Here is a 56,685-nt window from a genome sequence, read left to right on the forward strand (position 1 = left end):
CGGTCAGCCGACCCTCCCGTGCCCAGCCAGCCGGCCAGCTTGCCGCCCTCGGCGACGGCCCGCAGTCGTGCCTCGGCGGCGCCGCGCGGGGTGACCTGGCTGGAGTGACCGTGCACGGGGCGGCCGTGCGCGGAGTGCCCGTGGGGGACCCGTGCGCCGGGCGACCGTGGAGACCCTGCGCGGGGCGGCCGTGGAGACCGTGCGCGGGGCGGCCGTGGAAACCTCGCGCAGAGCGACCGTGGAAACCCCGCGCAGAGCGACCGTGAAGACCCCGCGCCGGGCGACCGTGGAGACCCTGCGCGGAGTGACCGTGAAGACCCCGCGCGGAGTGACCCGTGGGGACCGTGGGCCGGGTGGCCGTGGCGGGCCGACCGTGGGCGGGGGTGTCGAGGGGATGTTCGGTGCTCAGGACGCGGGGAGCTTTTTGCCGTAGTCGACGGTGTCGGCCGGGGCCGGCTCGGTCAGCGTGAAGTCACGGCCCCACTCCGTGAGTCGGAGCGTTCCGGCGTTCCCGGCGCGATCCAGACGCATCGGGTAGGCCCTGCCCTCCAGGGAGACGTCGAGCGTGCCGCCGGCGCCCTTGTCGCCGCTCAGCGCGATCGTGCGGACGCCGCCCGCCGAACGCCGGTCGCCCTTCGCCAGGGGGCCGTGCAACGTGAGCAGGCCCTTCAGGAGCGCGTCCTTGTCGGTGAAGGGGCTGAACCTCCGGTAGGCCGGATCGTCCTCGGGCACCTTCACGTACTTGCCGCCGAGCTTCTGGGCGGCCGCGCCCGCGCTCCCGTGCCCGTCGGAGTGGGTCCAGAAGGCCGCGTCCGCCTTGAGGTAGAGGTGGTCGCCGACCCTCAGCAGACGGAAGGTGGTGCGGCCGGTGGTGACCGAACCGCTGCCGCCGTCGTCCTTGAGCCGCATGTCGAGCTTGTACGTGTGCCCGCCCCCGGCCACCGTGCCGGACACGCGCACCGTCGTGGCCGCCCGCGCCGCCGCGACCGCACGGCTCTGGATGCCGTCCGCGGTCAGCTTGCCGACGCCGTTGGTGCCCGCGTCCGGATCGTCGCCGCAGCCCGCGAGAGAGACCGCGAGCCCCGCGCACACCGCCCCGGCCAGAAGCACCCCGCGCGCCCCGCGGGTCCGACGCGTCCAGCGGGTCCGGCGGTCCAGGGGCGGTGCGATCACGGGCGAACTCACCTCTCGTACGGCGTCAGAAGGTCTGAGGAAGGTCTGGAGGATCTGGAAGGTCTGGAGGATCTGGAAGGTCTGGAGGATCTGGAGGGTCTGGAGGGTCTGAGGAAGTCTGAGGTACGGCAGCGTACCGCTGTCATCTGCGCAGACGTGGCCCGGTCCAGGTGGCCGAGGCGTGTGGGCGGGGCGGACGGGGAGCCGTTAGCCTGAACCACGGATACGTCATATTTACGGACTGATGCGGATGAAAGGACGCGCGACGACATGGCCGGAAGCGCCCCTCGCGTCTTCGTCTCCCACCTCGCCGGCGTCGCGGTCTTCGACCCGAACGGAGACCAGGTGGGGCGCGTGCGCGACCTGGTGGCCATGTTGCGGGTGAACCGGCGCCCGCCCCGGCTGCTGGGGCTCGTCGTCGAGCTGTCCACGCGGCGCCGCATCTTCCTGCCCATGACCCGCGTCACCGGCGTCGAGTCCGGTCAGGTCATCACGACCGGCGTGCTCAACGTCCGCCGCTTCGAGCAGCGGCCCACCGAACGGCTCGTGCTCGGCGAGATGCTCGACCGGCGCGTGCGCCTGGTCGAGACCGGCGAGGAGGTCACCGTCCTGGACGTCTCCGTGCAGCAGCTGCCCGCGCGCCGCGACTGGGAGATCGACCGGGTCTTCGTGCGCAAGGGGGTCGAGAAGCGCGGCGCGTTCCGGCGTGGCAAGGGCGAGACGCTGACCGTCGACTGGTCGGCCGTCGACGGCTTCTTCCTGGAGGAGCAGGGGCAGGGCGCCGAGAACCTGCTGGCCACCTTCGAGCAGCTGCGCCCCGCCGACCTCGCCAACGTGCTGCACCACCTCTCCCCCAAGCGGCGGGCCGAGGTCGCGGCCGCGCTCACCAACGAGCGCCTCGCCGACGTCCTCGAAGAGCTTCCCGAGGACGACCAGATCGAGATCCTCGGCAAGCTCAAGGAAGAGCGCGCCGCCGACGTCCTGGAGGAGATGGACCCGGACGACGCCGCCGACCTGCTCGGCGAACTGCCCGAGGAGGACAAGGAGCGGCTGCTGGCACTGATGCGGCCCGGCGACGCGGCCGACGTGCGGCGCCTGATGGCGTATGAGGACAGGACGGCGGGCGGTCTGATGACGACCGAGCCGATCGTGCTGCGCCCCGACGCGACGATCGCGGACGCGCTCGCCCGCGTCCGCAACCCGGACCTCTCGCCCGCCCTCGCCGCCCAGGTGTACGTGTGCCGCCCGCCGGACGAGACACCGACCGGCAAATATCTGGGCACCATCCACTTCCAGCGGCTGCTGCGCGACCCGCCGTACACCCTGGTCGGCTCCGTCCTCGACGAAGACCTGCAAGGGCTCAGCCCGGGGGCCCAACTGCCGGAGATCGCCGGGTTCTTCGCGACGTACGACATGGTGGCCGCGCCCGTCGTCGACGAGAGCGGCTCGCTGCTGGGCGCGGTGACCGTGGACGACGTGCTGGACCACATGCTGCCGGACGACTGGCGCGAGCAGGAATTCCACCTGGCGGGGGAAGCGAACCATGCCGACTGACGAACGCCAGAGGGAGTGGGAGCGCGAGAGGGAACGGGAACGGGAACGCGAGCGCGAGTCCCGGACGGCCGAGACGCAGCGCCGCTCACGCATCCGCCTCGACCAGCCGCTGCCGCGCCGCCGCAAGATCTTCCCGGAGTACGACCCCGACGCGTTCGGCCGCCTCTCCGAGCGGATCGCGCGCTTCCTCGGCACGGGGCGGTTCATCGTCTGGATGACGGTGATCATCGTGATGTGGGTGCTGTGGAACGTCTCGGTCCCTCACGCGCTGCGCTTCGACGAGTACCCGTTCATCTTCCTGACGCTCGCCCTGTCGCTGCAGGCCTCGTACGCCGCTCCGCTGATCCTTCTCGCCCAGAACCGGCAGGACGACCGCGACCGGGTCAACCTCGAACAGGACCGCAAGCAGAACGAGCGGTCGATCGCCGACACCGAGTATCTCAGCCGCGAGATGGCGGCCCTGCGGATCGGGCTCGGCGAGGTCGCCACGCGCGACTGGATCCGCTCCGAGTTGCAGGACCTCCTCAAGGAACTGGAGGAACAGCGCCACGACGGCGCCGGTCATGGCGCCGGGCAAGGGCCCGGTCAGGGCTCCACCGCTGTATTCCCGCCGGAGAGCGGCCGGAGACGTGACGTAGACGACCGGTGACGGGGCTTTCCGGACCCCGGTTACCGAGCCGTACTATCGGTCGTATGGTTACGGAAGACACGGTGCGCGAGGCACTCGCGACAGTGAACGACCCCGAGATCCAGCGACCCATCACCGAGCTGGGGATGGTCAAATCGGTGGACATCGGTGCGGACGGAGCCGTCGCGGTCACCGTGTATCTGACCGTCTCGGGCTGCCCGATGCGCTCGACGATCGAGAACAACGTGCGGGAGGCCGTCGCACGCGTCGAAGGAGTGACGGACGTCCAGGTCACCCTCGACGTGATGAGCGACGAGCAGCGCAAGGAGCTGGCGACCGCGCTGCGCGGCGGGACGGCCGAGCGCGAGGTCCCCTTCGCCAAGCCCGGCTCGCTGACTCGTGTCTACGCGGTCGCTTCCGGCAAGGGCGGCGTCGGCAAGTCCTCCGTGACCGTGAACCTGGCGGCGGCGATGGCCGCCGACGGCCTGAAGGTCGGCGTCGTCGACGCGGACATCTACGGGCACTCCGTGCCGCGCATGCTCGGCGCCGACGGCAAGCCCACCCAGGTCGAGAACATGATCATGCCGCCGTCGGCGAACGGCGTGAAGGTCATCTCGATCGGCATGTTCACGCCGGGCAACGCGCCGGTGGTGTGGCGCGGCCCGATGCTCCACCGCGCCCTCCAGCAGTTCCTCGCGGACGTCTTCTGGGGCGACCTGGACGTGCTGCTCCTCGACCTGCCGCCGGGAACGGGCGACATCGCCATCTCGGTGGCCCAGCTGGTGCCCAACGCGGAGATCCTGGTCGTCACGACGCCGCAGCAGGCCGCCGCCGAGGTGGCCGAGCGGGCCGGTGCGATCGCCGTGCAGACCCACCAGAAGATCGTCGGCGTCGTCGAGAACATGTCCGGGCTGCCGTGCCCGCACTGCGACGAGATGGTCGACGTGTTCGGCACGGGCGGCGGCAAGCTGGTCGCCGACGGACTGACCAGGACCACGGGCGCCGAGGTCCCGGTCCTCGGGGCGATCCCCATCGACGTACGCCTGCGCGAGGGCGGCGACGAGGGCAAGCCGGTCGTCCTGTCCGACCCGGACTCGCCCGCCGGTTCGGCGCTGCGCGAGATCGCGGGCAAGCTCGGCGGGCGCCAGCGCGGGCTTTCGGGCCTGTCCCTGGGGATCACGCCGCGCAACAAGTTCTAGGCTTTCCGGGACGCGGAGAACAAGGCGGGCCGCCCGTGAGAGGGCGGCCCGCGCTCGTACCAGGCGGGTCCTAGGCGGCGTACTCGGCGACATCCTTGACCGCGGCGAAACCGAGCCCGTACGCGCTCATGCCCCGGCCGTACGCCCCCAGATGCACCCCGGCACCCGTGGAGCCGGCGAGCACCCACCCGAACTCGGACTCACGGTAGTGGAACGGCGTCGGCACCCCGTCCACCGGCAGCGTCAGGCGCGTCCAGTCCGCGGAGTCGAGGTCGTCCGCGAGCACCCAGGCGGTCTCGGTCTGCTGCTCCAGCCAGTCGTCGCGCAGCACGTGGTCCATCTGACCGGGCCAGGTGCACGAGAGCAGGCCGACCCCGGCGAGCCAGGCCGCCGAGGAGACCGACGTGGCCTCAAGGACCCCGGTGCCGTCGGCGCTGCGCCGCACCGGGTTGGCGGCGATGGTCACGACGACCGCGAACCGTTCCGTGCTCTCGCCGCCCTGTATCGCGCTCTCACCGCGTACGGACGGCGCCTCGCCGTGCCCGATCGAACCGTGCTCGACGGACCCGTCCGCCGAAGTGCCGACGGGCATCAGCCAACGCGGTCCCGTGAACGCCTCGTCCAGGCCATACCACGGGAAGGGCGCCTGCAGGAAGCCGTCGACCGTACGCCGGGCCGAGGGCGCCTGGTCGGCCTCCTCGGTGGCCGGCGCCTGTGCGCCCACCCGACTCGTCGTCTCCATGTCCCGGCCGCCTCCTCGTCTCGTGCGGACCCGACCGGCCCGCCCCCCTCGGGCGTCCTTGCGTCCGGTCCGCGCAACAACAAGGCAGGATGCCACACCCGCTGCGCGGGGCCCGGCTCCCAGGGTGTGGTTCAGGTCGCGTCGACGTCGAACGGGGGGCGCTCGACCGCCGCGGAACCGGTCGGCTTGCCGGACTGCTCACCGGTGTCGGCGGCGCCGCCCTCGGGGCGCTTGCGCATGTCGACGGCCGGGGAGGGGGACGAGGACGACGCGGCGGCCTCCGCCGAGTCGCTCGTGTCATTCATGTCGCCGACGGTGTGGACCGCGTCGGTGACCTCGGCCATCTCCTTCTTCAGGTCGAAGCCGTTACGGATCTCCTTGAGCCCCAGCTCGTCGCTGTCCAGCTGCTTGCGGATGAACGTCTTGGGGTTGAGGTCCTCGAACTCGAAGTCCTTGAACTCCGGGCCCAGCTCGTCACGGATGTCCTGCTTGGCGCTGTCCGAGAACTCACGGATCTTGCGGATGGTGCGCGAGACGTCCTGGATGACCTTGGGGAGCTTGTCCGGGCCGAAGACGAGCACGGCCAGCACGACGAGCGTCACGACCTCAAGCGGGCCAATGTCGTTGAACACCTTGCACTCCTAGCGTGTCCTCGGCCCGCGGTCGGTATCCAAGCTGCAGGTCTTCGGCAGGGTTCGGCACAGTCCGGCACAGAACCCGGTCTACGGTACCCGGCGTTCCCGTCCGTCCGGTAGCCGCCGGGCGACCGGGGAGGTCAGTCGCCGGTCGCGGAGCCGAGGACGAGGGTGACCTTGCGGTGCCTTCCGGCCCGTTCGAGCGTCAGCTCCAGGGTGTCCTTGGGACGGTGGGCCCGGATCCGGACGATCAGCTCCTCGCCACTGTGGACGCGCACGCCGTCCACCGCGGTGATCACGTCACCGGCCTCGATCCCCGCGCGGGCGGCCGGCCCGCCGGGCGTGACGGCGCGGCCACCGCTGTTGCTCCTGGTGCCCACGCGGGCCCCGTCGCCGCCGTACGCCATGTCGAGGGTCACGCCGATGACCGGGTGGGTCGCTCTGCCGGTGTTGATCAGCTCCTCGGCGACGCGCTTGGCCTGGTTGACGGGGATCGCGAAGCCGAGGCCGATCGATCCCGACTGGCCGCCGCCGCTCTGTGCCGCGCCGCTGTCCGCGGAGCGGATGGCGCTGTTGATGCCGATGACACGGCCCTTCGCGTCGACCAGCGGTCCCCCGGAGTTCCCGGGGTTTATGGGCGCGTCGGTCTGCAAGGCGTCCACGTAACTGACATCGCTGCCGCCACCGCTGCCGCCGCCGTCCTCCGCGCCCTCACCGCCTGCCGTGATGGGCCGCTCCTTGGCGCTGATGATGCCGGAGGTGACCGTGTTGGCCAGGTCGAAGGGGGCGCCGATGGCCACGACCGGGTCTCCGACCCGGACGTTGTCGGAGTTCCCGAGCGGCAGCGGCGTGAGGCCGTCGAGACCGGAGACCTTGACGACCGCGAGGTCGTAGCCGCGGTCGTGGCCGACGACCTTGGCGTCGGCGCTGCGGCCGTCGGAGAAGGTCACCGAGATCTTGCCGGTGCTGCCCGCCGGGGCCACGACGTGGTTGTTGGTGAGGATGTGGCCGCGCCTGTCGAGGACGAAGCCGGTGCCGGTGCCCGCCTCCGCGGCGCCCTCGGTGTGGATGGTGACGACGCCGGGGAGCGTGCGTGCCGCGATGCCGGCGATGCTGTCCGGGTCGCGGTGCGTCGACTCGGCCCCGGCCTGCGGAAGTTCGACATCGCCCGTCCCGCCGTTGCGCTCGACGTACGACCCGATGGCCCCGCCGATGCCTCCGGCCACGAGCGCGAGCAGTACGGCCCCGACGACCATGCCTCGGCGCGTCAGCCCCGCCCTCTGCTTCCGGGGCGCGGCCGCGCCCCAGGGGTCGTACCGCGCCCAGGGCTCGGCGGGACCGCCCGCGTACGCCGTCACGGGCGCCGTGGCAGGGCCCGGTGCTGCCTCCCCCTGGCCGGGGGCGGGCGGCTCGACGGGCGCGGTCACGTACGGCTGAGCGGGCTGCGCGGTGCTGTGAGCGGGGGTCGCCGCCGGATGCTGCACCGGCGGCGCGGGAGCCCACGGCCCCGGCTGGCCGTACGGCGGCGTGCCGTACGGATCCGGATCGTGCATGGGCCGTACGGCCTCCCCTCCGTCCTCGCCGACGACGGCCTCGGGCCGCGCCACGGCGGACGGGGCGGCGGCGTCGTCGGGGCCTGCGCCGTCGGCCGATCCGACATGCTCAGCCGATCCGGCTGGGTGGGCCACGGCGGCCGGTGGGGCCGGGTCGGGCGCGTCAGACGGAGCGGCCGGGTCAGACAGGCCGGCCGGGGCGGCCGGGCCCGCCGACTTCAGCGAGCTTGCCGGTGCGCCCGCTGCGACCGCTTCAGCCGGTGGGGCCGAGCCGTCTGGAACCGCCGGGGCACTCGTGCCGGCCACGCCCGACGGAGGCACCGGAGCGGCCAGGTCCGCAGAGCCGAACCGCACCGCCGGGGGCGCCGAGGGAACTCGGCCCTCAGAACCGGCCGGGGCAGCCGGGGCGGTGGCGTCGGGCTGCCTGGTGGCGGCCGGGCGGCCGGAGGGTTGTGGCGCGGCGGTTCCGCGTTCGTCGGTCCCGGCCGAGTCGGTGGCACGGGCGCCGGAACCGGCAGTACCGGGCCCGGCCCCGATCGTGTCCGGCGCGCCCGGTTCGGCCCCCGCGGCGTCGCTGCCCGCGGGGCCGCCGCCTGCCGGATCAGGAAGGTGCCAGTCCCCGTCGTCCGTCGCGGAGCGCTCCGCGTTCTGGCGGGAGCGGCTCCACCACTTCGGCCTTGTGGGCTTGCCCTCGTCCATGTCCCGCCGTTCTCCCCATACCCGGCCCACGGCACCGTGCCACGGACTCTCGCGCGCACAACCGGAACCATCCGGCGCGCGGCTTCACGTGGATTCAACCAGGTACCGGTCCTGCCCGGCAGAACCGGTCGGGGTCAGCGGACCGACGGCGGCAGCGAGGAGGTCATCGGCAGGGCCGCTCGGACCGCGGTCAGGCCGGATGCCGCCCCGCGCCCACCGGGCGAGATCCCCTCGGGCTCCCCGTACGAGTCGGCAGCCGTGGGCCGTATCAGAGGGGAGAGGCGTGCCGCTCCGGAGAGGAGGGGGGTCGCGAACGGGTAGGCGGCGTCCTCCGCGTGCCCGCCGCCGGGCAACAGCGGCCCTCCGGCGTCGACGGATGTCACCGGTCCCGGCGCCGCGACCGTCAGGGCGCCGCCGCCTCTGCCGAGCAGCGGGCTGGGCTTGGACGACGAGCGGCGCCGCTGGCCTTCGGACATGGTCACGGCTGCCGCCGACTGGCTGCCCAGGGGCACGGCATTGCTTCCCGCGCCACTGCCGCGCGCCCCCGCCCCGTCCGCCGAGACGCCCGTCGAGACGCCGCCGAGCGCGACCGCCGCGAGCGAGACCGCCCCGGCCGCCGCGAACGCGAAACGGCGCCCGCGCGAGGCCCGGTCGCCGTCATGACGGCCGGAACGGCCGACCTCGTGGATACGGAAACCGCGACCGCTGGGCAGCACCGCGGCGTGCGCGGCGGACGGCGCGTAGCCGAACGGTTCGGGGTCTACGTCGAAGACTCCCTGCCCGAAGCCCCGTACGGCCCCGAGGCCCCGGCCGGAGTCGAGACCTGTGCCCCCGAAGGGTGGAACACCACGGTCGCCGTCACCTCCCGATCCCGAGGGGAGGCTCTGGAGGCGGGCGAGGAAGTTCTCGGAAGGCGGTGGCGGGGCGGCCTCGGCGAAGACGTTCTTCAGGCGGCGCTGTGCGTCCGCCTCGGACTTGCACCTCGCGCAGGTCGCCAGATGCGCGAGGACCCGCTCGCGGGCGTCATGGTCCAACTCGCCGTCGACCAGCGCGGCCAGACGGTCCCCCAGGTGCTCGTCGGCCGCCGCCGTCTGACGCCCGGCAGGATTGAGACGTGATCCACTCACGCGGTCGCGCCCCCTGCTCCGAGGACGGGGATCCCCGTGGCCGCGAGGGTGCGCCGCTCGGCGCGCGCTTCGGGCGAGCGGTGCTGCAGCGCCTTGCGCAGCTGCGAGCGGCCGCGGTGGATACGGCTGCGGACCGTGCCAAGCTTCACACCCAGCGTCGCGGCGATCTCCTCGTAGGAGAGGCCCTCGATGTCGCAGAGGACGACGGCGGCGCGGAACTCGGGCGCCAGCGTGTCCAGGGCCTGCTGGACGTCGGCGTCGAAGTGCGCGTCGTTGAAGACCTGCTGCGGCGACGGCTCACGGCTGGGCAACCGCTCGGCCGCGTCGTCCCCGAGCGCGTCGAAACGGATGCGCTGCTTGCGGCGGACCATGTCGAGGAACAGGTTCGTGGTGATCCGGTGCAGCCAGCCCTCGAACGTGCCGGGCGTGTACGTGGACAGCGAGCGGAAGACACGGACGAAGACCTCCTGCGTGAGGTCCTCGGCGTCGTGCTGATTGCCCGTCAGGCGGTACGCGAGCCGGTAGACACGGGCGCTGTGGGTGCTGACGATCTCCTCCCAGGTGGGCGGAGTCCACGCCTGCGATTCCGCATCAGCGGCAAAGGTCGCGGTCTGCTGCGCGGAGTCAACGGTGCGGATTCGGTCAGCGGTGTCGGTCACGGATTTCGGCTCACCCGCTGACCTGAGAAGGCGCCGGAGCACTCCTCCCCGATCGACGCGCGCAGCCGCACCTCCCCTGTCGGCTCTGGTGGTGTCCAGTGGAGCCCCTACCATAACCACCTCGCCCGTTAGCTCCGGATAAGCGTTTTTACTCAGATTTGCCGGACGGTCGTCCCGGCCGGCTCTGTCCCCTCGCTTCTTTGAACGCCCGGTCCCATCTGCGAGTTCCCGCCGCCAACGGATAAAGTCACGCGCAGGCATCCACGGGGACAGGAGAGGGCCATTACCGGCAACCGGCAGACGAGCTGGGCGTTCGCCGACGCCTTTGTCGCCGAGGACGACGCGCTGCGCTGGGCCCGCGACCGGGCCCGCGAGATCGGGCTGCGTTCGGTGTCCCCGGGTGCGGGCGCCGCGCTGCGCATGCTCGCCGCCACGGCCGGCGCGAAGGCGGTCGCCGAGATCGGCACGGGGACCGGGGTGTCCGGAATCCACCTGTTGCACGGGATGCGGCCCGACGGGGTGCTCACCACCGTGGACCCGGAGCCGGAGCGGCAGCAGTTCGCCCGGCAGGCGTTTCGCGAGGCCGGCTTCGCCAGCAACCGGGCCCGGTTCATCCCCGGGCGGGCGCTGGAGGTGCTGCCGCGGCTCGCGGACAGCGGATACGACCTCGTGTTCTGCGACGGTGACCGTACGGAGTGCCTCGACTACCTCGCTGAATCGTTGCGCCTGTTGCGGCCGGGCGGGCTCGTCTGCTTCGAGGGAGTCTTCGCCGACGGGCGGACCATGGGCTCGGGCCCGCAACCCGTGGAGGTCGTACGGCTTCGGGAGCTGCTGCGGGCCGTGCGCGAGAGCACCGACCTGGTGCCGTCGCTGCTCCCGGTCGGCGACGGGCTTCTGTGCGCCACGAAACGCCAGGGGTCGCCCGGCGGCTCAGGCCGGACCGGCGCGGCCGGGACCTGACGAGATCCGCCGGAGCGCGCGCGTCACCGTCGTGGGCGGGTCACATCGCGCGGCGGAGCCGTAGCGGCGCCCGAGCCCGGCTCCCGGCAGCCGACGCACGACTGCCCCGGCACCCGATGTGTGCCGAGGCAGTCGAAAAGGTATGGTCGCTGTCGCGTCAGCCGACGACCTTCTTCAGGGCGTCGCCGAGGGCATCGGCCTCGTCCGGCGTCAGCTCGACCACGAGCCGACCGCCGCCTTCGAGCGGAACGCGCATGACGATGCCCCGCCCCTCCTTGGTCACCTCGAGCGGGCCGTCACCCGTTCGCGGCTTCATGGCCGCCATGCTCGTTCCCCTTCCTGAAACCAGCTCATCGTCAGCCGACGGCCCTCTGGACGGGCACACGTCACCGGCATCGAACACATTGCTTCCAGGCCATTATCCCGCATCCTCGGACCCGATGACCAACATCAGTAGGCATCGCTTGCGCAACGCGCTTGAGCAAAACCACTCAATTCGGCGATGTGGCTGCGATACTGCGCCGCCTTCGCACCCGATCCGCGAGGGAATTGTTTGACGCAGGTCACATGCCCGGCCGCTCCCAAGGCGCGTGATCTCCGTCATGCTGAGACGGACGACTGAGCAACCGCATAGGAGGCGTTCCATGGCCGACACCGTGCTCTTCGAGGTGAGCGACGGGCTCGCGACGATCACGCTGAACCGCCCCGAGGCGATGAACGCGATGAACACCGAGTCCAAGGTCGCCCTCCGCGACGCGCTGCGGGCGGCCGCCGACGACGACTCCGTACGGGCCGTGCTGCTCACGGCCGCGGGTGACCGCGCGTTCTGCGTCGGGCAGGACCTCAAGGAGCACATCGGGACGCTGCGGGCCGACCGGGAGGCCGGGCAGGGCACGACGATGAGCACCGTGCGCGAGCACTACAACCCGATCGTGCGTGCGCTGACCGGTATGCCCAAGCCCGTCGTGGCCGCCGTGAACGGTGTGGCGGCCGGTGCGGGTTTCGGGTTCGCGCTCGCCGCCGACTACCGGATCGTCGCGGACACGGCGTCGTTCAACACGTCGTTCGCCGGCGTGGCGCTGAGCGCCGACTCCGGGGTCTCCTGGACGCTGCCGCGGCTGATCGGCCCCGGCCGGGCCACGGATCTGCTGCTGTTCCCGCGCACCATCTCGGCGCAGGAGGCGTACGAGCTGGGGGCCGTCAACCGGATCGTGCCCGCGGCCGAGCTGGCGGAGACCGCCAGGGAGCTGGCCCGCACCCTCGCCGAGGGACCGACCGTCGCCTACGCGGCGCTCAAGGAATCGGTCGCCTACGCGGCCGACCACTCCCTCGACGAGACGCTCGACAAGGAGGAGGAGATGCAGGCGCGCGCCGGTTCCTCCGAGGACCACACCATCGCGGTGCAGTCCTTCATCGCCAAGGAGAAGCCGAAGTACCTGGGGCGCTGAGGCGGCCCCGCGCGGACCGCACGGCGCCGCGCGGGTCCTGTCCGGCCGTGCGGGCGCGGACCGTGCAGTCCGCCAGGTGGTCGTCGACCAGCCCGCACGCCTGCATCAGCGCGTACGCGGTCGTGGGGCCGACGAAGCGCAGGCCCCGCTTCTTGAGCTCCTTGGACAGAGCCTTCGACTCGTCGGTGACCGCCGGTACGTCGCCGACGACGCGGGGCACCGGGCGGCCGGCGGCGTCGGGGGCGTAGGACCAGATCAGCTCGTCGAGTTCGCCGGGTTGCCAGGTCGCCAGCACGCGCGCGTTGCCGAGCGTGGCGTCGATCTTGGCCCTGTTGCGGATGATGCCGGTGTCGGCGAGCAGACGCTCGCGGTCGGCGTCGGTGAACACCGCGACATCGGCGATCCGGAACCCGGCGAACGCGGCCCGGAAGCCCTCGCGGCGGCGCAGGATCGTGATCCAGGAGAGCCCGGACTGGAACGCCTCCAGGGAGATCCGCTCGAACAGCGCGTCGTCACCGTGGACCGGGCGGCCCCACTCCTGGTCGTGGTACGCCACGTAGTCCTCGGCCGACAGGCCCCAGGGGCAGCGCAGCCTGCCGTCGGGTCCGGCGACGGCACCTCCGGTCGGCGCGCTCACGGCCGGTCCTCCCCCGCGGGCGGCTGGTACTCGGGCGGCGCGAACCCCGTGCCGGGGCCGTACCCGGTGTCGGGCCCGCGGCTCGTGTCCGGGCCCTGGTCGGCGGGGGGCTGCGGGCGCGTGTGGGCCGCCGTCAGGGCGGACTCCAGCTCGGTGATGCGCGCGTCGCGCCAGTGCAGCTCCGCGCCGAGGCGGTTCAGGGCGTCGTCGACCTCCGCCATCCGGTAACCGCGCACCGCCGTCGGCAGTCGCAGCGCCGTCACGTCGGCCGGGGCCACCGCGCGGTCCCGCGGGAGCGGGTCCGCGTAGAACTGGGACGGCTCCTCGCTGAGCGTGCCGCCGTCGCCCCCGCCGAGGACCGCGAGCGTCACCGCCGCGACCACCACGACCAGCGCGGCGACCAGAAACAAGAACATAACCATCTCTGCCGTCCCCTGGGCTCGACCGGACCGACGCGTGCTCGGCCCGAAACCGTCAGGCACCGATCGTGCCATGCCGCACCGACAGTTAAGGTCACAGACGACCGTTCACGCGGGATCCAAAGGGATATCAGAGGGAGAGTCACAGCGGATGCTCAGGCTGGGGCAGCACACGTTCGACGCTCACGAGCCGGTGATCATGGCGATCGTGAACCGCACCCCGGACTCCTTCTACGACCAGGGCGCCACGTTCCAGGACGAGCCCGCGCTCGCCCGTGTCGAGCAGGCGGTGGCCGAAGGCGCCGCGATCGTCGACATCGGCGGGGTCAAGGCCGGTCCCGGCGAGGAGGTCGACGCGGCCGAGGAGGCGCGCCGCACCGTGGGGTTCGTGGCGGAGGTGCGGCGCCGCTTCCCCGACGTGATCATCAGCGTCGACACCTGGCGCCACGAGGTCGGCGAGGCCGTGTGCGAGGCGGGCGCGGACCTGCTCAACGACGCGTGGGGCGGCGTCGACCCGAAGCTCGCCGAGGTCGCCGCGCGCCACGGGGTGGGCCTGGTGTGCACGCACGCGGGCGGCGTCGAGCCGCGCACCCGCCCGCACCGGATCGGCTACGACGACGTCATGGCGGACATCCTGACGGTGACCCTCGGCCTGGCCGAGCGGGCCGTGGCGCTCGGGGTGCCACGCGAGTCGGTGCTGATCGACCCGGGCCACGACTTCGGCAAGAACACACGGCACTCGCTGGAGGCGACGCGGCGGCTTCCGGAGATGGTCGGCACGGGGTGGCCGGTGCTCGTCTCGCTCTCCAACAAGGACTTCGTGGGCGAGACCCTCGACAAGCCGGTCAAGGAGCGGGTGATCGGGACGCTGGCGACGACGGCGGTGTCGGCGTGGCTGGGGGCGCAGGTCTACCGCGTCCACGAGGTCGCCGAGACCCGCCAGGTCCTGGACATGGTGTCCTCCATCGCGGGCCACCGGCCCCCGGCGGTGGCCCGCCGGGGACTGGCGTAGCCACGACAGCACCGGCGCCAGGGCCGGCCCCGCGTCTCCCACGGCCGCGGCCCTGTCGCCGCGGCCCCATGGCCGTGGCTAGTGCCCGGTCTCCTTGCTGACCAGGGAGATGGCCTCCTCCACGTCGTCGGTGACGTGGAACAGCAGCAGGTCCGCGTGGCTGGCCTTGCCCTGGGCGATCACGGTGTGCCTGAGCCAGTCGACGAGGCCGCCCCAGTACTCGCTGCCGAACAGGACGATGGGGAAGCGTGTCACCTTCCTGGTCTGGACGAGGGTGAGCGCCTCGAAGAGTTCGTCCAGGGTGCCGAGTCCGCCGGGCAGCACGACGAACCCGCGCGCGTACTTCACGAACATGGTCTTGCGGACGAAGAAGTAACGGAAGTTCAGGCCGAGGTCGACATACGGGTTGAGCCCCTGTTCGAAGGGGAGCTCGATGCCCAGGCCGACCGAGATGCCCTTGGCCTCGGTGGCGCCCTGGTTGGCCGCCTGCATGGCGCCCGGCCCGCCGCCGGTGATCACCCCGAACCCGGCCTCGACCAGGGCCTTGCCGATGGCCACGCCGGCCTCGTACTCGGGCGTGCCCTCGGGTGTCCTGGCGGAGCCGAAGACGCTGATCGCGGGCGGCAGTTCGGCGAGGGTGCCGAAGCCCTCGATGAACTCCGACTGGATCCGCAGGACCCGCCACGGGTCCGTGTGCACCCACTCCGTGGGGCCCTTCGTGTCGAGCAGACGCTGATCGGTCGTGCCGGGCTGCACTCGCGCACCTCGGCGGATCACCGGGCCGAGGTGCTGCTCCTTGGGAGTCCTGCCCTCCGGGTTGCTCATCGTCCGCTCCCTTCCTGCGTGGTCGTCACGCTTCGTGGAGCAAGGGTATGTCTACGTGACGTCCACGCGGGTTACGGACGAGGGATCTTCGGATGTCAGCTGGTCAGCCAGGCGGCGAGGCGCTTTTCGGTCTCCAGGACGATCGCCGTGTCGACACGCTCGTCGACCTTGTGCGCGTAGATCGGATTTCCGGGGCCGTAGTTGACGGCGGGCACGCCGAGCGCGCTGAACCTGGAGACGTCGGTCCAGCCGAACTTGGGGCGTGGTTCGCCGCCCACGGCGGCCAGGAACGCGGCCGCCGCCGGGTGTGTCAGGCCGGGCCTTGCGCCGCCGGTGTGGTCGTCGACGACGAACTCCTCGATGGCGCAGTCGGCGAAGAAGTCCCGTACGAACTGTTCGGCCTCGGCCATGGTGCGGTCGGGCGCGTAGCGGAAGTTGACCGTGACGGCGCAGGCGTCGGGGATGACGTTGGTGGCGACGCCGCCCTCGATGCGGACGGCGTTGAGGCCCTCGTGGAACTCCAGGCCGTCGACGACCGGCCTGCGCGGCGCGTAGGCGGCGAGCTTGGCCAGGATGGGCGCGGCGGCGTGGATGGCGTTGTGGCCCATCCACGCGCGCGCGGAGTGGGCGCGCTCGCCCTTGGTCTTCAGAATGACGCGCAGGGTGCCCTGGCAGCCGCCCTCGACGAGGCCCTCGGTGCCCTCCAGGAGGATCGCGAAGTCGCCCTCAAGCCAGTCGGGGTGGGCGTCGGCGACGTGGCCGAGGCCGTTGAGGTGCGCGGCGACCTCTTCGTTGTCGTAGAAGACGAAGGTCAGGTCGCGGTTGGGCTCGGTGACGGTCTGCGCGATGCGCAGCTGGACCGCGACGCCGGACTTCATGTCGGTGGTTCCGCAGCCCCACAGGATGCCGTCGTCGTCCAGCCGGGAGGGCACGTTGTCGGCGATGGGGACGGTGTCGATGTGCCCGGCGAGGATGATCCGTTCCGCGCGGCCCAGGTTCGTGCGCGCGACCACGTTGTTGCCGTGCCGGTCGACCGTGAGGTGCGGCAGGGCGCGCAGCGCGGACTCGACGGCGTCGGCCAGCTCCTTCTCGCTTCCGCTGGGCGACGGGAAGTCGACGAGCTGGGCGGTGAGGCGGGCGGCGTCCTGGGTGAGGTCAAGGGCAGAGCGGTCCATGGGTCGACCCTAGCGCCCTGGGGGCGACGGGCCGCCCGGCGTCCAGGGGGTGGTCCGGTCCGGCCCCAGGAGTGCGGCGCGGGCCGGGAGGCGGGGGGAACGGGCGCGTACCTGTCACCCCTGTCGTCGCTGTCGGCGGGCTCCAGTACCTTGTACGCGTGTCTGAGCCCCCCACCGTTCCGGTCCGGCGCGGCCGCCTGCTGCGAGTCGCCGCCGCTGTCGTCGTGTTGCTCTCCGTGGCCACGTACGTGGCCGTGCAGTACGCCACGGGGGGCCGTACCGCGCCGAGATGCAAGGTGGTCTCGGCCGACGGGGACGGGGCGAGCTACGAGTTCACGCCGGAACAGGCGGTGAACGCGGCGACGATCGCGGCCGTGGGGACCTCGCGCGGCATGCCGGAGCGTGCGGTCGCCATCGCGCTCGCGACCGCCTTGCAGGAGTCCGGCCTGCGCAACCTGGACCACGGTGACCGCGATTCGCTCGGTCTGTTCCAGCAGCGGCCGTCGGCGGGCTGGGGCACGACGAAGCAGATCATGGACCCGGTCTACGCGTCGGGGCGGTTCTACGAGCATCTCGCGCAGGTGCCGGGCTATGCGCGGCTGCCGTTGACCGTGGCGGCGCAGCGGGTGCAGCGCAGCGGCTATCCGGAGGCGTACGCGAAGCACGAGCCGGACGCCACGCTGCTGGCCGCGTCGCTGACCGGCCGCGCCGAGGCGTCGCTGACCTGTGAGGGGCGGCCGAGCGGGCCGGACGCCGAGCGGGCGGGGGACCCCGCGCGCGTGAGGGACGCGCTCGTACGGGACTTCGGCAAGCAGGTGCGGCCCACCGCCGACGCGTCGGCGGGTTCGGTGCGGGTTCCGGTGCCGGACGCGGGCGACCCGGCCGGTGCCGGGCAGCGGCGGCGCGGGTGGGAGCTGGCGCAGTGGGCCGTGGCGGGTTCCTCCGCGCTCCGCATCGAGCAGGTCACCTACGCGGGCCGTCGGTGGACCGCCGGGGACGACGGCGGCACCTGGCGCACGGTGCCGACGGACGGGTCGGCGGGGGCGTCGGCGGCGGCTGCCGACACGGCGGCCGAGGTCCGGATCGTCACCGCGCGGTAGTACGAACGCTCCCTCGATCGGGGTATGCGCGGTGCGCTTGGTGGACGGGTGCGGACGACTTTTCGGTGGTTGGCGCCGTGGTGCGTGAATCCCTTGGGGGCGCGGCGCTGTAAGGGTTCTGCAGGGTGCGGGATGCGTTCCGTTCGTGTGCTTTTATCCGCTGCCGTTTATGCGATGCATTACCGACCCTTTACGTTGCCGACCCGCAACCTCACCCGGCCCCGGAGCGGTTGTCACGGCGTCCGATCGCCGCACGGCACGACGCCGGGCGGCGGGAGGACACCAAACGTTCTCTCCCGCTAAGGAGCATCATGTCCCTCCCCCTGACCCGCCGGATCGCCCGTGCCGCGCTGCTTGTCGCGGCGGGAGCGGCACCCGTGGTCGGTGCGGCCGGTGCCGCGAGCGCCGCGGAGCTCCCGGCCACGTCCGACCTGGGCGGTCTGACCGCTCTGGACGGTGCGAGCCTGGGCAACACCGTCGACGGTGCGACGCAGCACGCGACCGGGCTCGCGGGTGAAACCGGTGGCAAGGCGGTCGCCAAGACGGTGCCGGCGGCGGGCAAGGCGGCCGGGCACAGCGTGAAGACCACCACGCCTGTGGCGCAGAAGGCCGCGGGCGACCTGGCCGGGTCGGCCGCGGACGTGGTCGGCCAGACCGCCGGGTCGGCGACGGACGGCGGCCTGCCGACCGGTGGGCTGACGTCGGGCGGTCTGCCGACGGGCGGGCTCACCTCGGGCGGTCTGCCGATCGGCTGAGCCGTGGGCCGCGCGGCCTGACGGGGTGCTGGGAGCCTGCCGCTCCCAGCACCCCGTTTCCCTTGCCACGAAGCCTTGCCACGAATCCTTGCCACGGGTCCTTGCCGCGAGTCCCTCGCCAGGGCGGCTACAGGCGATGGGCCGCCGCGCGTACGCGCTCGTCCGTGGCCGTCAGGGCCACCCGGACGAAGCGGGCGCCCGCCTCGCCGTAGAAGTCGCCGGGCGCGACCAGGATGCCGAGGTCGGCCAGGTGGGAGACGGTGTCCCAGCAGGACTCGCCGCGCGTCGCCCACAGGTAGAGGCTCGCCTCGCTGTGCTCGATGCGGAAGCCGTGCCGCAGCAGCGCCTCGCGCAGCAGCTCGCGGCGGGCGGCGTAGCGGGCCCGCTGCTCCTGTACGTGCCGCTCGTCGCCGAGAGCCGCCACGACGGCCGCCTGCGTCGGCGCCGAGGTCATCATGCCGCCGTGCTTGCGCAGCTGGAGCAGGGGCGCGAGGACCGTCTCGTCACCCGCGAGGAACGCCGCGCGGTAGCCCGCCAGGTTCGAGCGCTTGGAGAGCGAGTGGACCGAGACCAGCCCCTCGTACGAGCCGCCGTTGACGTCCGGGTGCAGGACCGAGACCGGGTCGGCCTCCCAGCCCAGTTCGAGGTAGCACTCGTCCGAGAAGACCAGGATGCCGTGGTCGCGGGCCCACGCGACGACGCGGGTCAGCTCCGCCTTGCCGAGCACCTTGCCGGTCGGGTTCGACGGCGAGTTGAGCCAGAGCAGGCGGATGCCCTCCGGGTCGAGCTCCGTCGGGTCGTCGTAGGTCACGTGGTCGGCGAGGGCGAGCCGGGCGCCGACCTCGTACGTGGGGTAGGCCAGGCGCGGGTAGGCGACCTTGTCGCCCGGTCCGAGGCCCAGCTGGGTCGGGAGCCAGGCGACCAGTTCCTTGGAGCCGACGACCGGCAGGACGTTGCCGTGCCCCAGGTCGCGCGCGCCCAGGCGCCGCTCGCACCAGCCGACCAGCGCGTCACGCAGCTCGGGCGTGCCCCACACCGTCGGGTAGCCCGGCGAGTTCGCGGCGTCGATCAGCGCCTTCTGGACCAGCTCGGGCACCGGGTCGACGGGGGTACCGACGGAGAGGTCGACGATGCCGTCCGGGTGGGCCTCGGCCGTCTTCTTGTACGGCTGCAGTTTGTCCCAGGGGAACTCAGGAAGGCGGTCAATGGGCGCGGGAACTGCGGACACCGGTCGGCTCACTCACTTCTCTTACGTGGGTCTTCTCTTACGTGGATGGCACTTCTTGCGTGGACACGGCACTTCTTGCCTGGATGGACAGATGCCCCGGTCCCGTACGGCGGTCGAGCCGTACGGGACCGGGGCGGCGCCTGCGCGTGCGTACCGCTGAGTGCAGTGGTTACTGGTTCTGCGGCGGCAGCGCGGCGATGAACGGGTGGTCCTTCTCGATCAGGCCCATCTTCGAGGCACCACCGGGCGAGCCGAGCTCGTCGAAGAACTCGACGTTCGCCTTGTAGTAGTCCTTCCACTCCTCAGGAGTGTCGTCCTCGTAGAAGATCGCCTCGACCGGGCAGACCGGCTCGCAGGCACCACAGTCGACGCATTCGTCCGGGTGGATGTACAAGGACCGCTTGCCCTCGTAGATGCAGTCGACCGGGCACTCCTCGATGCACGCCTTGTCCTTGACGTCGACACAAGGCTGCGCGATGACGTAGGTCACGCTGTCGTTCCTCCTCGATAGGGCGCTGGCGGGCCTCCACAGGCTCCGCCGCCTGGCGCGCGGGAGCGCGGCGTCGTCGATGCCCGCCTCTAGTATCTCCGTTCCCAGGCATGATCCGAACAGGAGGGGTGGGCCGAGCTGTGGAATTCACTGCGGGCGGACGACTCGAATTGCGCTTGACCCGCTCTGACGTGGGAAAACGCGTATCCGTGCGACGGGTGATCCAGGAGGGGCCCGCGGGTCGGAAGTTCACCGATACCGTGGGCGTTCTCACATCGTGGGACAACGGTGTGCTGCTCATCACACGAAAGACCGGTGAGCGGGTACGGATCGAGGAGTCGTCGCTGGTCGCCGGGAAGGTGGTGCCGCCGGCGCCGGCCCGTCGGCGCGGGCCCGCGGCCACGTTTCCGGAGCTGGCGCGGGTCGCCGCGCGGGCGTGGCAGCCGGTGGAGAGCGAGCGGCTCGGCGAGTGGGAGCTGCGGGCGGCGGTACAGGCCGAGCCGCGCGAAGCGCGTCCACGAGGGGAGGTGGTCGGGCGACGGGCGGGCTTCACCCGGCGGGCCAACTCCGTGTTGCCGCTCGGCGATCCTGGACGGCCGCTGGACGTCGCGCTCGACCGCGTACGGGAGTGGTACGCGGCCCGTGGCCTGCCCGCGTACGTGCAGACGGCGACCGGGGCGGAGGGGACGCAGGAGCTGCTCTGCGCCGGCCTTGAGGAGCGCGGGTGGGTGCGGGAGGTCAGCGCCGAGTTGCGGATCGCCGCGCTCGCGCCCGTCGCGGACCTCGACCGGTCGGGCGAGCCCGGCCGGGGCGGCGAGCCGGGCGGGCCGGGTGGCGGCGTCGAGCTGAGCCGCGAGCCCGGGGCGGGCTGGCTCGACCGGTACCAGCGCAAGGGCGTGAGCGAGGTGGCACTGAAGGTGCTGTGCGCCGGGCCTTCGGTGTGGTTCGCGACCGTTCGGGGCGAGAACGAGGACAGGGGCGCGGACGGGGTTGTCGTGCCCGCGGCGATCGGGCGGTGCGTGGTCGACGGGCGCTGGGCGTCGTTCGCGGCGGTCGAGGTCGATCCGGCGCGGCGACGTCAGGGGCTGGCCACGGCCGTGATGGCGGCGTTGGCGCGGCGGGCGCTCGACGAGGGGGCGTCGGCGGCGCTGCTGCAGGTCGAGGCGGAGAACGAGGGGGCGCGCGGCCTGTACGACCGGCTCGGCTTCACCACGCATCACGCCTACCAGCACTACCGGGCGCCGGAGGGGACGACGAGGAGCACCGCATGACGCCCGAGCTGCGGCGGCGGTTCGCCGAGGCGGCGCGGGCCGAGCGGCCCGACCTGGCCGAGCTGTGTCTGCTCGTCGCCGCGGAGGCGGACGACGGGCTCGACGAGGCCGGCATGGACGCCGTGCAGATCGAGCTCGACGAGCTGGCCGGACGGTTGCCTTTCCGGGCGGGTGGCGCACGCGAGTGGGCCCGCGCGCTGGCCGAGCTGCTCGGGGCGCGGCTGGGTTTCCACGGGGCGGCGGTCGACTACCAGCGGCTGGAGTCGTCACTGCTGCACGAGGTCGTACGGCGTCGGCGCGGGCTGCCGATTCTGCTGTCGGTGGTGTGGATGGAGGTGGCGCGACGGGCCGGGGCCCCGGTGTACGGGGTGGCCCTGCCGGGGCACTTCGTGGTGGGGTTCGGGAATCCGGAGGCGGCCGCCCACGAACCGGTGCTCGCCGATCCGTTCGGTGGTGGACGGCTGTTGACCGGGGCCGATGCGGAGTTGCTCGTGGTGGGAGCCACGGGGGCGGCGCTCGATCCGTCGATGCTGCGGCCCGCCGGTGTCCTCGACATCGTGGCGCGGATCCTGAACAACATCCGGGCGTGGGCGGCGGCGCGGCCGGAGCGGTCCGACGTGGCGTTGTGGGCGGTGGAGTTGGCGTTGCTGCTGCCGTCGCATCCGGCGCGGTTGCGGCACGAGCGGGCGGAGGTTCTGGTGGAGCGGGGGGAGTTCCTGGCCGGGGCGGACGAGCTGGATGCGTACGCGGACGTGGTCGCGGAGGTGGACGAGGACGCGGCGCGGCGCGTACGGGCGCAGGCCCGTGCGGCCCGCGCCCGCCTGAACTGACGCGGGGCGGCGCGACGCGGGGCGGGGCCGCCGCCGCTGCTTTGCCGCGACGTGGCCACACCCGTCCGCGTGTGCCCGCCGCGCCGGGGGTGCCGCCTTGCCCACCCTGGCGCCCCAGGCGGCAGCCTGCCCAAGGCGGCGGGCCGCACAGGCCGGGAGCCGGGCGAAGCGGCGGGCTGTTCGGGGCGGCGCTTCGGGAAAGAGAGTCGCCGCGGCACTCGGCCGACGGGGCAGGTCCTAGAGCCAGCCCTGTTCCCGGGCCCGTGTCACCGCTTCCGCGCGGTTGCGGACCGCGAGCTTCTGGATCGCCGTCGAGAGGTAGTTGCGGACCGTGCCCTGCGAGAGGTGCAGGTCACGGGCGAGTTCCGCGTTGGTGCGGCCGTCCGACGCCGCCCGCAGCACCTCCCGTTCGCGGTCCGTGAGCGGGTTCGCGCCTTCGGCGAGGGCCGCCGCGGCCAGGGTGGGGTCGATGACCCGCTCCCCCGCCAGGACTTTGCGGACCGCCGCCGCGAGCTGGGCGGCGGGGGCGTCCTTGACCAGGAACGCGTCCGCGCCCGCCTCCATGGCGCTGCGCAGGTAGCCGGGTCGGCCGAAGGTCGTGAGGACGACGATCTTCAGCTCCGGCAGCGCCGAACGCAGGCCCGCCGCGGCCTCGATGCCCGTGCAGCCGGGCATCTCGATGTCGAGCAGGGCCACGTCCACCGCGTGGGCGCGCGCCGCCGCGAGGACTTCGTCGCCGCGGGCCACCTGCGCGACGACCTCGATGTCCGGTTCGAGGCCGAGCAGCGCGGCGAGGGCCTCGCGCACCATCGACTGGTCCTCGGCGAGCAGGACGCGCACCGCCGTGGCGGCGCCCCCCGTGTCGTTCTGCGTGGTCATGCGGCGGATCCTACGGAGCCCACCGGGACCCGGGCCACCAGGAGGTATCCGCCGCCGCGCGCCGCACCCGTCTCCAGCGTGCCGCCGACCGCCGCGAGACGTTCGGTCAGGCCGGACAGGCCGTTGCCGTGGGCCGCGCCCGAGCCGCCGGAACCGTCGTCCTCGACGGTCAGTTCGACGACCGGGCCGTCCAGCGTCTCGCGGCGCGTGACGTGGATGGCACAGCGCCGCGCCGCGCTGTGCCGTATGACGTTCGTCACCGCCTCGCGCAGCGTCCACGCGAGCGCCGTCTCGCGCGGCTCCGACAGCCGCGGCCCCTCCGTCGGCACGTCCGCCGCGATCCCGGCCGCCGTCAACGCGGCTTTCGCTCCGGCGAGTTCCGCTGCCAGGCGCGGGCGCCGGTAGCCGGTGACGGCCTCCCGGACGTCGACCAGGGCCTGGCGGCTGACCTTCTCGATGTCGGCGACCTGGTCGGCGGCCTGGTCGGGCCTGTCGGGCAGCATCCGCCCGGCCAGTTCGCTCTTGAGCGTGATCAGCGACAGCGAGTGGCCGAGGAGGTCGTGCAGGTCGCGGGCGAGGCGCAGCCGCTCCTCGTTGGCGGCGAGGTGGGCGACCTGCGCACGGGCCTGGCGCAGCTCCTGGGCGGTGCGCACCAGTTCCCGTACGCCGATCATGGAGAACCCGCCGAGCAGGGACGGGATGACGAGCCAGTACTGCGGGCTTGTGCCGAGGGTGAGGCCGACGAGGACCATGGCGGCCGTGGAGGCGATGATCGCCGGGCGTACCCGGTTCAGCGGCAGCACCGCTCCGAAGGCCACGGAGACGTAGACGAACAGGACGAGCCAGTCGTGGCCCATGCTCACGGAGAGGGCCACGGCGAAGACCGGCAGCAGCGCCGTGCACCCGTACGCGAGCCGCCGCCCCATGCGCCGTCCGGTCTGGCGCAGGACGAGGCCGACGTACGCGAGGACGAACACCGTAAGGCCGATCGCGCCGAGCACCGTGCCCGTGGTGCTATGGGCGCCCTTGAGCAGGTCGGCGAGCGGGTCGCCGAGGAAGGCCAGCCACATGCCGACCCACACGAGCTTCACGAGGAACTCGCGGCGGTTCTCCGGCGGTTGGCCGATCCTCGGGGATCGGTCCTGGGAGCGGTCCCGGGGGCCTTGGGGGCCTTGGGGGCGGTCCTGCCCGTCCGTCGTCTGCGTGGTCATGCTCACGCCTTCAAGGTGTCCTTCCGGTACAGCCACGCCGCTCCGCCCGCGAAGAGCAGGAAGTACGCGACGATCAGGGAGACGTCACCGGCGTGCGGTGCGTCACCGAGCTCGATGGCCCGGCCCAGTGCAGCGTACGCGTGGGTGGGCAGCCACTTGGCGATCTCCTGCAGCCAGTGCGGGAAGGCCGTCGTGGGCATCCACAGGCCGCCCAGGATGGAGAGGCCGAAGTACGTGATCATGGTGATGGGGCGGACCGCGTCGCCGGAGGCGAGGTAGCCGATGGCGACGCCGAGCGCGGCGAAGCAGAGGCTGCCCGCCCAGATGGCGCCGGTCAGCGCGAGCCACTGCCAGGCGTCGAACCGTACGTCCTTGAAGGCGGCGGCCACGACGAAGACGATCACGATGGACGGCAGCGAGACGACGGCGGCGCTCGCGGTCTTGGCGAGGACGTAGCCGCGGCCCGGCAGCGAGGTCAGGCGCAGCTGGCGGACCCAGCCGTTCTCGCGCTCCTTGGCGATGCGTTCGCTGTTGCCCATCAGGACGGCGGTGAGCGCGCCGAAGGAGGCCATGGAGACCATCATGAACGAGGCCAGGGTGAGGCCGGTGCCGTCGACCTTGTCGGAGCTGCCCGCCCGGCCGGCGAAGAGCAGGAAGATGACGGACGGGTAGATCGCGGAGAAGAACAGGAACTTCCGGTTGCGCAGGGCGCGGACGAGTTCGAGTTTGATCAGGCTGTTCACTGCGCCATCGCCTCCTGGGCGGTCTGCGTCGAGGGGGCGGACGCCGCGTCCTCCGCGGCGGTGATGGCCACGAAGGCCTGTTCGAGACCGAGGCCCGCGACCTCCAGGTTGCGGGGGTAGACACCGAGCCCGTACAGCGCGTGCACGGTCGCGTCGGCGTCGGTGGACTGGAGTCGGACGGTCTGACCCGACACGTCGATGGTGGTGAGGAACGGCAGGGAGCGCATCGCCTGCTCGTCGATGGCGCCCTCCAGGTCGAAGGAGACCCGGCGGGCGCCCGCCTTCGCCTTGATCTCGGCGGCCGTGCCGTCGGCGAGGAGGCGGCCTCGGTGCAGCACGAGGACGCGGTCGGCGATGGCGTCCGCCTCTTCCAGGTAGTGCGTGGCGAACAGCACCGTGCGCCCCTGATCGGCCTGCTCGCGCATGGTCGCCCAGAACGCCTGGCGGGCCGAGACGTCCATGCCGGTGGTCGGCTCGTCGAGGACGATCAGGTCGCTGTCGCCCGCGGTCGCCATGGCGAACCGGACGCGCTGCTCCTGGCCGCCGGAGAGCTTGTTGACCTTGCGGTCGGCGATCTGCGTGATGCCCGCGCGGGAGAGCACGTCGCCGACGGGGTACGCGCGGGGGTGCAGGTCACAGGTGAGGCGGACCAGCTCGCCGACCGTCACCTCGTCCATCAGGCCGCCGCTCTGGAGCATCGCGCCGACCCGGCCGGCCACGATCGCCTCGCGCGGGCTCGCGCCGAAGACCCGGACGGTGCCGGTGTCCGCGGGGCGCAGGCCGAGCAGCAGGTCGAGCGAGGTGGACTTGCCGGCGCCGTTCGGACCGAGCAGGGCGACGGTCTGACCGGGGTACAGCTCAAGGCTGAGGTCGTCGACCGCCTTGACGGTGCCGTAGGTCTTCCCGACCCCGGCGAAGGTGACCACTGCGTCTGTGTTCATACCCGCCATGGTGGCCGTTCGGGGCGCGCGCCCGGCAGTGTCCGCAGTCGTGCGTCCCGCATGACAGATGTCATACGGGACGCACGCCGAGGGGGATCGCGCTTCCGTCGAGGGCGTACGCCCCGCCGGCCCCCTCCCTGACGGTCCTGGTTCGGGTTCGTCCGTGGTTCGGGTTCGCCCCTGGTTCGGGTGCGTCCCTAGTTCGGGTTCGTCGGGATGACGGCGTTCCGGTTGATGGTGCTCAGCAACGCCTGGCGCAGAGCCACGTACACGTCCTCGGGGGTGACGGGCGTCTTCTTTCCGGTGCCGCGTGTGATCAGCACGCCGTCGAAGGTCTTTCCGTAGAGTCCCTTGAGCGCGTTCAGGTCCGGGCTGTCGACGAGTTTGCCGTTGACGGCCTTCACCCTGAGGAATTTCCACAGGGAGTTCTGCGGGCTGAACTCGATGGCGTGGGTGGCGTCCGTGCGCACGGAGACGTTGGCCGACATCGCGGGTTTCCCGAATGCCTTCATCTCCCGGTCGACCTCGGCGTCGGAGATCGTCGGCTTCCGTGTCGTCGTGGCCATCTTGACCGGGGTGCTGCTGCCGGTCTCGACCTGCGTGCGGTACGCCTGGGTGACGGCGGACGCCGACTCGGCCACGTCGACGCCCTTGCCCGCCTTGCCGTAGACGGCGACGGCCTTGCCGGGGACGAACTTGATCGTGCCGTCGCTGGAGGAGACCGCACCGCCCGCCGCCTGCTGGATCGCCGCGTCGAGTTTCTCCGCGTCGACCGGCATGACCGGGTCGACGACCCGCTGCTTGCCGAAGAGCGAGCCGATCACCGAGACCGGGTTGTAGTCGCTGGTCGCGGCCGCCGCGACGGTGGCCGTCGTGTCGAGCGAGAGCCCTGCCTGGTCGGGCCTGAGCTGGACCGTCTTGCCGTCCACGTCGAGCTTGAGCGGCTCGTGGGAGCGCTTGCCGAGCGTGTCCTCCAGCTTGGCGGTCGCCTGGTCGCGGGTGCCGCCGCCGATGTCGACGCCGAACACGGTGGTGCCCTTGGGCACGTCGGAGTGGTTCATCAGCAGCCCCGCGCCGTACGCGACACCGGCCACGCCGACCACGCCCACGCCGAGCAGCACCAGTTTGTTGCGGCCCTTCTTCTTTTTCTTCCCCGCGGACTCGGCCGGTGCGCTCTGCACCGGGTCCGGCAGCTTCGGCGGTGTGTGCGGGGTGGGGGTGCGGCCGCCGGATGCGGTCGGGCCCACGGGGCCGCCCGCGCCACCCGGACCGCCGGAGCCACCGGAGCCACCGGAAGCGGGGACGACCGGGATGCCGCTGGTGAGCGTGTCGCCGGAGACGTTGTCCACCAAGCCGGACGGGGCCGGTCCGCCCGGCGCGGGGGCGGGCTTCTGCGGCGTGAGGATCGCGGTGTCGTCGCTCATCCGGGGCGGCATCTGGCCACCGGGCACCGGCGGGTTGGGCGCGAGCGGCGGCACCATCGGGCCGTCGCCCGTGGCCGGACCCGTCGTGGGCCCGATGGGACCGGCCGGGCCACGCCGGCCCGGGTCGCGGTCGCCCCGCTCGTCCGGGTCTCCGGAGAAGTACGGGAGGTCGCTGCGCTGCGCGTCACCGGGGCGGTCCTGCCGGTCGCGGGCCGCGCCGCCGCCGAGCGGACCGGCGTCGAGCACGCCCGACATGTCGTACCCGCCGGTCCCCGGGCCCGCTCCCGGGCCGAGGCCGGAGCCCGAACCGCCGGACGGGGCGCCGCCGTTGCCTCCGCCCTGCCCACCGGCACCGCCTCCGAAGGGCGAACCGGAACCGGAACCAGAAGCGGAAGCGGAAGCGGAACCTGAAACGGAACCCGAACCGGAACCAGCGGCACGCGGCGTCGCGGGCTTGCGCGGGGAGAACCAGTCGCTGGTCTTCTCCTCCCGCTGCGACGCGCCGCCGCCCGCGCCACCGGCACCGCCCGTGCCGCCGGAACCGGCGGCGGAAGCGGAAGCCGCGGCGGAGCCCGTCCCCGGCTCCCCCGCCGCGTACGCGGCGAGCGCGGAGGGGCGGCCGCCGGACGTGGTGGTGGACGGGTCCTGGTAGCCGTCCTGGGCGGGGGCCGCGTCGATGTCGCTCGCGGGCGGCGCCTCGGCCTCGCCCATCGGCGTGCGCATCACGACCGGCGGGATGGGACGGGAGCCGGGGATGTTGATCCGGATCCGCGTCGTCAGCGTGGTCTCGGTCTTGGGGGCGTCCGGGTCGCCCTGGTCCGACGGGGGCACCGGACCGGCGGCACCGGACGTCGCACCCTGCGCGGGCGTGCCGTACGGGGGCGTCCCCGAGGGGTACGCGTCGGCGCCGCGCCCCTGGGGCCCGGAGGACGAACTGTCAGTTTCACGACTCAAAGCAGGTTCTCCCGGTTGGCTCCGCCGCCCGTCTCGACCTCGCGCGGGCTGCTCGGCGGCGCGCACCACCATACTGGCCGCCGCGGGGACTCAACGTGCGCCGGACGACGAATCCCTTGCGAGGCCGGGCAGACGACCGCCCAAAGTGTTATGTCACTTCCCAAGTCGGGCGGCGGACGCGGGCGGTTGTCCCGCGAACCCGAGGGTGGCGCACATCACAGCCACGATCATTCCGCCGAGGATGTAGAGATAGGACCCCGCCCCGGCACCGAACATGAAGTCGCCCTCGGGCCGGCCCGCGGTGAGCAGGATGACCGTGACGAACCAGCCCACCGCGGACGCCACGGCCCCCGACCGGCCGCGGGTCAGCAGCGCACCGCCGAGGAAGAGTCCGGCCGCTCCGGCGAGCGCGAGCAGCAACCCGCCGGGGAACCAGCCCGCTTGGACGAGTGTCCCCGCCGCGCCCACCACGGCGCCCAGCGCGACCAGCACGAGGACCGTGGCCACCCGCCCCGGAGTGAGCCAGCTGCCGATGGGGCGGGCGAGGAGGCTGCCGTCGCCGTACACCACCGTGGGTGCGGGGGACGCGGCCCTCTTGCGGTCACCGCTGTTGCCCTTGTCCGCGCTCATCACGCGCTCACTCCCTCGAACAGGTCCTTCTCGTAGGCCGATCCGGGCTCGCCCCGGACCAACTCGTAGTACTCGATGTCGAACAGCGGCTGCGCGAGCCGGTTGGAGAGGGCGAAGACGGGGAGGGTGTCCGCGACCGCGACCTGTGTGACGTGGGCGCGCATCGCGGCCGTCTTGCGTTCGGCGTACGGCCGTCCGTCGATCTCCGCGGTGATCCGCTCGTCGTCGACGACGCCCGGCACGTCGTCCACCGCCGCGGCCACGTCGAACGGGGTACGCCCGAGCACACTCGCCAGCCAGTGGAACCGCTCCGTGACCACGGTGCGCGGCGCCCGGTTCCAGTAGATCTTGGCGATGGCGTACGGGTCGCCGAGGTCGCGGCGGAAGGCCGGCTCGGCGGCGAGTTCGGCGGCGCGCATGGCGACGCGGTGCGCCTTGATGTGGTCGGGGTGGCCGTAGCCGCCGTGCGGGTCGTAGGTGACCAGTACCTGCGGGCGGACCTCTCGGACGACGGCCACCAGGTGAGCGGCGGCTTCGTCGAGGTCGGCCGACCAGAAGGAGCCGGGCCGGTCGTTCTGCTCGGCGCCCATCATCCCGGAGTCGCGGAACCGGCCGGGACCGCCGAGGAAGCGGTGGTCGGTGACGCCCAGCTCCTTCATCGCGGCGGTCAGCTCACCGATGCGGTGGGGGCCGAGCAGGTCCTCGCGATCCGGTGCGAGATGGGCCAGTTCATCCGGAATGACCTCACCCTCTTCGCCGAGCGTGCAGGTCACGAGTGTGACGTGGGCACCCTCGGCGGCGTACTTGGCCATGGTGGCGCCGTTGTTGATCGACTCGTCATCGGGATGCGCGTGCACGAGCAGCAGGCGACGGCCGGGCAGTTCGGTCATGTCCCCAGCCTAGAACCCGCGGACGGGGACCCCGTCACCTGTCACCCGCCACCTACCGCCCGCCGCCTGTCCCCGGACACCCGGCACCTACCACCCGCCGCCTGTCACGGCGGGGATCTAGAACTTGATGCTGCCGACCATGTCCGCCACGTTGGTCGTCAGGTTGGAGATCGTCGGAGCCACGGAGGAGCTCGCCAGGTAGAAGCCGAGGAGCACGCAGATGACCGCGTGCCCGGCCTTGAGGCCCGACTTCTTGATCAGGATGAAGACGATGATCGCGAACAGCACCACGGCCGAGATCGAGAGTGCCACAGCGGTCCCCTTCCGAAGTGATCCGTGACCCGTGATCCGGTCGCCGCCCGTGACCCGGCCGCCGACGGATGTCTACCCAACACAGCGCTACGCATCATAACTATCCGTCGTCGCGCATGAGTCGTCGCGAGGGAGCATCGGGGGCGGCCAGGAGCGCAGGGGGGCGCATGGTCGACTTCCCCCCTAGGCTGCACGGATGACCAGCGAGACGCCCGGCGGAACCGGACACAGCGGACAGAGCGAGACGTACTCCTTCCCGCGGCAGCACGCGCGTACACAGCGGTTCACGCTCGGGGCGCCGCGGGCGTTCACGGTGGCGCCCGACGGCGAACGCGTCGTCTTCCTGAGGTCGTCGTCGGGGACCGACCGGGCAGGCGCCCTGTGGGTGCTCGACGTGGCGAGCGGTCGGGAGCGGCCGGCGGCCGACCCGGCGGCGCTGCTCGGCGGCACGGCCGAGCGGCTCTCGGCCGCCGAGCGGGCCCGGCGCGAGCGCAGCCGCGAGGGCGGCGCGGGCATCGTCGGGTACGGGACGGACGCGGCGGTCGAGCTGGCCGCGTTCTCGCTGTCCGGGCGGCTCTTCACGGCCGAGCTGCGCGCGGGCACCGCGCGCGGGCTGCCCACCGTCGGCCCGGTCATCGACCCGCGCCCCTCCCCCGACGGCCGGCACATCGCCTACGTCGCCAAGGGCGCGCTGCGCGTCGTGGGCGCCGAGGGCGAGGACGACCGCGCGCTGGCCGAGCCGGAGAGCGACACGGTGACGTACGGGCTCGCCGAGTTCATCGCGGCCGAGGAGATGTCCCGCGGGCGCGGCTTTTGGTGGTCGCCCGACTCGGACCGGCTCCTGGTCGCCCGCGCCGACGACGCCGCGGTGCGCCGCTGGTGGATCGCCGACCCCGCGCACCCGGACCGCGAACCGGCGCGGGTCGCCTACCCGGCCGCCGGTACGCCCGACGCCGATGTGCGGCTCTTCGCGTACGCGCTCGACGGCAGCCGCACCGAGATCGTCTGGGACCGGGCCGCCTACCCGTACCTGGCCCGCGTCCACTGGTCGTCGGACGGCGCCCCGCTGCTCCTGGTCCAGGCCCGCGACCAGCGCAGCGCGCTGTACCTCGCGGTGGACGTCACCGACGGCTCGACGCGGATGGTCCACGCCGACGAGGACGACGCCTGGATCGAGCTGTTCCCGGGGGTGCCGTGCTGGTCGCCGAGCGGGCGGCTGGTGCGGATCGCGGACGAGGGCGGGGCCCGTGTGCTCGCGGTCGGCGAACGCCCGCTGACCGGGCCGCAGTTGCATGTGCGGGCCGTGCTCGACGTGGGCGACAGCGACGTGCTGGTGTCGGCGTCTGCGGGGGCGGACGCGGCGGCCCCCGAGACCGGCGAGATCCATGTGTACCGGGTCAACGAGCTGGGCGTGCAGCGCGTCTCCGCCGAGCCCGGCGTGCACTCGGCGGTCCGCTCCGGCACCGGCGACGGCGCGGTCACCGTCCTCGTATCGGCGACGCCCGACACGCCCGGCGCACGGGTGCGTGTGGAGCGGGACGGGAAGCATGTCGCGGACATCGCCTCGTACGCCGAGCGCCCGCTGCTGACCCCGCGTGTCACGCTCACCGAGGCCGCCGGCGTCCCGTGCGCCGTTCTGCTCCCCTCGTCGTACCAGGACGGGGACGGGCCGCTGCCGGTGCTGATGGATCCCTACGGCGGGCCGCACGGGCAGCGCGTCGTCGCCGCGCGCAACGCCCATCTGACGTCGCAGTGGTTCGCGGACCAGGGGTTCGCCGTGATCGTCGCGGACGGGCGGGGCACTCCGGGGATCTCGCCGGGGCGCGAGAAGGCCGTACGCGGTGACTTCACGGTCACCCTCGACGACCAGGTCACCGCCCTGCGGGCGCTGGCCGACCGGTTCCCGCTCGACCTGTCGAAGGTCGCGATGCGCGGATGGTCGTACGGGGGATACCTGTCCGCGCTCGCGGTGCTGCGGCGGCCCGACGTCTTCCACGCGGGGATCGCGGGGGCGCCGGTGACGGACTGGCGGCTGTACGACACGCATTACACCGAGCGGTATCTGGGCGATCCGGGTGCCGCTCCCGAGGTCTACGCCCACAGTGGTCTCGTCACGGACGACGGTTTGTCCGAGGCGGCCCAGGCGCACCGGCCGATGCTGATCGTGCACGGGCTCGCCGACGACAACGTCGTGGTCGCCCACGCGCTGCGGCTGAGCTCCGCGCTGCTCGCGGACGGGCGGCCGCACGAGGTGCTGCCGTTGTCCGGGGTCACGCACATGACCCCGCAGGAACAGGTCGCCGAGAACCTGCTGCTGCTTCAGGTCGACTTCCTGAAGCGGTCGTTGGGACTCAGGTAGCCCGAGACGGCGACCGGGCCGGAGCGACGTGGTGCGCTCCGGCCCGGTCCACGGCACCCGCACGGCCGTACGTTCCTCACTGTGGCCCGTTCGTATATCGGTGCCGCGTCGGGCGAGTTGCCCGTGTGTAAAGCCGGGTCCGGGCAGGGTGTCACTCCGACGGGACCACCTGCATCTCCTCCGCGAAGTGGCAGGACGACGGGTGGACCGCGGGGCCCTCGGCGCCGCGGAATGCCTCCGGCACGACGAGCAGCGGCACCTCGCGCGCACACCGTTCCTGCGCCTTCCAGCAGCGGGTGCGAAACGGGCAGCCGGAGGGCGGGTCGGCGGGCGAGGGGACGTCGCCGTGCAGGATGATCCGCTCGCGGCGGTCGCGGGCGGACGGGTCCGGCACCGGGACGGCCGAGAGCAGGGCCTGCGTGTACGGGTGGGTCGGATGGTCGTAGATCTCCGTGTCGGAGCCGATCTCGACGACGCGGCCCAGGTACATGACGCCGACCCGGTCGGAGATGTGCCGCACGATCGACAGGTCGTGGGCGATGAAGACGTACGACAGGTCGAACTCGCTCTGCAGGCCGTCCAGGAGGTTGACCACCTGGGCCTGCACCGACACGTCGAGCGCGGAGACCGGCTCGTCGGCGACGATGATCTCGGGGCGCAGCGCCAGGCCGCGGGCGATGCCGATGCGCTGGCGCTGGCCGCCGGAGAACTGGTGCGGATAGCGGTTGATGTACTCGGGGTTGAGGCCGACGACGTCGAGGAGGTCCTGCACCCGCTTGCGGCGGTCGCCCTTCGGCGCGACCTCGGGGTGGATCTCGTAGGGCTCCCCGATGATGTCGCCGACCGTCATGCGGGGGTTGAGCGAGGTGTACGGGTCCTGGAACACCATCTGGATGTTGCGGCGGACCGCCTTGAGGGCGCGGCCGGAGAGCTTGGTGATGTCCTCGCCCTTGTACTTGATGGCTCCCGCGGTGGGGCGTTCCAGGTTGACGAGCATCTTCGCGACGGTCGACTTGCCGCAGCCCGACTCGCCGACGATACCGAGCGTCTCGCCCTGCCGGAGGGTGAAGTCGACGCCGTCGACGGCCTTGACCGCGCCGATCTGCTTCTTGAAGAGGATGCCCTGGGTGAGCGGGTAGTGCTTGACGAGGCCGCTCACTTCGAGGATGGGCTCACCGGCGGGTTCACTGGTCTGCGGCATCGAGCGTCTCCTTCCAGAAGTGGCAGGCGCTGCGGCGGTTCCCGGGAACCCCGGTGACCTCGGCGAGCGGCGGGACGACGCTGCGGCAGACGTCCTGGGCCATCGGGCAGCGGGGGTGGAAGGCGCATCCGGGCGGGATGTTCATGAGGTTGGGCGGGAGTCCCTTGATCGCGTAGAGCTCGTGGCCCTTCTGGTCGAGGCGTGGGATCGACTCCAGCAGGCCCTTGGTGTAGGGGTGCGCGGGTGCCTTGTAGATCTCGTGGACGGGGGCGCGTTCGACGATCCGGCCCGCGTACATCACGGCGATGGTGTCGGCGACGTCGGCGACCACGCCCAGGTCGTGGGTGATGAGGATGAGCCCCATGTGCAGTTCGCGCTGGAGGTCGGCGAGGAGTTCCATGACCTGGGCCTGGACGGTGACGTCGAGGGCCGTGGTGGGCTCGTCGGCGATGATCAGGTCGGGTTCGAGGGCGAGCGCCATCGCGATCATGATGCGTTGGCGCATGCCGCCGGAGAACTGGTGCGGGTACTGGCCGACCCGTTCCTTGGCGGCGGGGATGCGGACCCGGTCCATCAGCTCGACGGCTCTGGCCTTGGCGTCCTTCCTGGACATCCCCTTGTGGACGACGAACATCTCGCCGAGCTGTTCGCCCACCGAGAGCACGGGGTTGAGGGCGGACAGGGCGTCCTGGAAGATCATCGCCATCTCGGCGCCGCGGACCTTCCTGCGCTCGTCCTCCTTGAGCTTGAGCAGGTCGCGGCCCTTGAAGAGGATCTCACCGCCCGCGATCCGCCCCGGCGGGACGTCGAGGATGCCCATGACGGCCTGCGCGGTGACCGACTTGCCGGAGCCCGACTCGCCGAGCACGGCGAGTGTCTCGCCCGCGTGGACGGTGTAGTTGACGCCGTTGACGGCCTTGGCGACACCGTCGCGGGTACGGAACTCGACGTGCAGGTCGCGTACGTCGAGCAGCGGTTCGGCCGTGGTGGACCGCGGCTGCGGCTGCGTCTCGGTCTGCGGCATGGGCGGCTACCTCAGCTTGGGGTCGAGGGCGTCGCGCACCGCGTCGCCGAGCATGATGAACGCGAGCACCGTGATGGCCAGGGCACCGGCCGGCCACAGCAGCATGTGCGGCGCGTTGCGGATGTAGGGCGACGCGGCGGAGATGTCGATGCCCCAGCTGACCGCGGGCGGCTTCAGGCCGACGCCGAGGTACGACAGGGTCGCTTCGAGGGCGATGAACGTACCCAGGGCGATGGTCGCGACGACGATGACGGGGGCGACGGCGTTGGGCGCGATGTGCCGCAGCAGGAGCCGTGAGTTGGAGGCGCCGAGCGCGCGTGCCGCCTGGACGTAGTCGTTCTGCTTGGCGGTGATGACGGCGCCGCGGGCGATACGCGCGATCTGCGGCCAGCCGAGCAGCACGATGAAGCCGACGACGGGCCAGACCGTGTTGCTGGTGACGACCGACAGGAGTACGAGACCGCCGAGGATGACCGGGATGGCGAAGAAGATGTCGGTGATCCGGGAGAGCAGTCCGTCCCAGAATCCGCCGAAGAACCCGGCGAGGCCGCCGAGCGCGGAGCCGAGCAGTGCCACGCCGAGGGTGGCGCAGACGCCGACGGTGACGGAGTTGCGGGCGCCGTGCACGGTGCGCGTGTAGACGTCGCAGCCCTGGCCGTCGAAGCCGAACGGGTGGCCGGGCTGGGAGCCCTGCTGCGCCTTGGACAGGTGGCATTCGAGCGGGTTGCCGGAGGCGATGAGCTGCGGCCAGATCGAGATGATCACGAGGAAGAGGATGATCGCGCCGGAGACGAGGAAGACGGGGTTGCGGCGCAGGTCGTGCCAGGCGTCGGACCACAGGCTGCGTGGCTTGCCCTGGGGCCCTGTCCCCTCCGGCCCACCGGGCGTCTTCTCCAGGGTCGTGGCCTCGCCGGTGGCGAGGTCCATGGCTCCGCCCGCGCCCGTTCCGGCGATGGCGCCGTCCGGCTGCTGGGATTCAGGCATAGCGGATCCTCGGGTCGAGTACGGCGTACAGGAGGTCGACGATCAGGTTCACCACGAGGAAGACGATCACGAGGATCGTCACGAAGCCGACCACCGTCTGGGAGTTCTGGCGCACGATGCCCTGGTAGAGCTGGTAGCCGACGCCGTGGATGTTGAAGATGCGCTCGGTGACGATGGCGCCGCCCATCAGGGAGCCGATGTCGGCGCCGATGAAGGTGACGACGGGAATGAGCGAGTTGCGCAGCAGGTGCCGGGTGATGACGCGGTGCTGCGGCAGCCCCTTGGCGATGGCGGTGCGCACGTAGTCGGCGCGCCGGTTCTCGGCGATGGAGGTGCGGGTCAGCCGGGTCACGTAGGCGAGCGAGACCGAGGCCAGGACGAGGCCGGGCACGATGAGTTCGGAGAAGTTCGCCGCCGGGGAGACGGCCGGGTCGATCCAGCCCCACTTCACGCCGAGCAGCAGTTGCAGCAGCAGACCGGTGACGAAGGTGGGGACGGCGATGACGACCAGCGTGAGCATCAGCACCGAGGTGTCGACGGGCCTGCCGCGCCGCAGGCCCGTGACCACGCCGAGGGTGACGCCCACGACGATCTCGAAGAGGATGGCCACGAGAGTGAGCCGGAGGGTGACCGGGAACGCGGTCGACATCAGGTCGGTGACCTTCTGGCCGTTGAACGCGGTGCCGAAGTCGCCGGTGAACACGTTCCCCATGTACGTCACGTACTGTTGCCAGACCGGCTTGTCGAGGCCGAACTCCTGTTGCAGCTGGGCCTTGGTGGCGGGGTCGCAGGCGCGTTCGCCGCAGAGGCCCGCGATGGGGTCGCCCATCACGTTGACCATGAGGAAGATCAGCATGGTCGCCCCGATGAAGACGGGGATCATCTGCAGCAGCCGCCGGATCACATAGCGTCCCATGGGAACTCCCAGCCCCCTCTCTGTGCGTCTGTCTCCGCTTCCCGCCGGCTCACTTCACCTTGATCTCGTTGTAGACGGGCACGCTGAAGGGGTTGAGGGAGACGTTGCTGACACGGCTCGAGTAGCCGGCGCTGCCGTTCTGGTACCAGAGCGGGATGGTCACCATGTTGTCCCTGACGATCTCCTCGGCCTTCTGGAAGTCCTGCACGGCCTTGGCGGTGTCGGGCTCGGCGTTGGCCTTGTCCACGAGCGCGTCGAACTGCTTGTTGGACCACTTGCCGTCGTTGGACGAGGCGTCCGTGTAGTAGAGCGGCTGCATGAAGTCCTGGATGAGCGGGTAGTCCATCTGCCACCCGGCCCGGAACGGGTAGTTCAGCTTCTGGTTCGTGATCTTGTTGCGGAAGTCCGCGAAGGTTCCGGTGGGGGCGCCGACACACGCCTTGTCGTTGCCCAGGGCGTTGTTGATGGAGTTGCAGACGGCGTCCACCCACTGCTTGTGGCTGCCGGTGTCGGCGTTGTAGCCGATCTTCAGCTGACCGCCGGGGATGCCGCCGCCCTCCTGGATGAGCTTCTTCGCCTCGGTGGGGTTGAACTTGCAGAGGTCGCCGCAGAGCCCCGCCTTGTAGCCGCCGTCCTTGCCGAGGACCGGGGAGGTCCAGTCGGTGGCCGGGGTGCGGGTGTCGTTGAAGATCGTCTTGGTGATCTGCGGGCGGTTGATCGCCATGGACAGGCCCTTGCGGACCTTGTCGCTGTTCGGCTTGTTCCAGGCCGGGTCGTAGAACGGGAAGGCGATCGTCTGGATGATCCCGGCGGGAGTGTTGATGTACCGGCCGTTGAGGTCGTTCTTGACGTTCTTGAGCTGCGAGGCGGGCACGTCGTCGACGAGGTCGAGGTTGCCCGCCGTCAGGTCGGTGTAGGCGGTGTTGTTGTCGGTGTAGACCTTGAGGTCGACGCCGCCGTTCTGCGCCTTGTCGGACCCCGGGTAGCCGTCCCACTTGCGCAGGGACATCTGGGAGCCCCTCTGGTACGACTCCACGGTGTACGGTCCGTCGCCGATGGGCTTCTTCACGTACGCGGCGTGGTCGGTGTAGAAGACCTTGGGCAGCGGAGCGAAGGCGGCGTAGCCGAGGATGTCGGGCCAGGTCGAGAACTTCTGGTTCAGCTTGACGGTGAAGGTGAGCGGGCCGGTGACCTTGAGGCCGGACAGGGTGTCGGCGGTCTGCTTGCCGCTCTCCGGGTGGACCTTGTCGTAGCCGTCGATCTGCCCGAAGAAGTAGGCGTTCTTCTGCCCGTTCTTGAGGCTGGCGCCGTAGTTCCAGGCGTCGACGAACGACTTGGCGGTCACCTTCTCACCGTTGGAGAACTTCCACCCGTCCTTGACGGTGATGGTGAAGTTCTGCGAGTCCTTCGTCTCGATCTTGTCGGCGAGCATGTTCTCGGCCTTGCCCGTCTTCGGGTCGTACCGCTTCAGGCCGCGGAAGATCATGTCCATGACCTTGCCGCCCTGGACCTCGTTGGTGTTGGCGGGCTCCAGGGGGTTCTGCGGGTCGCCCCAGGACGACCGCACGATCCCGGAGGCACCGCTGCCGCCACTACTGCCCCCTCCCCCGCAGGCGGTCGCCGCGAGGGCGACGACCACCGCACCAGCGGCCCACTTGGCGTGCGTGGCTCCACGCATGGAGTGCCTCCTCTTACCGATCACATGTCACGTACGGCTAAATATCACCGCAAGACGGACATCGCGCACTCTGGACTCGCCCAGGCGTGGGTGTCGGCGGTGAGGGCTACCTTGAAGACATGGAGTACGAGAAGACGCGGGCGATCGCCGAGGAGCTGGCCGAGTACGCCGACCACCTGGAGGGATCCTGGACCGTGGAGACAGGCGACTTCCGACGATACGGGAAGGCGGGTGACCGGGACGGCGGGTGACGGCCGGCTCCCTCGCACTCTTTCGCGCTCGGGCATGAAAAGAGCCGGCCGCGGGACCAGTACGGTCCCACGGCCGGCTCGGCACGACGGATCAGCCCGTGTGCACCACGTTCTTCTCCTCGGCGAAGTGGCACGCCGACTCGTGCGCGGCCGGGGAGTCGGAACTCTTGAAGCGCTCCGGAACGGCCAGCACCGGAACCTCCTCCGCGCACTTGTCCTGCGCCTTCCAGCAGCGGGTGCGGAACCGGCAGCCGGAGGGCGGGTTGGCCGGCGAGGGCACATCGCCCGTGAGGATGATGCGCTCGCGGCCCTCGCGGGACTCCGGGTCCGGCACCGGCACGGCGGAGAGCAGCGCCTGCGTGTACGGGTGCGTCGGGTGGTCGTAGATCTGCGTGTCGGTACCGATCTCGGCCATCTTGCCCAGGTACATGACGCCGACCCGGTCGGAGATGTGCCGCACGATCGACAGGTCGTGCGCGATGAAGATGTAGGACAGGTTGAACTCGTCCTGGAGCTTCTCCATCAGGTTGATGACCTGCGCCTGGACGGAGACGTCGAGCGCCGAGACCGGCTCGTCGCAGATGATGATCTCAGGGTTGAGCGCGAGGCCCCGGGCGATGCCGATGCGCTGGCGCTGACCGCCGGAGAACTGGTGCGGGTACCGGTTGATGTACTCCGGGTTGAGGCCGACGACGTCGAGCAGCTCCTGCACCTTGCGGCGCCGGTCGCCCTTCGGTGCCGCCTCCGGGTGGATGTCGAAGGGCTCCGCGATGATGTCGCCGACCGTCATACGGGGGTTCAGCGAGGTGTACGGGTCCTGGAACACCATCTGGATGTTGCGGCGGACGGCCTTCATGGCGCGGCCGGACACCTTGGTGATGTCCTGGCCCTTGTAGAAGACCTCGCCCTCGGTCGCCTGCTCCAGGTTCATCAGCAGCTTGGCGACGGTCGACTTGCCGCAGCCGGACTCGCCGACGATGCCCAGGGTCTCGCCCTGGTACAGGTCGAAGGAGATCCCGTCCACGGCCTTGACCGCGCCGATCTGCCGCTTGAAGAGGACACCCTGCGTCAGCGGGAAGTGCTTCTTCAGGTTGCGCACCTGAAGGATCGGCTCACCGCGCTCCAGCGGCTTCTCCAGCGAGGCCGCCGCGGCGTCCGGGGTCGCGTCCACGGCCTCGCCCTTGTCGATGTCAGCCATGGATCGTCTCCTTCCAGAAGTGGCAGGCGCTGCGCCGGCCGGGCAGCACTCCGCCGTCCTGCTCGCTCACCTCGACGAGAGCCGGGAGGTCGGTGCGGCAGATGTCCTGCGCCATGGGGCAGCGCGGGTTGAACGCGCAGCCCGTGGGCACCTTGAGCAGGTTGGGCGGCAGGCCCTGGATCGCGAAGAGCTCCTGGCCCTTCTGGTCCAGACGCGGGATCGAGTCCAGCAGACCGCGGGTGTACGGGTGGGCGGGGCGCTTGTACAGCTCGTGCACCGGCGCCTGCTCCACGATCCGGCCCGCGTACATCACCGCGATCTTGTCGGCGACGTCGGCGACCACACCCAGGTCGTGGGTGATGAGGATGAGGCCCATGTTGTACTCGCGCTGCAACTCCGCGAGCAGGTCCATCACCTGCGCCTGGACCGTCACGTCGAGAGCGGTGGTGGGCTCGTCGGCGATGATCAGGTCCGGCTCCAGGGCCAGCGCCATGGCGATCATGATGCGCTGGCGCATACCGCCGGAGAACTGGTGCGGGAAGTCGTTGACGCGGGCCGCCGCGGCCGGGATCTTCACCCGGTCCATCAGCTCGATGGCCTTGGCCTTGGCCTCCTTCTTGCCGAGGCCCTGGTGCACCCGGAACATCTCGCCCAGCTGGTAGCCGACGGTGAGCACGGGGTTCAGGGAGGACAGTGCGTCCTGGAAGATCATGGCGATCTTCGCGCCGCGCAGACCGCGCCGCTCCTCGGCGGACATCTTCAGCATGTCCTGGCCCTGGAAGAGGATCTCGCCCTGCGGGATCTTCGCCGGGGGCATGTCCAGGATGCCCATGATGGCCTGAGCGGTCACCGACTTGCCGGAGCCGGACTCACCGAGCACGGCGAGCGTCTCGCCCGCGGACACGCTGTAGTTGACGCCGTTGACGGCACGGATGACACCGTCGCGGGTGTGGAACTCGACGTGCAGGTCGCGCACTTCGAGCAATGGGCCTTCGGCACGTGGCGTCGGCACGAAGGGTGCCTGTTGGGTGGTGGTCACGTACGCCTCCCTCAGCGCTGTTTCGGGTCGAGGGCGTTACGGACGGCCTCACCGAGCATGATGAACGCCAGCACCGTGATGCTGAGCATGATCGACGGGTAGAGCATGATGAACTTCGCGATGCGGATCGAGTTACCGCCGTCGGAGATGTCGTTGCCCCACGAGACGCCGTTGAGACCGAGGCCCAGGAACGACAGCGTCGCCTCGGCGCCGATGTAGATACCGAGCGAGATGGTGGCGACGACGATCACCGGCGCGACCGCGTTCGGCAGCACATGGCGGAAGAGGATGCGGGGCGTGCCCGCGCCCAGCGCCTTGGCCGCGTGGACGTAGTCCTGGCTCTTGACCGTGATGACCGCACCACGCATGACGCGGGCGGTCTGGGTCCAGCCGAAGAACGACAGCGCCATGATGACGGTCAGGATCGACCGGTTGGGGAAGGAGTTCAGCATCACCATCGTGCCGAGCAGGAACGGGATGCCGAAGAACATGTCCGTGATGCGGGAGAGCACCGCGTCGACCCAGCCGCCGAAGTAACCGGCGATCATGCCGATCAGGCCGCCCACGACGGTGACGACCAGCGTCGTGCCTGCGCCGACGAGCAGCGAGGCGCGGGTGCCGTAGATGGCACGGGCGAACACACTGCGGCCCTGCGCGTCGTAACCGAGCCAGTCGGCCGAGAAGATGTGGCCGTAGTTCGGGTGCTGCAGGTAGTGCTTGGCGAGGTTCGCCTTGGCCGGGTCCGCGTCGGTGAACAGACTGGGGAACGCCGCCATCACGAGCAGCAGCACGATCAGCACCGCGGAGACGATGAAGATCCAGTTGGTGCGCAGGTCCCGCCAGGCGTCGCCCCACAGGCCGCGGACCTTCTCCGGCTTCTGCTCCGGCTGTCCCGGTCCGCCCGTGGCGGTGGTGGTGGTCTTCTCAGCGGGCGTGGTGGTCATCTCAGGCATAACGGATCCTCGGGTCCAGGACCGCGTACAGCAGGTCGACGATGAGGCTGGCGACGAGATAGACGAGGACGAGGATCGTGACGAGACCGACCAGCGTGGTGCCCTCGCGGCGGATGATCGACTGGTAGATCGTTCCGCCGACGCCGTGGATGTTGAAGATGCCCTCGGTCACGACCGCGCCGCCCATCAGGGCCCCGAGGTCGGTGCCGAGGAAGGTGACGACCGGGATGAGCGAGTTGCGCATCAGGTGCACACCGATCACCCGGCGGCGCGGCAGGCCCTTGGCGATGGCGGTGCGCATGTAGTCGGCCCTCAGGTTCTCGGCGACCGAGGTACGCGTGAGCCGCGCCACATAGGCGAGGGAGACGCTCGCCAGCACGATGGCCGGCATCAGCAACTGCCCGTAGTTCGTGGCGTCGTTCACCGACGGCGACATCCATCCCAGCTGGAACGCGAAGACCGTCTGGAAGATGTAGCCGAGCACGAAGATCGGAACGGAGATGAGCAGCAGCGTGAGGAACAGGATCGCTGTGTCGGTCGCCTTGCCCGCGCGCATGCCCGCGGCGACACCGAGCACCAGGCCGAGCACGGTCTCGATGGCGAACGCCAGGAGCCCGAGCCGGATCGTCACCGGGAACGCCTGCCCCAGGACCTGCGTGACCGGCTGGTCGCTGCCGATCTGTGTGCCGAAGTCGAAGTGCAGGATCATGCCCCGCATGTAGTCCCAGTACTGGACCAGGACCGGCTTGTCGAGTCCGTACTGGTGCCGCAGCGCGTTGATGACGGCTGGGCTGCCGCCCTTGTCTCCGAAGAGCCCGCGCACGGGGTCTCCGGGCAGGGCATAGACCATCAGGAAGATGAGCAGCGTGGTCCCGATGAAGACCGGGATCATCTGGAGCAGTCGTCGTGCGACATAGCGCCCCATGGTGCCTCCATGTCAGTTACAGCGGAGGGCCCTTCCCCTCTCATCCGCACGCCCCTCACCAACGGGTGTCGTGCGGATGCGACGAAAAGGGCCTCGGCCGATCCGGCCGGCGCCGTGCCGCACCCAGGCAGTGGAGTGCGGCACGGCACATGCTGTGGTCAGCGATTACTTCTTGACCTGAACGCCGGTCAGGATCGGGTCACCGGACTGGTTGTACGCGACACCGGAGACGCGCTCCGAGTAGCCGGCGTTGACCTTGTAGTACCAGAGCGGGATGCTGGGCATGTAGTTGACCAGCTCCTTCTCGATGGCCTGGTACTGCTTCTCCGAGTCCTCCAGCGTCTTGGCGGAGTCCGCCTTGGCGATGTCGTCGTCGATCTTCTTGCTGGAGAAGCCACCCTGGTTGCCGTCGGCCTTGCTGCCGAACACCTCGCGGATGAAGTCCGAGATGAACGGGTAGTCCAGCACCCAGCCGGAGCGGTACAGCGACTTGACCTTGTGCTGGTCACGGATGTTGAGGTCCGTCTGGAAGTCGGGCTTCGAGTCGCCCACGCACTTCACACCGGTGGCGTTGGTGATGGAGCTGCACACAGCCTCCACCCACTCCTTGTGACCGCCGTCCGCGTTGTACTGGATGGAGATCTTGTTACCCGGAACGCCGCCGCCTTCCTTGATGAGCTGCTTGGCCTTCGTCGGGTTGTACGTGGTGATGTCGCCCGCGGCGTTCGGCTGGTAGCCCATGATGCCCTTGGCGACCCAGCCGGTGGCCGGCTCACGGGTGCCCTGGAGGACGGTCTTGGTGATCGTGTCCCGGTCGATCGCCATCGAAAGGCCCTGCAGGACCTTCGGGTTGATGTGCTTCCACTGCTTGCTGTAGAAGGCGACAGCGATGGTCTGGATCGCGGAGTACGACTGGTCCACGGCGCGCTTGCCGAGGTCCTGCTTGTAGACCGGCAGGTCACGCGGGGCGACCTGACGCATGACGTCCAGGTTGCCGGACTTGAGGTCCTGGTAGGCCGTCTCGAGCTTGGAGTAGTTCTTGAAGATCACGCCACCGTTCTTGGCGGCGTTCGGGCCCTTGTAGCCGTCGAACTTCTTGACCACGATCTGCTTGTTGTGGTCCCAGCTGACGAACTTGTACGGGCCGTTGCCGATCGGGTGCTGACCGGCGGCCTTCGGGTCCTTGTAGAAGGACTCCGGCAGCGGGTCGAAGACCTCGTAGCCGAGCTTGTACGCGAAGTACGGCATCGGCTTGTTCAGCGTGATGGTGAACGTGTTGTCGTCGACGACCTTGAGGCCGGACATGGCGTCGGCCTTCGGCTTGCCCTTGTCGGGAGCGACGTCCGAGTAGCCCTGGATGTCCGAGAACCAGAAGCTGTTCGTCATCTTGTTCTTCGGCTGGGCGTCCCAGTTCCACGCCTTGACGTAGGACTGGGCGGTGACCGGCGTGCCGTCGTGGAACTTCCAGCCCGGCTTCAGCTTGACCGTGAAGGTCTTGTTGTCCTTCGAGGTGACCGACTGGGCGTTGATCATCGTGAGCTTGCCGGACTGCGTGTAGCCCACAAGCCCGGAGAACAGCGACCGGACGACGATGCTGCCGTTGGACTCCATGGTGTTGGCGGGCTGCAGCGGCTTCTGCGGCTCACCCACCTCTACGGAGAACGTGCCGTTCGGGTTCACCGCGGCCTTGTCGCTCTTGCCGCTGCCACTGCCACTGCCACCGCTGCACGCGGTAGCTGCGAGGGCCACGACTGCCGCACCCGCCACCCACTTGGCGCTCTTGGCACCACGCATGGGTTCCTCCTCATGAGTCCACTAGTTCACTGCAACAGAGAGAGGACACACATACGCCCGCCGCCACCCCTGACGGCCGTCACGCAAGCCTGCCCCGTGTGCTCGTGAGTCGGCGCTCCCCACAGCGCGTGACCCATTGACCCGAGCTCTACCGCGTCAACTATTGGCCATCGGGGGGCCATCACCAACACCCATTCGGTCTCGGTTCGATCACACCTGGCGCGCGCATCTCCCAAAATCCGGACAAACAGATCCGAGATAGAGGCCCACGAAACGGACGCGTTACACATGTAACGGTCAGTTGCGTCCGACTAACGGACGCCGCGTCAAGGAAATTCGGTTGCCTTCGCGGGCAAATGCCCGGTGTCCGGCAGGTGCCGGGATCACCCCGGCAGGAAGGTCTCGATCGCCTCCGCGAACGCTCGCGGTGACGCTCGGTGGATGAGGTGCCCGGCGGGAATCGTGATCAATTCCCCCTCCGGGATGCGCCGAGCGAGTTCGGCCACGCCGTCCTGCGGCACATGGCTGCCCGGACCGCCGCCCACCACGAGAGTCCGGGCGGTGATCGCACCGATCCTTTCCAGCCAGTCGGGGTCGGGCGAGTCGAGCTGTTGCCGGACGGCGAGCACCATCCGCCGGTCGAAGTTCAGGTCCCCGTCCGGTCGCACCGGTGGCACGGGCTCCCGGGGGCGGGGCAACGGGGTGTCCTCCAGGACGAGCCGGCCCACGCGCTCCGGCTGCTCCTGCGCGATCAGGTAGGCCACCACCCCGCCCATGGAGTGCCCGATGAGTTCCACCTGTCCCAGTCCGAGGGCGTCAAGAAATCGGAGAACATCGGTCCGCATGAGTTCGAGCGAGTACTCCCCCGGCCAGTCGCTTCGGCCGTGCCCCCTGAGGTCGAGGGCGTACACCCTGCGGCGACGGGCGAGCACGGGCAGCACCGGCTCCCAGTCGGTGGCGTCCTCGCCGAGCGCGTGCAGAAGGACGAGCGGCGGAGCGTCCGTGCGGCCGGACACCCGACAGGACAGCCGCAGACCTCCGACATCGACCGAGCGGTGATCACCCATGCCCAGAGACTAAGCGGCCGGAGGGCTCCGCGGGGCACGAATCAGGCCCGGCTCACCTGGACCAGGCACCGGACCCGGTCGGCGCACGCCCTCGCCCCACGCGAAGGACCCGGCGCCCCCGAAGGGAGCTACCGGGCCCTCGACTTCGCCGGCGTCAGCTGTGCTTGGCGCGCGAGGCGGCGCGGGCGCGCTCGCGGGCGTCCAGGTTCACCTTGCGGATGCGCACGGCCTCCGGGGTGACCTCGACGCACTCGTCGTCGCGGCAGAACTCCAGGGACTGCTCAAGGGAGAGCTTGCGCGGCGGGACGATGGACTCCGTCACGTCGGCGGTGCTGGAGCGCATGTTGGTGAGCTTCTTCTCCTTGGTGATGTTCACGTCCATGTCGTCGGCACGCGAGTTCTCACCGACGATCATGCCCTCGTACACCTCGGTGCCCGGCTCGACGAAGAGCACGCCGCGCTCTTGGAGGTTGGTCATCGCGAAGGCGGTGACGGCACCGGCGCGGTCGGCGACCAGCGAGCCGTTGTTGCGGGTCGTCAGAGTGCCCGCCCAGGGCTCGTGGCCCTCGTGGATGGAGTGGGCGATGCCCGTACCGCGGGTGTTGGTCAGGAACTCCGTACGGAAGCCGATCAGACCGCGCGACGGCACGACGAACTCCATGCGGACCCAGCCGGAGCCGTGGTTGGACATGTTGTCCATACGGCCCTTGCGGACGCCCATGAGCTGCGTGACGGCGCCCATGTGCTCCTCGGGCACGTCGATCGTCATGCGCTCGACCGGCTCGTGGATCTTGCCGTCGACCTCCTTGGTGACCACCTGCGGCTTGCCGATGGTCAGCTCGAAGCCCTCGCGGCGCATGGTCTCGACGAGGATGGCCAGGGCCAGCTCACCGCGGCCCTGCACCTCCCAGGCATCCGGGCGCTCGGTCTCCAGGACGCGGAGGCTGACGTTACCGATCAGCTCGCGGTCCAGGCGGTCCTTGACCTGGCGGGCGGTGACCTTGCGGTCCTTGACCGCCGCTTTGGCGTCGGCGCCCTTGCCGGTGCCGCCGCGGCCGACCAGCGGCGAGGTGTTCGTACCGATCACCATGGAGATGGCCGGCTCGTCGACCGTGATCAACGGAAGCGCGACCGGGTTCTCCGGATCGGCCAGGGTCTCGCCGATCATGATGTCCGGGATACCGGCGACGGCGCAGATGTCACCCGGGCCCGCCATCTCGGCGGGCTTACGGGTGAGCGCCTCGGTCATCAGCAGTTCACTGATGCGCACGTTCTGCACCGAGCCGTCGCGCTTCATCCAGGCCACGGTCTGGCCCTTGCGCAGCTCGCCCTGCTCGACGCGGAGCAGCGCGATGCGGCCGAGGAAGTTGTCGGCGTCGAGGTTGGTGACGTGCGCCTGGAGGGGGGCCTCCTCGTCGTACGTCGGGGCCGGGATGTGCTCCAGGATGGTGGAGAAGAACGGCTCCAGGCTGGTGGAGTCGGTCGGCACCGTGCCGTCGGCCGGCTTGGTCAGCGAGGCGACACCGTCACGGCCGCACGCGTAGACGATCGGGAACTCGATCTGCTCCTCGTCGGCGTCCAGGTCGAGGAAGAGGTCGTACGTCTCGTTGACGACCTCATCGATCCGCGAGTCCGGGCGGTCCGTCTTGTTGATGCACAGGATGACGGGAAGCCGCTGCTGGAGCGCCTTGCGCAGCACGAAGCGGGTCTGCGGCAGCGGGCCCTCGGAGGCGTCGACGAGCAGGACGACGCCGTCGACCATCGACAGACCGCGCTCGACCTCGCCGCCGAAGTCGGCGTGGCCGGGGGTGTCGATGATGTTGATCGTGATCGGGTCCCCGCCGTCCTTGGGGTGATACTTCACCGCCGTGTTCTTGGCGAGGATCGTGATGCCCTTCTCACGCTCCAGGTCGTTCGAGTCCATGACGCGGTCGTCGACCGACTCGAGCTGGTGCGCGGCGAAGGCGCCGGCCTGCTTGAGCATTCCGTCGACGATGGTGGTCTTGCCGTGGTCGACGTGGGCGACGATGGCGACGTTACGGATGTCGTGACGCGTTGCAGTCACAGCCATATTGCGGCGTACTCCCGGAGTGAGTGGACGGCTGCGCGTACATCTGTGTTACGCGCGCCCTGCCGGGCTGGACATGCCACGGCCTTACCCCATGCTACTTGGCGCACGGGGCTACAGCTCGGCCGGGCCTTTGGGGAAGGCGGGCGGCCAGGTGATTGCGCAGGTCAACGGGTTGGAACGAACCTTGCCCGCCGGGGCGGCCGGCGGGCAAGGGAATTGAGGACGATCTGAGGTTCGTGATCTTCGAACCACTCTTCGGCGGCGTCTCCGGCCGTTTCCTCCGGTTTTCTCCCCAGCTTTGTCCAGGGTTCTCCAGGCTTCTCGGATTTCCTCCGGCGGCCTCCTGCTGCGGCTCCCGCTCCTGCTCCTGCTCCTGCTCCTGCTCCTGCTCCTGCTCCTGCTCCTGCTCCTGCCTACTTCTTCGACGGGGACGACGACGGCTTCACGCCCGGCTTGAGGAAGCCGATGTCCTCGTACTCCGGCTGCTGGAACCCGAAGGCCCCGGCGTTGGCGACGTTCGGCCGCGCCGCGACCAGCTCCGGGCGCTGGTAGAGCGGAATCGATCCTGCGGCGGCCCAGATGCGGGCGTCGGCCTGCTTGATGAGCGAGCGCTCGTCGCCCTGGTCGAGGTCGCCGATCGCCTCGTCGAAGAGCTGGTCGATGCGGTCGGTGCCGACCCGCGTGTAGTTCTGCTCGACCGTGAGCGAACCGTCGGCGGCCGGGACCGGCTTGGCGTAGATGGGGCGGCCGTCGGTGGCCGGGTAGGCGGAGGCCGGCCAGGAGTAGAGGGCGAGGTCGTAGTCGCCGTTGGCGATGTGGTCCTTGAAGTAGCTGGCGTCGGCGACCTTGGTCAGGTCCGTCTGGATGCCGACCTTGGCCAGCATCTGCGTGATCCGGTCGGCGACCGCCCGCAGCTGCTCGGTGCCCACGCCCGAGGGCACGACGAACCGGAGGGTGAGCGGCTTGCCGTTCTTGGCGAGCGGCGCCGTCCTCGCCCCGTCCTTGGCGTGCGCCGGGGCGGCGGTGCCCTTCGGGGCGTACGCACCGGCGGGCGCGCCCTTGTGCAGGTGCTGGTCGACTTGATGACGTGCGTCGCTCTTGAGGTCCTCGGCCGCCTGCCGCCGCGCGTCGGAGTGGCGCTTGCCCGCCTTGTCCTTGTCGGCGGGCTGACCGGCCCGCAGCCCGCGCACCAGGTCGACCTGGTGCAGCAGTGCGGCATGCTGGGCGGCGGCTACCCGGCCCGGACCGAACAGGGCGGGCATGACGTCGGCGGACTTGCGGTCGTCGCGAGGTTTCCCGTCGTCGCCCGATGTCCGGACACCACCGGACTTCTGGTCGTCCTCGCCGACGATGTACGTACCGTCGTCCGCGCTCTCGCCCTCGCTGCCGGCCGCCGCCTTCGCCTCGTCCGTCCCCTTCTTCTTGCCCTTCTCCTTGTCCTTCTCCTTCTCCTTGGCCTCGCTCTTGTCCTTGTCCTTGTCCTTGACCGGGCCGCCCGCCACCCAGCCCGCGTCGGCGAGCAGGGCCCGCGCCTCGGCGGTGTCCGGCTTGCCGAGCGCTCCGCTGTTGTCCTTGTACGCGGCCTGTCCGGACAGGGCGAGGTGACTGCCCACGGTGTGCACGGGCAGGCCGAGCGGCTTGAGCACGAGCTGGGCGAGCTTGCGCCGGTCGATCGCGCGGGCGACGGCGCGGCGCACGCGCTCATCGGTGAGCGGGCCCGACGTGCCGTTCAGGGCGAGCTGCGTGTAGGCGGGTTCGAGGGACTTGCGGACGACGTAGCCGCGCAGCCCGTGCTGTTCCTTCGCGTACGTCCGCGCGGCCTTGCGGGCCTTCTTGCGGGCGGCGGCCTCCTTGGCGGCGGCGTCCTCGTCGTCGCCGTGCATGATCGCCCACGAGCGCAGCGCCTGCGCGGGGGTGAGGCCGGCAGGGCCGTGCGCGGGCGGGCCCGAGGCGCCCTTCTGCCGGTCGGCCAACGCGATGCGGTCGGCGCCGCTCTCGCCCATGTCGGCCAGGTCGAGCTTGCCCGCGGCGAGCGCGGCGGGCCGCTGGGCGCGCGGCACGGCGACCAGGACCAGTTGGTCCAGCTTGGCCTGGCGGCCCCACCAGCGGGGGTTGCGCTTCAGCGTGATGTCGTCGGCCTTGCGGTCGACCTTGGCGACGGTGAAGGGGCCCGCCGTGATCTTGAGGGTGCGACGGGCGCCCTCGTTGAAGTCGTCCGGCTTGCCCATGACGCTCTTGGGGTAGAGCGGCGAGAACAGCGAGCGCCAGTCCGCGTACGGCTTGGCGAAGGTGACCCGGACCTCGAGGTTGTTGGCGCCGCGCTCGATCTTCTCGATGCGGTCGTAGCCGGCGTTGTGGGCGGTCCAGTACGCGGTGTCGTGGCCGGACAGGGCACGCCACTGGGCGGCGAAGTCGTCGGCGCCGATCTCCCGGCCGTCGCTCCACACCGCCTTCTGGTTGAGCTTGTAGACCACGACCTGCTTCGGCTTGGTCTTGACGACCTCGGCCTTCTCCAGATAGTCGGGGTCGAGCTTCGGGCGGCCGTTCGCGTCGATGCGGAACATCGACGGCAGGACGGCGCCGGTGATCCGGTCGGTGGTGGCGTCGGCGTCGGCCTGGAAGGAGTTGAAGGTGTGCGGCATCGCGTCGACGGCCCAGCGCAGGGTGCCGCCGTCCCTGAGCTGGGCGCGGGCGGCGGGCGCGATGTCCTGCCCGGCGGCGGGGCGGCTCGCGTCGTCGTCGGAGCCGCACCCCGCGAGGGTGGTCACGGCGAGCGCGCCGCTCACGAGGAACGCGGCCGAGCGGGCGACGGGTCCTGGGCGCCTGTGGGCTAGGGGCAACACGGATACCTCCGGAGCGGCCGGGAATGATCACGTTTGGCGGTATATGGAGCTGATCACATCTATTGGCTCACTGAAGGGGATCCGGCCGACCGGGGGCGGGTGACACGGCGGGGGCGCGGCCGAATGCCACCCGTGCGGCGGAACGGCGGGGTCCGACGGGGTTCCCGTTTCCCTTGCGGCGTGGCCGCCAGCCACAGCGGACTCGCGGCCGCCCATGGCGAAACACCGCCCCGCCCCGGGGGCGGCGCGAAACGAACCCCCCGCGCCCCCATACGCCCCCGCAATCCGCGCCTCGCCCTTCACAAACCGCAATGTGACGCGCAACACTCACAGGCGCATGAGCAACCGCACCCGGCGGAAGCGAGGGCACAACGTCATGTCCCTGGACGACGACTTGACGGCGGTTCAGCGCTGCCTCGACGAGCTCGCCCGCGCCGTGAAACGCATCGAGCCCCGGCTCTGCGGCCCCGGCGGCGGGCCCGACCTGCGCCGGGTCCGCGCCGACACGGCCCACCTGCGCGAGAGCGTCGCCCTGCTGTGCGAGACCGCCGCACCGGCCGTGGGCCGACAGCGCGGGCCCGAGGTCGTGCCGGTCCCCGACACCCCGTACGACAGTTCGCTGTGGACGGGCGCCGAGGGGCTCGACGACGAGGGCCTCGGCGCGCACGGCCGCCACGCCCCATGACCGGCCGCACCGGACGGCACCCCTCCGGGGACCACACCACCGGACGGCACCCCACGGGGCGCCACACCACCAGACGCCACACCACCAGACGCCCCACCACCAGACGCCACACCACCGGGCGCCACCCACCCCACCAGGTGCCACCTCACAGGACAACGCCCCTCCGGGCTCCACCCACCCGGCGCCGCCCCATCCGACAACACACCGGGCACGGCCCCACCCGACAACACCCCACCGGGCACCGCCCCACCCGACAACACCCCACCCGGCGACACCCCACCCGACAACACCGCACCTGACCCTTCGAGCGGAGGCTTCGTTGGCCACCGGAACGGAACCCACCAGCACCGAACCGCATCCCACCGGCGGCGGCGTCAGAGGCCGGACGCGTGCCGCCATCGCCGCGCCCCATCTGCGCACCGACCGCTGGTGGCTGGCTCCGGCCGTGACGACCGCCGGGCTGCTCGCCTTCATCGTCTACTCGACGTGGCGGGCGTTCGCGAACGCGGACTACTACGCGGCCCCGTACGTCTCCCCGTTCTACTCGCCGTGCCTGGCACACAACTGCGTGCCGATGCGGGGCGGCCCCGACTGGGAGCTGTTCGGCGGCTGGTGGGGCCTGTCCCCCGCCCTGCTGATCCTGATCTTCCCGCTCGGCTTCCGCCTGACCTGCTACTACTACCGCAAGGCCTACTACCGGGGCTTCTGGGCGTCGCCGCCCGCCTGCGCGGTGGCAGAGCCGCACAAGAAGTACAGCGGGGAGACGCGGTTCCCGCTCGTCCTGCAGAACATCCACCGGTACTTCTTCTACGCGGCCGTGCTCGTGGCCTGCGTGCTCACCTACGACACCGTGCTCTCGTTCCGCGACGCGCGCGGGGCGTGGGGCCACATGGGGCTCGGCACGCTGGTGTTCCTGGTCAACATCGCGCTGATCTGGACGTACACGCTCTCCTGCCACTCGTGCCGGCACATCGTGGGCGGGCGGCTCAAACACTTCTCCCGACACCCTGTGCGCTATCGGCTGTGGGGGTGGGTCGGCAAGCTGAACTCCCGTCACATGCTGCTCGCCTGGTCCTCGTTGGTGAGCGTGGCGCTCGCCGACTTCTACGTCTATCTGGTCGCGTCCGGCGTCTTCGACGATCCGAGGTTCTTCTGATGAGTGTGGTGGAGCGGCAGCAGTGGGATGTTGTCGTGATCGGCGCCGGGGGCGCCGGGCTGAGGGCGGCGATCGAGGCCCGCGAGAACGGCGCTCGCACGGCGGTGATCTGCAAGTCCCTGTTCGGCAAGGCCCATACGGTGATGGCCGAGGGCGGCATCGCGGCCGCCATGGGCAATGTGAACTCCGGCGACAACTGGCAGGTGCACTTCCGCGACACCATGCGCGGCGGCAAGTTCCTCAACCAGTGGCGGATGGCCGAGCTGCACGCGAAGGAGGCCCCGGACCGGGTCTGGGAGCTGGAGACGTGGGGCGCGCTCTTCGACCGCACGAAGGACGGCCGGATCTCGCAGCGCAACTTCGGCGGGCACGAGTATCCGCGGCTCGCGCACGTGGGCGACCGTACGGGTCTTGAACTGATCCGCACACTGCAGCAGAAGGTCGTCGCGCTCCAGCAGGAGGACCACGCGGAGAGCGGGGACCACGAGGCGAACCTCAAGGTCTTTCAGGAGTGCACCGTCACCCGTGTGCTGACGGGTGACGACGGCCGCGTCCGCGGTGTGTTCTGCTACGAGCGCGAGAGCGGCCGCTTCTTCGTGATCGAGGCGCCGAGCGTCGTGCTCGCCACCGGCGGCATCGGCAAGTCGTTCAAGGTGACCTCCAACTCGTGGGAGTACACCGGTGACGGGCACGCCCTGGCGCTGCTGGCCGGTGCCCCGCTGCTGAACATGGAGTTCGTGCAGTTCCATCCGACGGGTATGGTCTGGCCGCCGTCCGTGAAGGGCATCCTCGTCACCGAGTCGGTGCGCGGCGACGGCGGTGTCCTGAGGAACTCCGACGGCAAGCGGTTCATGTTCGACTACGTCCCCGACGTCTTCAAGGAGAAGTACGCGGAGTCGGAGGACGAGGGCGACCGCTGGTACGACGACCCGGACCACAACCGCCGCCCGCCCGAACTGCTGCCGCGCGACGAGGTGGCGCGGGCCATCAACGCCGAGGTGAAGGCGGGGCGCGGATCGCCGCACGGCGGGGTGTTCCTCGACGTGTCGACGCGGATGCCCGCCGACGTCATCCGGCGGCGACTGCCGTCCATGTACCACCAGTTCAAGGAGCTGGCGGACGTCGACATCACCGCCGAGGCGATGGAGGTCGGGCCGACCTGCCACTACGTGATGGGCGGTGTCGCGGTCGACTCCGACTCGGCGGCGGCGCGCGGCGTGCCGGGGCTGTTCGCCGCCGGGGAGGTGGCGGGCGGCATGCACGGTTCCAACCGGCTCGGCGGCAACTCGCTCTCCGACCTGCTGGTGTTCGGGCGCCGGGCCGGGCTGCACGCGGCCCGGTACGCGGCCGAGTCACCGGCCGATGACCGCCCGACCGTCACCGACGAGCAGATCGACACGGCGTCGGCCGAGGCGCTGAGGCCCTTCTCGGCGGAGGCGGAGACCCGGAGCGAGGAGCCGGGCACCGCGCCCGAGAACCCGTACACGCTGCACCAGGAGCTCCAGCAGACCATGAACGACCTGGTCGGCATCATCCGCCGCGAGGGCGAGATGGAGGAGGCGCTGCGCAAGCTCGCCGATCTGCGGGTGCGGGCGCGCCGGGCCGGGGTGGAGGGCCACCGGCAGTTCAACCCCGGCTGGCATCTCGCCCTGGACCTGCGGAACATGCTGCTGGTCAGCGAGTGCATCGCGCGTGCCGCCCTGGAGCGCACGGAGTCGCGCGGCGGGCACACCCGCGAGGACCGCCCTGGCATGGACCGGTCCTGGCGCCGGGTGAACCTGCTGTGCCGCCTGCGCGAGAGCGGCGCCGGTGTGGCCGCCGCCGATCCGGCGCGAGGGCAGATCCGGCTGGAGCGCGACACCCCCGAACCGATCCGCCCCGACCTGCTCGCCCTCTTCGAGAAGGAGGAGCTGGTGAAGTACCTGTCCGAAGAGGAGCTGTTCGATTGAGTACCTACGAGGCCCGCTTCAAGGTGTGGCGCGGGGACCAGGACGGCGGCGGCCTGAAGGACTTCCGGGTCGAGGTGAACGACGGGGAGGTCGTCCTCGACATCATCCACCGCCTCCAGTCGACGCAGGCCCCCGACCTCGCGGTCCGCTGGAACTGCAAGGCGGGCAAGTGCGGTTCGTGCTCCGCGGAGATCAACGGCCGCCCGCGCCTGATGTGCATGACCCGCATGTCGGTCTTCGGCCGCGACGACACGATCACGGTGACACCGCTGCGGACGTTCCCCGTCGTACGGGACCTGGTGACGGACGTCGGCTTCAACTACGCGAAGGCGCGGGAGGTTCCGGCGTTCGTGCCGCCGCGGGACGTCGGGCCGGGCGAGTACCGGATGATGCAGGAGGACGTCGACCGGCCGCAGGAGTTCCGTAAGTGCATCGAGTGTTTCCTGTGCCAGGACACCTGTCATGTGGTCCGTGACCACGAGGAGAACAAGACGGCGTTCGCCGGGCCGCGCTTCCTGATGCGCGTCGCGGAACTCGACATGCATCCGCTGGACGCCGCCGCCGACAGCGGTCTGGACCGCAAGACGGCCGCCCAGGAGGAACACGGGCTCGGCTACTGCAACATCACCAAGTGCTGTACGGAGGTCTGCCCCGAGGGCATCAGGATCACGGACAACGCGCTGATCCCGATGAAGGAGCGCGCGGCCGACCGCAAGTACGACCCGCTGGTGTGGCTCGGATCGAAGATCAGGAGGCGTTCTTCTTCGTAGTGGCCGGGCCGGCACGGCCGGGCCGCTGGGCGAGTGTCTGGAAGATCAGCGCGCCGAAGAACACGGACCAGCAGAGCCAGGGCAGGGGGCCGTAGTGCCCGGGGTACGGCCCCAGGAAGAAGAACAGCCCTCCGCTGACCGCGGCGACGACGCAGCCGGCCCCCCACAGCCTCGGGCGCAGTACCCGGGTCCGCCCCCAGGGCGCGACCCAGCCGGTGACGATGCTGACGACCCCCACGACGCCGAGCAGACCGAAGACCCCGGCGCCCGCCACTCCCAGGAATATGTGCATGGCGCTCAGCATGCCACGGTCGGGGGCCGCGTCATCCGACCCAGTCACGACGGTACGCGCGCCAGTCCGCCTCGGTCGCCGCGAAGTCGACGTACAGGGCGACGCCGAAGCGCTGTCGGTCCACGTCGGTACGGGTCAGGCCGAGGCGTACGCCGCGGACGGCGGCCGGGACGGTCTCTGCCGCGCCGCGGTGGCCGAAACGGTTCTCGTGGAAGAAGGGCAGGCCCATCAGCAGATCCGTGGTGGGCGGGGTGACTTCGAGCGCGAGTGAGGTCTGCTGGGCGACGTAACCGCCGTACGTGCTCCGCCACTGCTGCATGGTGTCGTACGACATGACGGCGATCTGGTCGACCCGGCGCGCCACCTGCCCGAAGAACGCCTGGGACCACCACTTGGGGTGCCCGGTGACGACTCCGGCGACGGCGTGCAGGCCGGGCAGCGGGTCGATCTGGTGGGAGGCGACGGACAGGACGGCGTGGCGGGCGCCGGTCAGGCCGTGCAGTGTGCCGAGGAGGTCGAGGTAGTGCCGGTCGCCGGAGTGCACCGGCTCCAGGTCGAAGTGGACGCCGTCGAACCCGGCGTCGAGGACCTGCCGGGCGGAGCGGACGACGGCGGCGCGGGTGGCGGGCCGTTCGAGACGCATGCCGTCGGGCCCTTCCGTGGCCAGCACGTCGCCGAGCCATGCCTGTACGCGTACGCCGGGGAGCTCACGGTGGACGGCGGTGATGAGGTGGCCGGCCCTCGGGTGGGCGGAGGCGGGCAGCGTGCCGTCGTGCTCCAACGGGCCCGCGTGCACGTACAGGTCACGTATCCCGGTGGTGCGCAGGCGGCGGGCGAGCGCGGTGATGTCGGCGTCGCTCTTGCGGCCGTCGACCCAGGCGTGACCGAGCCAGATCGCGTCGCGGTGCCGGGTGGTGGCGCCGGTGCCTTCGGCGATTGGGCCGGTGTAGTTCAGGCGCAGGGCGATCTGGGTGGCGAGGAGGGGCAGGAGGAGGGCGAGGACGAGGCCGATCGCTGCCCAGCGGATGCGGTGAGGTCTCCGGCGGGGCTTCGCCCCGCCGGACTCGCCACCGCTGCCGGTCGAGGTCTCATCGGCCTCTGCGGGCCGTGAGCCCTCCTCGCGCAGTTCCCCGCGCCCCCGCACACCACCGCCAGCCGCCGAACTCCCGTCGGTCTCAGCGGGCCTCGGCCCCTCCTCGCACAGCTCCCCACGCCCCTTGTGGGGCGTGGGCCCTGCGGCGTCTCGGTGCGGTTCCGGGGGGCTGGGCAGGGTGGCGGCCGGGGCGGGCGGGTGGGCGTCGGGGCTGTGGGGAGGGATGGGAGGGGGCTGTCCCGGTTGCGCCTCGCCGTCAGGCTCCCGCTCTGCCGGTTCCATTGCGGCCCCTCCCAGGTGTCACCGGTGTTGCCAGTGTTGACGGTCGGGCCGA

Annotated in this window: 52 protein-coding genes; 16 read left to right on the forward strand and 36 right to left on the reverse strand. The window is 70.9% G+C overall.

Annotated elements, in window-relative coordinates; translation table 11 throughout:
* Nucleotides 1–405: 405 nt before the first annotated feature.
* A complete protein-coding gene (locus OFY01_RS14680) occupies nt 406–1,173 on the reverse strand; it encodes a hypothetical protein (RefSeq protein ID WP_407700346.1) in 768 nt (255 codons plus the stop codon).
* Between the two features lie 270 nt (nt 1,174–1,443).
* Between OFY01_RS14680 and OFY01_RS14685 the strand changes: the two genes are divergently transcribed.
* The 3 genes from OFY01_RS14685 to OFY01_RS14695 are packed head-to-tail and all read left to right on the forward strand — an operon-like array spanning nt 1,444 to nt 4,554.
* A complete protein-coding gene (locus OFY01_RS14685; RefSeq protein ID WP_266599977.1) occupies nt 1,444–2,727 on the forward strand; it encodes a magnesium transporter MgtE N-terminal domain-containing protein in 1,284 nt (427 codons plus the stop codon).
* Nucleotides 2,717–3,376 carry a DUF1003 domain-containing protein gene (locus tag OFY01_RS14690; protein WP_266599978.1) on the forward strand — a complete coding sequence of 220 codons (660 nt, stop codon included), beginning with the start codon at nt 2,717–2,719 and terminating at the stop codon, nt 3,374–3,376. Before OFY01_RS14685 ends, OFY01_RS14690 begins: the two co-directional genes overlap by 11 nt.
* Before the next feature lie 44 nt (nt 3,377–3,420).
* A complete protein-coding gene (locus OFY01_RS14695; RefSeq protein WP_266599979.1) occupies nt 3,421–4,554 on the forward strand; it encodes an Mrp/NBP35 family ATP-binding protein in 1,134 nt (377 codons plus the stop codon).
* Nucleotides 4,555–4,624: 70 nt separating this feature from the next.
* Here the strand turns inward: OFY01_RS14695 and OFY01_RS14700 are convergent, their stop codons facing one another.
* The 5 genes from OFY01_RS14700 to sigE all read right to left on the reverse strand — a co-directional run bounded on the left by OFY01_RS14700 (nt 4,625) and on the right by sigE (nt 10,083).
* Entirely contained in the window at nt 4,625–5,296 is a 672-nt protein-coding gene (locus OFY01_RS14700) for a hypothetical protein (protein WP_266599980.1), read from the reverse strand.
* Nucleotides 5,297–5,427: 131 nt separating this feature from the next.
* Entirely contained in the window at nt 5,428–5,928 is a 501-nt protein-coding gene (locus OFY01_RS14705) for a sec-independent translocase (RefSeq protein WP_266599981.1), read from the reverse strand.
* Between the two features lie 143 nt (nt 5,929–6,071).
* A complete protein-coding gene (locus tag OFY01_RS14710; protein ID WP_407700347.1) occupies nt 6,072–7,619 on the reverse strand; it encodes a trypsin-like peptidase domain-containing protein in 1,548 nt (515 codons plus the stop codon).
* 698 nt (nt 7,620–8,317) lie between these two features.
* Complete coding sequence (locus OFY01_RS14715) at nt 8,318–9,310, reverse strand: anti-sigma factor family protein (RefSeq protein WP_266599983.1); 993 nt, start codon at nt 9,308–9,310, stop codon at nt 8,318–8,320.
* The gene (gene sigE / locus OFY01_RS14720; RefSeq protein WP_266599984.1) at nt 9,307–10,083 is read right to left on the reverse strand and encodes an RNA polymerase sigma factor SigE; all 777 of its coding nucleotides are present in this window, start codon (nt 10,081–10,083) and stop codon (nt 9,307–9,309) included. Before sigE ends, OFY01_RS14715 begins: the two co-directional genes overlap by 4 nt.
* Before the next feature lie 102 nt (nt 10,084–10,185).
* Between sigE and OFY01_RS14725 the strand changes: the two genes are divergently transcribed.
* Nucleotides 10,186–10,929: an O-methyltransferase gene (locus OFY01_RS14725; RefSeq protein WP_323135515.1), complete on the forward strand. Its 744-nt coding sequence runs from the start codon at nt 10,186–10,188 to the stop codon at nt 10,927–10,929.
* Between the two features lie 157 nt (nt 10,930–11,086).
* Here the strand turns inward: OFY01_RS14725 and OFY01_RS14730 are convergent, their stop codons facing one another.
* Nucleotides 11,087–11,254 (reverse strand): DUF3117 domain-containing protein, encoded by a 168-nt coding sequence (locus tag OFY01_RS14730; RefSeq protein WP_003966491.1) that lies wholly within the window; start codon nt 11,252–11,254, stop codon nt 11,087–11,089.
* 319 nt (nt 11,255–11,573) lie between these two features.
* Between OFY01_RS14730 and chcB the strand changes: the two genes are divergently transcribed.
* Nucleotides 11,574–12,377 carry a 2-cyclohexenylcarbonyl CoA isomerase gene (gene chcB, locus OFY01_RS14735; RefSeq protein WP_266599985.1) on the forward strand — a complete coding sequence of 268 codons (804 nt, stop codon included), beginning with the start codon at nt 11,574–11,576 and terminating at the stop codon, nt 12,375–12,377.
* On the opposite strand, the gene OFY01_RS14740 is transcribed toward chcB, so the two are convergent.
* Both OFY01_RS14740 and OFY01_RS14745 read right to left on the reverse strand, forming a co-directional pair.
* On the reverse strand, nt 12,340–13,014 hold the full coding sequence (locus OFY01_RS14740) for a DNA-3-methyladenine glycosylase I (RefSeq protein WP_323135512.1): 675 nt from the start codon (nt 13,012–13,014) through the stop codon (nt 12,340–12,342). The two genes, chcB and OFY01_RS14740, sit on opposite strands and share 38 nt — an antisense overlap.
* A complete protein-coding gene (locus OFY01_RS14745) occupies nt 13,011–13,430 on the reverse strand; it encodes a DivIVA domain-containing protein (protein ID WP_266600064.1) in 420 nt (139 codons plus the stop codon). Before OFY01_RS14745 ends, OFY01_RS14740 begins: the two co-directional genes overlap by 4 nt.
* A 154-nt stretch (nt 13,431–13,584) precedes the next feature.
* Here OFY01_RS14745 and folP point away from each other — a divergent pair, with 154 nt between their 5' ends.
* Nucleotides 13,585–14,445 carry a dihydropteroate synthase gene (gene folP / locus OFY01_RS14750; RefSeq protein ID WP_266599986.1) on the forward strand — a complete coding sequence of 287 codons (861 nt, stop codon included), beginning with the start codon at nt 13,585–13,587 and terminating at the stop codon, nt 14,443–14,445.
* A 78-nt stretch (nt 14,446–14,523) separates the two neighbouring features.
* Here the strand turns inward: folP and OFY01_RS14755 are convergent, their stop codons facing one another.
* Together OFY01_RS14755 and dapE are read right to left on the reverse strand one after the other, a co-directional pair.
* Nucleotides 14,524–15,270, reverse strand: a complete 747-nt coding sequence (locus OFY01_RS14755; RefSeq protein ID WP_266599987.1) for an LOG family protein — start codon at nt 15,268–15,270, stop codon at nt 14,524–14,526.
* Between the two features lie 95 nt (nt 15,271–15,365).
* The gene (gene dapE, locus OFY01_RS14760) at nt 15,366–16,445 is read right to left on the reverse strand and encodes a succinyl-diaminopimelate desuccinylase (protein WP_266599988.1); all 1,080 of its coding nucleotides are present in this window, start codon (nt 16,443–16,445) and stop codon (nt 15,366–15,368) included.
* A gap of 158 nt (nt 16,446–16,603) precedes the next feature.
* Here dapE and OFY01_RS14765 point away from each other — a divergent pair, with 158 nt between their 5' ends.
* Together OFY01_RS14765 and OFY01_RS14770 are read left to right on the forward strand one after the other, a co-directional pair.
* The gene (locus OFY01_RS14765; RefSeq protein WP_266599989.1) at nt 16,604–17,545 is read left to right on the forward strand and encodes a heavy metal transporter; all 942 of its coding nucleotides are present in this window, start codon (nt 16,604–16,606) and stop codon (nt 17,543–17,545) included.
* Nucleotides 17,546–17,856: 311 nt separating this feature from the next.
* The gene (locus OFY01_RS14770; protein ID WP_266599990.1) at nt 17,857–18,300 is read left to right on the forward strand and encodes an ATP-binding protein; all 444 of its coding nucleotides are present in this window, start codon (nt 17,857–17,859) and stop codon (nt 18,298–18,300) included.
* A gap of 127 nt (nt 18,301–18,427) precedes the next feature.
* Here OFY01_RS14770 and OFY01_RS14775 read toward each other — a convergent pair whose 3' ends face one another.
* Nucleotides 18,428–19,528 carry a bifunctional succinyldiaminopimelate transaminase/glutamate-prephenate aminotransferase gene (locus OFY01_RS14775; RefSeq protein WP_323135513.1) on the reverse strand — a complete coding sequence of 367 codons (1,101 nt, stop codon included), beginning with the start codon at nt 19,526–19,528 and terminating at the stop codon, nt 18,428–18,430.
* 169 nt (nt 19,529–19,697) lie between these two features.
* Entirely contained in the window at nt 19,698–20,018 is a 321-nt protein-coding gene (fdxA, locus tag OFY01_RS14780; RefSeq protein WP_266599991.1) for a ferredoxin, read from the reverse strand.
* Nucleotides 20,019–20,158: 140 nt separating this feature from the next.
* Between fdxA and OFY01_RS14785 the strand changes: the two genes are divergently transcribed.
* Nucleotides 20,159–21,289 carry a GNAT family N-acetyltransferase gene (locus OFY01_RS14785; RefSeq protein WP_266599992.1) on the forward strand — a complete coding sequence of 377 codons (1,131 nt, stop codon included), beginning with the start codon at nt 20,159–20,161 and terminating at the stop codon, nt 21,287–21,289.
* Complete coding sequence (locus tag OFY01_RS14790) at nt 21,286–22,119, forward strand: transglutaminase-like domain-containing protein (protein ID WP_266599993.1); 834 nt, start codon at nt 21,286–21,288, stop codon at nt 22,117–22,119. Before OFY01_RS14785 ends, OFY01_RS14790 begins: the two co-directional genes overlap by 4 nt.
* A gap of 237 nt (nt 22,120–22,356) precedes the next feature.
* On the opposite strand, the gene OFY01_RS14795 is transcribed toward OFY01_RS14790, so the two are convergent.
* The 8 genes from OFY01_RS14795 to OFY01_RS14830 all read right to left on the reverse strand — a co-directional run bounded on the left by OFY01_RS14795 (nt 22,357) and on the right by OFY01_RS14830 (nt 30,103).
* Nucleotides 22,357–22,998, reverse strand: coding sequence for a response regulator transcription factor (locus tag OFY01_RS14795; protein ID WP_266599994.1), 642 nt, complete (start codon nt 22,996–22,998; stop codon nt 22,357–22,359).
* Complete coding sequence (locus OFY01_RS14800; protein ID WP_266599995.1) at nt 22,995–24,209, reverse strand: sensor histidine kinase; 1,215 nt, start codon at nt 24,207–24,209, stop codon at nt 22,995–22,997. The genes OFY01_RS14795 and OFY01_RS14800 overlap by 4 nt, the downstream gene beginning before the upstream one ends.
* Before the next feature lie 2 nt (nt 24,210–24,211).
* Nucleotides 24,212–24,952: an ABC transporter permease gene (locus tag OFY01_RS14805; protein WP_266599996.1), complete on the reverse strand. Its 741-nt coding sequence runs from the start codon at nt 24,950–24,952 to the stop codon at nt 24,212–24,214.
* A complete protein-coding gene (locus OFY01_RS14810) occupies nt 24,949–25,893 on the reverse strand; it encodes an ABC transporter ATP-binding protein (RefSeq protein ID WP_266599997.1) in 945 nt (314 codons plus the stop codon). The genes OFY01_RS14805 and OFY01_RS14810 overlap by 4 nt, the downstream gene beginning before the upstream one ends.
* Nucleotides 25,894–26,090: 197 nt before the next feature.
* Entirely contained in the window at nt 26,091–28,271 is a 2,181-nt protein-coding gene (locus tag OFY01_RS14815; RefSeq protein ID WP_266599999.1) for a hypothetical protein, read from the reverse strand.
* A gap of 153 nt (nt 28,272–28,424) precedes the next feature.
* On the reverse strand, nt 28,425–28,901 hold the full coding sequence (locus OFY01_RS14820; protein ID WP_266600001.1) for a DUF6113 family protein: 477 nt from the start codon (nt 28,899–28,901) through the stop codon (nt 28,425–28,427).
* Complete coding sequence (mshB, locus tag OFY01_RS14825) at nt 28,901–29,791, reverse strand: N-acetyl-1-D-myo-inositol-2-amino-2-deoxy-alpha-D-glucopyranoside deacetylase (protein ID WP_266600003.1); 891 nt, start codon at nt 29,789–29,791, stop codon at nt 28,901–28,903. Before mshB ends, OFY01_RS14820 begins: the two co-directional genes overlap by 1 nt.
* 117 nt (nt 29,792–29,908) lie before the next feature.
* A complete protein-coding gene (locus OFY01_RS14830; protein WP_266600005.1) occupies nt 29,909–30,103 on the reverse strand; it encodes a hypothetical protein in 195 nt (64 codons plus the stop codon).
* Nucleotides 30,104–30,299: 196 nt separating this feature from the next.
* Here OFY01_RS14830 and OFY01_RS14835 point away from each other — a divergent pair, with 196 nt between their 5' ends.
* Nucleotides 30,300–32,462: a prolyl oligopeptidase family serine peptidase gene (locus OFY01_RS14835; RefSeq protein ID WP_266600007.1), complete on the forward strand. Its 2,163-nt coding sequence runs from the start codon at nt 30,300–30,302 to the stop codon at nt 32,460–32,462.
* A gap of 151 nt (nt 32,463–32,613) precedes the next feature.
* Here the strand turns inward: OFY01_RS14835 and OFY01_RS14840 are convergent, their stop codons facing one another.
* From OFY01_RS14840 to OFY01_RS14860, 5 genes are read right to left on the reverse strand one after another with little or no spacing between them, the layout of a single operon-like run.
* Nucleotides 32,614–33,663 (reverse strand): ABC transporter ATP-binding protein, encoded by a 1,050-nt coding sequence (locus OFY01_RS14840; protein WP_266600009.1) that lies wholly within the window; start codon nt 33,661–33,663, stop codon nt 32,614–32,616.
* Nucleotides 33,647–34,687 carry an ABC transporter ATP-binding protein gene (locus OFY01_RS14845; RefSeq protein WP_266600011.1) on the reverse strand — a complete coding sequence of 347 codons (1,041 nt, stop codon included), beginning with the start codon at nt 34,685–34,687 and terminating at the stop codon, nt 33,647–33,649. The genes OFY01_RS14840 and OFY01_RS14845 overlap by 17 nt, the downstream gene beginning before the upstream one ends.
* 6 nt (nt 34,688–34,693) lie before the next feature.
* Nucleotides 34,694–35,671, reverse strand: a complete 978-nt coding sequence (locus tag OFY01_RS14850) for an ABC transporter permease (RefSeq protein ID WP_266600013.1) — start codon at nt 35,669–35,671, stop codon at nt 34,694–34,696.
* On the reverse strand, nt 35,664–36,587 hold the full coding sequence (locus OFY01_RS14855) for an ABC transporter permease (RefSeq protein WP_266600015.1): 924 nt from the start codon (nt 36,585–36,587) through the stop codon (nt 35,664–35,666). Before OFY01_RS14855 ends, OFY01_RS14850 begins: the two co-directional genes overlap by 8 nt.
* A gap of 49 nt (nt 36,588–36,636) precedes the next feature.
* Complete coding sequence (locus OFY01_RS14860) at nt 36,637–38,265, reverse strand: peptide ABC transporter substrate-binding protein (RefSeq protein ID WP_266600017.1); 1,629 nt, start codon at nt 38,263–38,265, stop codon at nt 36,637–36,639.
* A gap of 119 nt (nt 38,266–38,384) precedes the next feature.
* Between OFY01_RS14860 and OFY01_RS14865 the strand changes: the two genes are divergently transcribed.
* Nucleotides 38,385–38,516, forward strand: coding sequence for a hypothetical protein (locus OFY01_RS14865; RefSeq protein WP_266600019.1), 132 nt, complete (start codon nt 38,385–38,387; stop codon nt 38,514–38,516).
* Nucleotides 38,517–38,607: 91 nt separating this feature from the next.
* Here OFY01_RS14865 and OFY01_RS14870 read toward each other — a convergent pair whose 3' ends face one another.
* The 8 genes from OFY01_RS14870 to OFY01_RS14905 all read right to left on the reverse strand — a co-directional run bounded on the left by OFY01_RS14870 (nt 38,608) and on the right by OFY01_RS14905 (nt 50,406).
* Nucleotides 38,608–39,714: an ABC transporter ATP-binding protein gene (locus OFY01_RS14870; protein ID WP_266600020.1), complete on the reverse strand. Its 1,107-nt coding sequence runs from the start codon at nt 39,712–39,714 to the stop codon at nt 38,608–38,610.
* A complete protein-coding gene (locus tag OFY01_RS14875; protein WP_266600022.1) occupies nt 39,707–40,753 on the reverse strand; it encodes an ABC transporter ATP-binding protein in 1,047 nt (348 codons plus the stop codon). The genes OFY01_RS14870 and OFY01_RS14875 overlap by 8 nt, the downstream gene beginning before the upstream one ends.
* Before the next feature lie 11 nt (nt 40,754–40,764).
* Complete coding sequence (locus OFY01_RS14880; RefSeq protein ID WP_266600024.1) at nt 40,765–41,706, reverse strand: ABC transporter permease; 942 nt, start codon at nt 41,704–41,706, stop codon at nt 40,765–40,767.
* On the reverse strand, nt 41,699–42,631 hold the full coding sequence (locus OFY01_RS14885) for an ABC transporter permease (protein ID WP_266600026.1): 933 nt from the start codon (nt 42,629–42,631) through the stop codon (nt 41,699–41,701). Before OFY01_RS14885 ends, OFY01_RS14880 begins: the two co-directional genes overlap by 8 nt.
* Nucleotides 42,632–42,796: 165 nt before the next feature.
* Nucleotides 42,797–44,425 (reverse strand): peptide ABC transporter substrate-binding protein, encoded by a 1,629-nt coding sequence (locus OFY01_RS14890; RefSeq protein ID WP_266600028.1) that lies wholly within the window; start codon nt 44,423–44,425, stop codon nt 42,797–42,799.
* A gap of 383 nt (nt 44,426–44,808) precedes the next feature.
* On the reverse strand, nt 44,809–45,492 hold the full coding sequence (locus OFY01_RS14895; RefSeq protein ID WP_266600030.1) for an alpha/beta fold hydrolase: 684 nt from the start codon (nt 45,490–45,492) through the stop codon (nt 44,809–44,811).
* A gap of 154 nt (nt 45,493–45,646) precedes the next feature.
* Complete coding sequence (gene typA, locus OFY01_RS14900; RefSeq protein WP_266600032.1) at nt 45,647–47,563, reverse strand: translational GTPase TypA; 1,917 nt, start codon at nt 47,561–47,563, stop codon at nt 45,647–45,649.
* Between the two features lie 413 nt (nt 47,564–47,976).
* The gene (locus OFY01_RS14905) at nt 47,977–50,406 is read right to left on the reverse strand and encodes an ABC transporter family substrate-binding protein (protein WP_266600034.1); all 2,430 of its coding nucleotides are present in this window, start codon (nt 50,404–50,406) and stop codon (nt 47,977–47,979) included.
* A 376-nt stretch (nt 50,407–50,782) separates the two neighbouring features.
* Between OFY01_RS14905 and OFY01_RS14910 the strand changes: the two genes are divergently transcribed.
* The 4 genes from OFY01_RS14910 to OFY01_RS14925 all read left to right on the forward strand — a co-directional run bounded on the left by OFY01_RS14910 (nt 50,783) and on the right by OFY01_RS14925 (nt 54,966).
* The gene (locus OFY01_RS14910; protein WP_266600068.1) at nt 50,783–51,091 is read left to right on the forward strand and encodes a hypothetical protein; all 309 of its coding nucleotides are present in this window, start codon (nt 50,783–50,785) and stop codon (nt 51,089–51,091) included.
* A 319-nt stretch (nt 51,092–51,410) separates the two neighbouring features.
* A complete protein-coding gene (locus OFY01_RS14915; protein ID WP_266600036.1) occupies nt 51,411–52,247 on the forward strand; it encodes a hypothetical protein in 837 nt (278 codons plus the stop codon).
* Nucleotides 52,247–54,196 (forward strand): fumarate reductase/succinate dehydrogenase flavoprotein subunit, encoded by a 1,950-nt coding sequence (locus OFY01_RS14920; RefSeq protein WP_266600038.1) that lies wholly within the window; start codon nt 52,247–52,249, stop codon nt 54,194–54,196. Before OFY01_RS14915 ends, OFY01_RS14920 begins: the two co-directional genes overlap by 1 nt.
* Nucleotides 54,193–54,966, forward strand: coding sequence for a succinate dehydrogenase/fumarate reductase iron-sulfur subunit (locus OFY01_RS14925; RefSeq protein ID WP_266600040.1), 774 nt, complete (start codon nt 54,193–54,195; stop codon nt 54,964–54,966). The genes OFY01_RS14920 and OFY01_RS14925 overlap by 4 nt, the downstream gene beginning before the upstream one ends.
* Here OFY01_RS14925 and OFY01_RS14930 read toward each other — a convergent pair.
* The gene (locus OFY01_RS14930) at nt 54,944–55,258 is read right to left on the reverse strand and encodes a hypothetical protein (RefSeq protein WP_266600042.1); all 315 of its coding nucleotides are present in this window, start codon (nt 55,256–55,258) and stop codon (nt 54,944–54,946) included. The two genes, OFY01_RS14925 and OFY01_RS14930, sit on opposite strands and share 23 nt — an antisense overlap.
* A 31-nt stretch (nt 55,259–55,289) precedes the next feature.
* The gene (locus tag OFY01_RS14935) at nt 55,290–56,402 is read right to left on the reverse strand and encodes a glycoside hydrolase family 18 protein (protein WP_323135514.1); all 1,113 of its coding nucleotides are present in this window, start codon (nt 56,400–56,402) and stop codon (nt 55,290–55,292) included.
* Nucleotides 56,403–56,685 lie beyond the last annotated feature (283 nt).

This window comes from Streptomyces beihaiensis, from assembly GCF_026274175.1.
Classification (GTDB): domain Bacteria; phylum Actinomycetota; class Actinomycetes; order Streptomycetales; family Streptomycetaceae; genus Streptomyces; species Streptomyces beihaiensis.

Bases quoted from the DNA above. Each gene is read 5' to 3' on its own strand.
- OFY01_RS14810 (WP_266599997.1), bottom strand. From the start codon at position 25,893: ATGAACACAGACGCAGTGGTCACCTTCGCCGGGGTCGGGAAGACCTAC.
- OFY01_RS14835 (WP_266600007.1), top strand. From the start codon at position 30,300: ATGACCAGCGAGACGCCCGGCGGAACCGGACACAGCGGACAGAGCGAG.
- typA (WP_266600032.1), bottom strand. From the start codon at position 47,563: ATGGCTGTGACTGCAACGCGTCACGACATCCGTAACGTCGCCATCGTC.
- OFY01_RS14685 (WP_266599977.1), top strand. From the start codon at position 1,444: ATGGCCGGAAGCGCCCCTCGCGTCTTCGTCTCCCACCTCGCCGGCGTC.
- mshB (WP_266600003.1), bottom strand. From the start codon at position 29,791: ATGACCGAACTGCCCGGCCGTCGCCTGCTGCTCGTGCACGCGCATCCC.
- sigE (WP_266599984.1), bottom strand. From the start codon at position 10,083: ATGGTAGGGGCTCCACTGGACACCACCAGAGCCGACAGGGGAGGTGCG.
- OFY01_RS14855 (WP_266600015.1), bottom strand. From the start codon at position 36,587: ATGGGACGCTATGTGATCCGGCGGCTGCTGCAGATGATCCCCGTCTTC.
- OFY01_RS14860 (WP_266600017.1), bottom strand. From the start codon at position 38,265: ATGCGTGGAGCCACGCACGCCAAGTGGGCCGCTGGTGCGGTGGTCGTC.
- folP (WP_266599986.1), top strand. From the start codon at position 13,585: ATGCTCAGGCTGGGGCAGCACACGTTCGACGCTCACGAGCCGGTGATC.
- OFY01_RS14895 (WP_266600030.1), bottom strand. From the start codon at position 45,492: ATGGGTGATCACCGCTCGGTCGATGTCGGAGGTCTGCGGCTGTCCTGT.
- OFY01_RS14865 (WP_266600019.1), top strand. From the start codon at position 38,385: ATGGAGTACGAGAAGACGCGGGCGATCGCCGAGGAGCTGGCCGAGTAC.
- OFY01_RS14920 (WP_266600038.1), top strand. From the start codon at position 52,247: ATGAGTGTGGTGGAGCGGCAGCAGTGGGATGTTGTCGTGATCGGCGCC.
- OFY01_RS14870 (WP_266600020.1), bottom strand. From the start codon at position 39,714: ATGGCTGACATCGACAAGGGCGAGGCCGTGGACGCGACCCCGGACGCC.
- OFY01_RS14885 (WP_266600026.1), bottom strand. From the start codon at position 42,631: ATGGGGCGCTATGTCGCACGACGACTGCTCCAGATGATCCCGGTCTTC.
- OFY01_RS14890 (WP_266600028.1), bottom strand. From the start codon at position 44,425: ATGCGTGGTGCCAAGAGCGCCAAGTGGGTGGCGGGTGCGGCAGTCGTG.
- OFY01_RS14910 (WP_266600068.1), top strand. From the start codon at position 50,783: ATGTCCCTGGACGACGACTTGACGGCGGTTCAGCGCTGCCTCGACGAG.
- OFY01_RS14880 (WP_266600024.1), bottom strand. From the start codon at position 41,706: ATGCCTGAGATGACCACCACGCCCGCTGAGAAGACCACCACCACCGCC.
- OFY01_RS14700 (WP_266599980.1), bottom strand. From the start codon at position 5,296: ATGGAGACGACGAGTCGGGTGGGCGCACAGGCGCCGGCCACCGAGGAG.
- OFY01_RS14820 (WP_266600001.1), bottom strand. From the start codon at position 28,901: ATGAGCGCGGACAAGGGCAACAGCGGTGACCGCAAGAGGGCCGCGTCC.
- OFY01_RS14790 (WP_266599993.1), top strand. From the start codon at position 21,286: ATGACGCCCGAGCTGCGGCGGCGGTTCGCCGAGGCGGCGCGGGCCGAG.
- OFY01_RS14730 (WP_003966491.1), bottom strand. From the start codon at position 11,254: ATGGCGGCCATGAAGCCGCGAACGGGTGACGGCCCGCTCGAGGTGACC.
- chcB (WP_266599985.1), top strand. From the start codon at position 11,574: ATGGCCGACACCGTGCTCTTCGAGGTGAGCGACGGGCTCGCGACGATC.
- OFY01_RS14800 (WP_266599995.1), bottom strand. From the start codon at position 24,209: ATGACCACGCAGACGACGGACGGGCAGGACCGCCCCCAAGGCCCCCAA.
- OFY01_RS14690 (WP_266599978.1), top strand. From the start codon at position 2,717: ATGCCGACTGACGAACGCCAGAGGGAGTGGGAGCGCGAGAGGGAACGG.
- OFY01_RS14850 (WP_266600013.1), bottom strand. From the start codon at position 35,671: ATGCCTGAATCCCAGCAGCCGGACGGCGCCATCGCCGGAACGGGCGCG.
- OFY01_RS14755 (WP_266599987.1), bottom strand. From the start codon at position 15,270: ATGAGCAACCCGGAGGGCAGGACTCCCAAGGAGCAGCACCTCGGCCCG.
- OFY01_RS14840 (WP_266600009.1), bottom strand. From the start codon at position 33,663: ATGCCGCAGACCAGTGAACCCGCCGGTGAGCCCATCCTCGAAGTGAGC.
- OFY01_RS14695 (WP_266599979.1), top strand. From the start codon at position 3,421: ATGGTTACGGAAGACACGGTGCGCGAGGCACTCGCGACAGTGAACGAC.
- OFY01_RS14845 (WP_266600011.1), bottom strand. From the start codon at position 34,687: ATGCCGCAGACCGAGACGCAGCCGCAGCCGCGGTCCACCACGGCCGAA.
- OFY01_RS14930 (WP_266600042.1), bottom strand. From the start codon at position 55,258: ATGCACATATTCCTGGGAGTGGCGGGCGCCGGGGTCTTCGGTCTGCTC.
- OFY01_RS14795 (WP_266599994.1), bottom strand. From the start codon at position 22,998: ATGACCACGCAGAACGACACGGGGGGCGCCGCCACGGCGGTGCGCGTC.
- OFY01_RS14770 (WP_266599990.1), top strand. From the start codon at position 17,857: ATGTCCCTCCCCCTGACCCGCCGGATCGCCCGTGCCGCGCTGCTTGTC.
- dapE (WP_266599988.1), bottom strand. From the start codon at position 16,445: ATGGACCGCTCTGCCCTTGACCTCACCCAGGACGCCGCCCGCCTCACC.
- OFY01_RS14745 (WP_266600064.1), bottom strand. From the start codon at position 13,430: ATGTTCTTGTTTCTGGTCGCCGCGCTGGTCGTGGTGGTCGCGGCGGTG.